The organism is Microvirga sp. HBU67558, from assembly GCF_018069605.1.
In the GTDB taxonomy this organism is placed as follows: Bacteria; Pseudomonadota; Alphaproteobacteria; order Rhizobiales; family Beijerinckiaceae; genus Microvirga; species Microvirga terrae.
The window spans coordinates 1-57,671 of record NZ_JAGPUP010000543.1; the positions used below are offsets into that span (position 1 = coordinate 1).

At 64.8% G+C, this 57,671-nt stretch carries 49 protein-coding genes and 1 pseudogene (1 of these 50 running past the window's edge); 30 read left to right on the forward strand and 20 right to left on the reverse strand.

Annotated elements, in window-relative coordinates:
- Together KBI52_RS21150 and KBI52_RS21155 are read left to right on the forward strand one after the other, a co-directional pair.
- The coding region (locus tag KBI52_RS21150) for a Calx-beta domain-containing protein (protein ID WP_210811455.1) at nt 1–2,837 on the forward strand (2,837 nt) is incomplete at its 5' end.
- 247 nt (nt 2,838–3,084) lie between these two features.
- Nucleotides 3,085–5,793 (forward strand): calcium-binding protein, encoded by a 2,709-nt coding sequence (locus KBI52_RS21155; RefSeq protein ID WP_210811459.1) that lies wholly within the window; start codon nt 3,085–3,087, stop codon nt 5,791–5,793.
- Nucleotides 5,794–5,853: 60 nt separating this feature from the next.
- On the opposite strand, the gene KBI52_RS21160 is transcribed toward KBI52_RS21155, so the two are convergent.
- Nucleotides 5,854–6,930 carry a LacI family DNA-binding transcriptional regulator gene (locus KBI52_RS21160; RefSeq protein WP_371823199.1) on the reverse strand — a complete coding sequence of 359 codons (1,077 nt, stop codon included), beginning with the start codon at nt 6,928–6,930 and terminating at the stop codon, nt 5,854–5,856.
- Nucleotides 6,931–7,246: 316 nt separating this feature from the next.
- Between KBI52_RS21160 and KBI52_RS21165 the strand changes: the two genes are divergently transcribed.
- The 6 genes from KBI52_RS21165 (at nt 7,247) to KBI52_RS21190 (ending at nt 14,791) form a co-directional block, all read left to right on the forward strand.
- A complete protein-coding gene (locus KBI52_RS21165; RefSeq protein WP_210811466.1) occupies nt 7,247–9,793 on the forward strand; it encodes a hypothetical protein in 2,547 nt (848 codons plus the stop codon).
- 28 nt (nt 9,794–9,821) lie between these two features.
- Nucleotides 9,822–11,093, forward strand: coding sequence for an ABC transporter substrate-binding protein (locus tag KBI52_RS21170; RefSeq protein WP_210811468.1), 1,272 nt, complete (start codon nt 9,822–9,824; stop codon nt 11,091–11,093).
- Nucleotides 11,094–11,108: 15 nt separating this feature from the next.
- Nucleotides 11,109–12,140 (forward strand): carbohydrate ABC transporter permease, encoded by a 1,032-nt coding sequence (locus KBI52_RS21175; RefSeq protein WP_173947874.1) that lies wholly within the window; start codon nt 11,109–11,111, stop codon nt 12,138–12,140.
- Complete coding sequence (locus KBI52_RS21180; RefSeq protein WP_210811469.1) at nt 12,137–13,189, forward strand: carbohydrate ABC transporter permease; 1,053 nt, start codon at nt 12,137–12,139, stop codon at nt 13,187–13,189. Before KBI52_RS21175 ends, KBI52_RS21180 begins: the two co-directional genes overlap by 4 nt.
- Nucleotides 13,190–13,217: 28 nt before the next feature.
- Nucleotides 13,218–14,294, forward strand: coding sequence for an ABC transporter ATP-binding protein (locus KBI52_RS21185; RefSeq protein WP_210811473.1), 1,077 nt, complete (start codon nt 13,218–13,220; stop codon nt 14,292–14,294).
- A gap of 242 nt (nt 14,295–14,536) precedes the next feature.
- A complete protein-coding gene (locus tag KBI52_RS21190) occupies nt 14,537–14,791 on the forward strand; it encodes a tetratricopeptide repeat protein (protein WP_210811477.1) in 255 nt (84 codons plus the stop codon).
- A gap of 126 nt (nt 14,792–14,917) precedes the next feature.
- On the opposite strand, the gene KBI52_RS21195 is transcribed toward KBI52_RS21190, so the two are convergent.
- Entirely contained in the window at nt 14,918–15,838 is a 921-nt protein-coding gene (locus KBI52_RS21195; protein ID WP_210811479.1) for a LysR substrate-binding domain-containing protein, read from the reverse strand.
- Nucleotides 15,839–15,925: 87 nt separating this feature from the next.
- Between KBI52_RS21195 and KBI52_RS21200 the strand changes: the two genes are divergently transcribed.
- From KBI52_RS21200 to KBI52_RS21210, 3 genes are all read left to right on the forward strand, one after another.
- Nucleotides 15,926–16,819 (forward strand): DMT family transporter, encoded by an 894-nt coding sequence (locus tag KBI52_RS21200; RefSeq protein WP_210811482.1) that lies wholly within the window; start codon nt 15,926–15,928, stop codon nt 16,817–16,819.
- Nucleotides 16,820–17,092: 273 nt separating this feature from the next.
- A complete protein-coding gene (locus KBI52_RS21205; protein ID WP_210811485.1) occupies nt 17,093–18,334 on the forward strand; it encodes a threonine synthase in 1,242 nt (413 codons plus the stop codon).
- Between the two features lie 220 nt (nt 18,335–18,554).
- On the forward strand, nt 18,555–18,719 hold the full coding sequence (locus KBI52_RS21210) for a hypothetical protein (RefSeq protein ID WP_210272147.1): 165 nt from the start codon (nt 18,555–18,557) through the stop codon (nt 18,717–18,719).
- 19 nt (nt 18,720–18,738) lie between these two features.
- On the opposite strand, the gene cysG is transcribed toward KBI52_RS21210, so the two are convergent.
- The 4 genes and pseudogenes from cysG to KBI52_RS21230 form a co-directional block, all read right to left on the reverse strand.
- The gene (cysG, locus tag KBI52_RS21215) at nt 18,739–20,247 is read right to left on the reverse strand and encodes a siroheme synthase CysG (RefSeq protein ID WP_210811488.1); all 1,509 of its coding nucleotides are present in this window, start codon (nt 20,245–20,247) and stop codon (nt 18,739–18,741) included.
- A pseudogene (locus KBI52_RS21220) lies at nt 20,244–21,950 on the reverse strand (NADPH-dependent assimilatory sulfite reductase hemoprotein subunit); the annotation flags it as partial. The gene cysG and the pseudogene KBI52_RS21220, both read right to left, overlap by 4 nt.
- Nucleotides 21,951–21,974: 24 nt before the next feature.
- Nucleotides 21,975–23,741: a sulfite reductase flavoprotein subunit alpha gene (locus tag KBI52_RS21225; RefSeq protein WP_210811489.1), complete on the reverse strand. Its 1,767-nt coding sequence runs from the start codon at nt 23,739–23,741 to the stop codon at nt 21,975–21,977.
- 175 nt (nt 23,742–23,916) lie between these two features.
- Nucleotides 23,917–24,378 carry an Lrp/AsnC family transcriptional regulator gene (locus tag KBI52_RS21230; protein WP_173947885.1) on the reverse strand — a complete coding sequence of 154 codons (462 nt, stop codon included), beginning with the start codon at nt 24,376–24,378 and terminating at the stop codon, nt 23,917–23,919.
- 191 nt (nt 24,379–24,569) lie between these two features.
- Between KBI52_RS21230 and KBI52_RS21235 the strand changes: the two genes are divergently transcribed.
- From KBI52_RS21235 to KBI52_RS21250, 4 genes are all read left to right on the forward strand, one after another.
- Nucleotides 24,570–25,328 (forward strand): phosphoadenylyl-sulfate reductase, encoded by a 759-nt coding sequence (locus KBI52_RS21235; protein WP_210811530.1) that lies wholly within the window; start codon nt 24,570–24,572, stop codon nt 25,326–25,328.
- Nucleotides 25,312–26,298: a sulfate adenylyltransferase subunit CysD gene (cysD, locus tag KBI52_RS21240; protein ID WP_210811490.1), complete on the forward strand. Its 987-nt coding sequence runs from the start codon at nt 25,312–25,314 to the stop codon at nt 26,296–26,298. Before KBI52_RS21235 ends, cysD begins: the two co-directional genes overlap by 17 nt.
- Entirely contained in the window at nt 26,298–27,914 is a 1,617-nt protein-coding gene (gene cysN / locus KBI52_RS21245) for a sulfate adenylyltransferase subunit CysN (protein WP_173947886.1), read from the forward strand. Before cysD ends, cysN begins: the two co-directional genes overlap by 1 nt.
- Nucleotides 27,915–28,004: 90 nt before the next feature.
- Nucleotides 28,005–29,201, forward strand: coding sequence for an O-succinylhomoserine sulfhydrylase (locus tag KBI52_RS21250; protein WP_173947887.1), 1,197 nt, complete (start codon nt 28,005–28,007; stop codon nt 29,199–29,201).
- Nucleotides 29,202–29,204: 3 nt separating this feature from the next.
- Here the strand turns inward: KBI52_RS21250 and KBI52_RS21255 are convergent, their stop codons facing one another.
- Together KBI52_RS21255 and KBI52_RS21260 are read right to left on the reverse strand one after the other, a co-directional pair.
- On the reverse strand, nt 29,205–30,065 hold the full coding sequence (locus KBI52_RS21255) for a sulfurtransferase (protein ID WP_173947888.1): 861 nt from the start codon (nt 30,063–30,065) through the stop codon (nt 29,205–29,207).
- A gap of 36 nt (nt 30,066–30,101) precedes the next feature.
- Complete coding sequence (locus KBI52_RS21260) at nt 30,102–30,767, reverse strand: peroxiredoxin (RefSeq protein ID WP_173947889.1); 666 nt, start codon at nt 30,765–30,767, stop codon at nt 30,102–30,104.
- A 693-nt stretch (nt 30,768–31,460) separates the two neighbouring features.
- Here KBI52_RS21260 and KBI52_RS21265 point away from each other — a divergent pair.
- The 10 genes from KBI52_RS21265 to KBI52_RS21310 all read left to right on the forward strand — a co-directional run bounded on the left by KBI52_RS21265 (nt 31,461) and on the right by KBI52_RS21310 (nt 40,961).
- Nucleotides 31,461–32,492: a sulfate ABC transporter substrate-binding protein gene (locus KBI52_RS21265; protein ID WP_371823200.1), complete on the forward strand. Its 1,032-nt coding sequence runs from the start codon at nt 31,461–31,463 to the stop codon at nt 32,490–32,492.
- A gap of 3 nt (nt 32,493–32,495) precedes the next feature.
- Nucleotides 32,496–33,344, forward strand: coding sequence for a sulfate ABC transporter permease subunit CysT (gene cysT, locus KBI52_RS21270; protein ID WP_210811491.1), 849 nt, complete (start codon nt 32,496–32,498; stop codon nt 33,342–33,344).
- Nucleotides 33,337–34,218 (forward strand): sulfate ABC transporter permease subunit CysW, encoded by an 882-nt coding sequence (gene cysW / locus KBI52_RS21275; protein WP_173947891.1) that lies wholly within the window; start codon nt 33,337–33,339, stop codon nt 34,216–34,218. Before cysT ends, cysW begins: the two co-directional genes overlap by 8 nt.
- A 13-nt stretch (nt 34,219–34,231) precedes the next feature.
- On the forward strand, nt 34,232–35,269 hold the full coding sequence (locus KBI52_RS21280) for a sulfate/molybdate ABC transporter ATP-binding protein (protein ID WP_210811492.1): 1,038 nt from the start codon (nt 34,232–34,234) through the stop codon (nt 35,267–35,269).
- 186 nt (nt 35,270–35,455) lie between these two features.
- Nucleotides 35,456–35,968, forward strand: coding sequence for a (2Fe-2S)-binding protein (locus tag KBI52_RS21285; RefSeq protein WP_259060476.1), 513 nt, complete (start codon nt 35,456–35,458; stop codon nt 35,966–35,968).
- A complete protein-coding gene (locus KBI52_RS21290; RefSeq protein WP_210811495.1) occupies nt 35,965–36,981 on the forward strand; it encodes a xanthine dehydrogenase family protein subunit M in 1,017 nt (338 codons plus the stop codon). The genes KBI52_RS21285 and KBI52_RS21290 overlap by 4 nt, the downstream gene beginning before the upstream one ends.
- A gap of 11 nt (nt 36,982–36,992) precedes the next feature.
- Nucleotides 36,993–39,230, forward strand: a complete 2,238-nt coding sequence (locus tag KBI52_RS21295) for a xanthine dehydrogenase family protein molybdopterin-binding subunit (RefSeq protein ID WP_210811498.1) — start codon at nt 36,993–36,995, stop codon at nt 39,228–39,230.
- Between the two features lie 68 nt (nt 39,231–39,298).
- Entirely contained in the window at nt 39,299–39,673 is a 375-nt protein-coding gene (locus KBI52_RS21300; RefSeq protein ID WP_173947894.1) for an XdhC family protein, read from the forward strand.
- A complete protein-coding gene (locus KBI52_RS21305) occupies nt 39,670–40,377 on the forward strand; it encodes an XdhC family protein (protein WP_173947895.1) in 708 nt (235 codons plus the stop codon). The genes KBI52_RS21300 and KBI52_RS21305 overlap by 4 nt, the downstream gene beginning before the upstream one ends.
- Entirely contained in the window at nt 40,374–40,961 is a 588-nt protein-coding gene (locus tag KBI52_RS21310) for an NTP transferase domain-containing protein (RefSeq protein WP_173947896.1), read from the forward strand. The genes KBI52_RS21305 and KBI52_RS21310 overlap by 4 nt, the downstream gene beginning before the upstream one ends.
- Here the strand turns inward: KBI52_RS21310 and KBI52_RS21315 are convergent.
- The 4 genes from KBI52_RS21315 to KBI52_RS21330 all read right to left on the reverse strand — a co-directional run bounded on the left by KBI52_RS21315 (nt 40,958) and on the right by KBI52_RS21330 (nt 44,659).
- Nucleotides 40,958–41,818: a glucose 1-dehydrogenase gene (locus tag KBI52_RS21315; RefSeq protein ID WP_173947897.1), complete on the reverse strand. Its 861-nt coding sequence runs from the start codon at nt 41,816–41,818 to the stop codon at nt 40,958–40,960. The two genes, KBI52_RS21310 and KBI52_RS21315, sit on opposite strands and share 4 nt — an antisense overlap.
- Before the next feature lie 25 nt (nt 41,819–41,843).
- Nucleotides 41,844–43,031, reverse strand: coding sequence for an SMP-30/gluconolactonase/LRE family protein (locus tag KBI52_RS21320; protein ID WP_173947898.1), 1,188 nt, complete (start codon nt 43,029–43,031; stop codon nt 41,844–41,846).
- Between the two features lie 205 nt (nt 43,032–43,236).
- Complete coding sequence (locus tag KBI52_RS21325; RefSeq protein WP_210811502.1) at nt 43,237–43,689, reverse strand: hypothetical protein; 453 nt, start codon at nt 43,687–43,689, stop codon at nt 43,237–43,239.
- Nucleotides 43,690–44,176: 487 nt separating this feature from the next.
- A complete protein-coding gene (locus KBI52_RS21330; RefSeq protein ID WP_210811505.1) occupies nt 44,177–44,659 on the reverse strand; it encodes an NUDIX hydrolase in 483 nt (160 codons plus the stop codon).
- 91 nt (nt 44,660–44,750) lie between these two features.
- Here KBI52_RS21330 and KBI52_RS21335 point away from each other — a divergent pair, with 91 nt between their 5' ends.
- Both KBI52_RS21335 and KBI52_RS21340 read left to right on the forward strand, forming a co-directional pair.
- Complete coding sequence (locus KBI52_RS21335) at nt 44,751–46,274, forward strand: CYTH and CHAD domain-containing protein (RefSeq protein WP_210811506.1); 1,524 nt, start codon at nt 44,751–44,753, stop codon at nt 46,272–46,274.
- A 92-nt stretch (nt 46,275–46,366) separates the two neighbouring features.
- Complete coding sequence (locus tag KBI52_RS21340) at nt 46,367–46,552, forward strand: hypothetical protein (protein WP_210811507.1); 186 nt, start codon at nt 46,367–46,369, stop codon at nt 46,550–46,552.
- 232 nt (nt 46,553–46,784) lie between these two features.
- Here KBI52_RS21340 and KBI52_RS21345 read toward each other — a convergent pair whose 3' ends face one another.
- From KBI52_RS21345 to KBI52_RS21360, 4 genes are all read right to left on the reverse strand, one after another.
- Nucleotides 46,785–47,465: a hypothetical protein gene (locus tag KBI52_RS21345; protein WP_210811508.1), complete on the reverse strand. Its 681-nt coding sequence runs from the start codon at nt 47,463–47,465 to the stop codon at nt 46,785–46,787.
- 88 nt (nt 47,466–47,553) lie between these two features.
- Nucleotides 47,554–48,456: a dihydrodipicolinate synthase family protein gene (locus KBI52_RS21350; protein WP_210811510.1), complete on the reverse strand. Its 903-nt coding sequence runs from the start codon at nt 48,454–48,456 to the stop codon at nt 47,554–47,556.
- A gap of 49 nt (nt 48,457–48,505) precedes the next feature.
- Nucleotides 48,506–49,300, reverse strand: coding sequence for a YggS family pyridoxal phosphate-dependent enzyme (locus KBI52_RS21355; RefSeq protein WP_247654546.1), 795 nt, complete (start codon nt 49,298–49,300; stop codon nt 48,506–48,508).
- A complete protein-coding gene (locus KBI52_RS21360; RefSeq protein WP_210811512.1) occupies nt 49,297–50,532 on the reverse strand; it encodes a PLP-dependent aspartate aminotransferase family protein in 1,236 nt (411 codons plus the stop codon). Before KBI52_RS21360 ends, KBI52_RS21355 begins: the two co-directional genes overlap by 4 nt.
- A gap of 121 nt (nt 50,533–50,653) precedes the next feature.
- On the opposite strand from KBI52_RS21360, the gene KBI52_RS21365 reads away from it, so the two are divergent.
- The gene (locus tag KBI52_RS21365) at nt 50,654–52,090 is read left to right on the forward strand and encodes a PLP-dependent aminotransferase family protein (protein ID WP_210811537.1); all 1,437 of its coding nucleotides are present in this window, start codon (nt 50,654–50,656) and stop codon (nt 52,088–52,090) included.
- Nucleotides 52,091–52,126: 36 nt separating this feature from the next.
- Here KBI52_RS21365 and KBI52_RS21370 read toward each other — a convergent pair whose 3' ends face one another.
- The 3 genes from KBI52_RS21370 to KBI52_RS21380 all read right to left on the reverse strand — a co-directional run bounded on the left by KBI52_RS21370 (nt 52,127) and on the right by KBI52_RS21380 (nt 55,084).
- The gene (locus KBI52_RS21370) at nt 52,127–52,813 is read right to left on the reverse strand and encodes a B3/4 domain-containing protein (protein ID WP_173947905.1); all 687 of its coding nucleotides are present in this window, start codon (nt 52,811–52,813) and stop codon (nt 52,127–52,129) included.
- Nucleotides 52,814–53,240: 427 nt separating this feature from the next.
- On the reverse strand, nt 53,241–54,716 hold the full coding sequence (locus KBI52_RS21375) for an FAD-dependent oxidoreductase (protein WP_210811515.1): 1,476 nt from the start codon (nt 54,714–54,716) through the stop codon (nt 53,241–53,243).
- Between the two features lie 26 nt (nt 54,717–54,742).
- Nucleotides 54,743–55,084, reverse strand: coding sequence for a cupin domain-containing protein (locus KBI52_RS21380; RefSeq protein WP_173947907.1), 342 nt, complete (start codon nt 55,082–55,084; stop codon nt 54,743–54,745).
- A gap of 141 nt (nt 55,085–55,225) precedes the next feature.
- Here KBI52_RS21380 and KBI52_RS34260 point away from each other — a divergent pair, with 141 nt between their 5' ends.
- Together KBI52_RS34260 and KBI52_RS21385 are read left to right on the forward strand one after the other, a co-directional pair.
- Nucleotides 55,226–55,480 carry a phosphoribosyltransferase family protein gene (locus tag KBI52_RS34260; RefSeq protein WP_315974897.1) on the forward strand — a complete coding sequence of 85 codons (255 nt, stop codon included), beginning with the start codon at nt 55,226–55,228 and terminating at the stop codon, nt 55,478–55,480.
- Complete coding sequence (locus tag KBI52_RS21385; protein WP_315974898.1) at nt 55,450–55,902, forward strand: phosphoribosyltransferase family protein; 453 nt, start codon at nt 55,450–55,452, stop codon at nt 55,900–55,902. Before KBI52_RS34260 ends, KBI52_RS21385 begins: the two co-directional genes overlap by 31 nt.
- 439 nt (nt 55,903–56,341) lie before the next feature.
- Here the strand turns inward: KBI52_RS21385 and KBI52_RS21390 are convergent, their stop codons facing one another.
- Nucleotides 56,342–57,671, reverse strand: partial view of a sugar-binding domain-containing protein gene (locus tag KBI52_RS21390; RefSeq protein ID WP_210811518.1) — the 3' portion only. The gene runs 545 nt beyond the window's last position; 1,330 of the gene's 1,875 nt are visible here — the last part of the coding sequence; the start codon falls outside the window, past its right edge; it ends in the stop codon at nt 56,342–56,344.

Below are 57,671 nucleotides of genomic sequence, written 5' to 3' on the forward strand. Positions count from 1 at the left end.
GCCTGATCGATACGGTGCAGTACACGCCGGCCGCGGCCGGCACCAAGGCGTTCACGGTGAGCGTGATCGACGCCTTCAGCGGCCCCGGCCAGCACGGCACGAACACCCTGGGAACGTTTAACATCGTGGCGGCGGCGGCGAACACGCCGCCTCCCAGTCCGGCCGGCCCTGCGAGTGTCGACGAGCGCTCGCCCGACGGCACGCTCGTGCACACCATGGCCCTCAAGGACCTCGACGGCGATACGATCACCTACACCTTCGCTGATGCGCTGGATGCCGCCCACACGATCAGCCAGGACGGGAAGTTCCGGATCGTGGGCAACACGATCGTCGTCAACGGGACGCTGTCCGAAGTGGGAGGGGACACGCCCCTGCCGGCCTATGCGGTCGTCGCCACGGACGGCGCTCCGAACGGCACTGTCACGGGCAACGTGTCCATCACGGTGAAGAACGTGCCCGTCCTGTCGATCGCGGCCCCGGCGTCCGCGGCAGTCACGGAGAGTGACAGCGGAACGGTGGAGTACCGTTTCACGGTGAGACGCGAGTCGATCGGACGGGAGTCAACGGTGAAGTGGACGGTCGCGACAGGTGCCGGCATCGACGCCAGCGACTTCGATGCGCTCCAGGGCACCCTCACCTTCGACGCGGATGACGAGTTCCAGGACATCGTCCTGCTTGTCAAGGGCGACCGGATCGCCGAACTGAACGAAACCTTCACGGTCACCCTGTCGGAGCCGACAGGGGCCGCCATCAACCAGAATGCCAAGAGCGCCATGGGCACCATCACCAACGACGATCACGCGCCGACCCTGGTCATCGACCCCGGCGAGGACTACTTCCACGGACCGACCGGGACGGCGATCGCCGGCGTTCTCGCGGGCGTCAACCTGGACGACCTCGACGGGGCCGGCGAGCAGCTCACGCTCACGGTGTCCTTCCTGAACGCGAACGGCTCGTTCGATGCGGGCATGACCGACGGCACCTCCAACGGTGTCGTGGTGGCCGATAACGGCACCAATCCCGGCGGCTTCCGGCAGTTCACCCTGGTCGGCACCGCCGCCGATATCGAGAACTTCCTGGCGGCGCGGAGCTTCAAGCCTTCCATCGCGAACGCCAACACGTCGTTCTCCTTCACGCTGACCGACGGGGCTAACCCCAGAGCCTTCGGCGACAAGATCACCGTTCTCGGCGAGTTCCCAGGCAACCAGGCGCCGGATCGACCGAGCGTCCTGGCCACAATCCACGAGAGCAAGGCTCCCGGCTTCGTCGTGGGGACGATGGACGACCTCGACCCCGAGGGCAAGATTATCGATTATCAGTTCTTCGGAGCTCAGGCCAATTCGGACGGGAAGATCAGCGGTGACGGCCGGTTCGAGATCGTCGGCAACAAGATCGTCGTCAGGGACCTCTCCATGGTCGGGCAGCAGACCTACGTGCTTTTGGCCTCCGACGGGACCTATACCGTTCAGGGCAGCGCCACGATCACCGTCAAGGACAACCTCGGCCCGAAAATCAACTCCATCGCTCATTCTGGCAGCGGTCAGGCGGGAGCTGGCGCCGAGGCGGGGATGATCCTGGTCCAGGAGACCGCCGGTGCCGTGGAGATCGGCTCGGTGACGGCGTCCGACCAGGACGCCGCTATAGACGGCCGGACGCTCTCCTATTCCCTGGAGAACACCTATAACGGCCTGTTCACGATCGACGCCGCCGGCAAGATCCGGATCGCCGACGCCAGCAAGCTGCCGGTCAACGGCGACACGCCATACGCCTTGAAGGTCCGTGTCTCCGACGGAACCGACATGACAGAGCAGACAGTCACCGTGAAGGTGAAGGAGACGTCGACAAACCAAGCTCCCACCGGCCTGTCGCTGGCCATCCCGAACAACGCGGTGAAGGAATTCACCGCCGTGGGTCAGGAGGTCGGCACGCTTTCGGCGACCGACGCGGATGGGGACACGCTCACCTACAAGCTCCTCGATAACGCCAGCGGCCGGTTCGACATCAAGGGCAACAAGCTCGTGCTGGCGGGAACGGGCGTCAACTTCGAGGACATGGCGTCCCACCAGATCAAGGTCGAGGTGAGCGACGGCAAGACCACGACCCAGCAGGTCTTCACCGTCAAGGTCGAGGACCAGACCGACCTGACCAAGCGCGGCACGAAGAAGGCCGAGACGCTGAAAGGTCGCGCCCTCGACGACAATCTGAAAGGCGGCTCCGGCAATGCCAAAGACACCATCAAGGGGCTGGCCGGCGACGACAAGCTCTACGGCGAGGGCGGCAACGACTCGCTTCTGGGCGGCGACGGCATCGACAGCCTCTTCGGCGGCGCCGGCAACGACATCCTGAAGGGCGAGGCCGGCAAGGACCTCCTGAAGGGCGATGCGGGCAACGACACTGCGTATGGCGGCGCCGGAAAGGACATGCTGTACGGTGGCGCCGGCAACGACATCCTGAAAGGCGATGCCGACGACGACGTGCTCTTCGGCGAGGCCGGCAACGACAAGCTCTATGGCGGCGCAGGCAACGATGCCTTCGTGTTCACCAAGAAGCCCAGCAAGTCGGCCAATCTCGACCAGGTCATGGATTTCAAGTCCGGTCAGGACAAGGTCTTCCTCGACAATGCCGTGTTCAAGAAGCTCGGCGCGCTCGGCACGATGGAAGCGCCCTTGAAGCTCGACGTGACCATGTTCAAAGCCAACAAGGCCACGGACAAGAACGATTATCTGGTCTACAAGAAGGGCGTGCTGTATTACGACGCCAACGGATCGGGCAAAGGAGGCGAGGTCGAGATCGCGAAGATCAAGAGCCTCAAGGCCGCTGATATCTTCATCATCTGACGGGCTGCTCCGGCTGCGCCTTTCACCCCGGCAGGGCAACCTGCCGGGGATTTTCGTTGGTCCGCCGGCACGATGCCGGCTCCGTTCATCTCCGCTTGTGGATCGAGCCCGTGACGCTCCTGAAGGGGCAGGACGCCCGGGATGAAACGGCCGGCCCTGGCGGAAAGCCCGCCGCCGCATCGCACGGCTTGCCGGCGCGCCCGAGGCAGCGTATGAAACGTGATAATATTAAAAGAGGCGCTTCATCATGGCCAATCGCGATCCGGACTCGAACACCTATACCCTCCTTCCGGGAGAGCTGAATTTCGCTCTGGCGCCGCAGGACGGCGACGCCGACGTGATCGGCAACGGCCTCGACAACATCCTGACCGGCAACGACGGCAAAAACCTCCTGGTCGGCCTCGCCGGCGACGACACGCTCGACGGCGGCACCGGCGCCGATACCTTGCGGGGCGGCCTCGGCGACGATGTCTACCGTCTCGCAGGCGGCGACGACGCGATCGAAGGCGAGGATGCCGCGAATGGCGGCGGTGACGACACCATCCTGTCGGACTCAACGATCGACCTGGAAGACTATCCCGACATCGAAAACCTGACCCTGGAGGGCGCGGCCGACCTCGACGGCTTCGGCAATGCCCTCGGCAACACCATCCTGGGCAATGACGGCAGCAATACCCTCGACGGGCGCGACGGCGACGACAGCCTCGCCGGCGGCCTGGACGACGACCATCTGATCGGCGGCGACGGGAACGACACCCTCGACGGCGGCGACGGTGACGACCAGCTCGATGGCGGCGCCGGCAACGACACCTATCTCGTCGACGGCAGCGAGTTTATCAACGAAGGTGCCGACGAAGGCAACGACACCGTGATCGTCACGGTCAATATGGACTATACGATCCTCGGAACCCAGATCGAGAACATCGTGCTGACGGCCGGAGGGTCGGCGAGCGGCAACGATCTCGACAATCATCTCCTCGGCAGCGACCTCGACGACAATCTCAGCGGCGGCAAGGGCAACGACACACTCGTCGGCGGACTGGGAGACGATGTTCTCACGGGTGGAGAAGGGAACGACACCTACTACGTCGACAGCGATCTCGATACCGTCATCGAGCAGGCCGGCGAGGGTAACGATACCGTCATCGTCACTGGCGACATCGACTACACGCTCGTTGGAACGCAGATCGAGAACCTCGTCTTGACCCGGGGAGGATCCGCGACAGGCAACGATCTCGCCAACCGCCTGACCGGGGGCGACAACAGCAACGACGGTCTTGATGGCGGGAAGGGGGACGACACGCTCGACGGCGGTGGCGGGGCCGATGGCCTGACCGGCGGGGAGGGCAATGACACCTATTATGTCGACATCGATCTCGACTTCGTTTCGGAGCTGGCCAATCAGGGCTACGACAGGATCTACTCGCGGGCCAGCCTCAACTTGAGCATGCAGGGCGCCAACGTGGAGTATCTGGAACTCCTCGGCTCCGCCAATCTCAAAGCGACCGGAGACGGTCTCGCCAATGAGATCGTCGGCAACAGCGGCAGCAACAGCCTCTCCGGACTTGACGGCAAAGACACGCTGAAAGGCGGGCTCGGCAGCGACACCCTGGATGGCGGCGCGGGGGCTGACGATCTCAAGGGCGGCCAGGGCGACGACACCTACACCATCGATGACCAGGACAGCGTGCACGAGGAGGCGGGCGAAGGCCGGGACACGGTCCGGGTCGGCTTCGCGGTCTATAGGCTCACGGACAATGTCGAGGACATGACCTTCACCGGCGCGGGCAACTTCGCCGGCACCGGCAACGATCAGCACAACTTCATCCGGGGCGGCGCCGGCAACGACACGCTCGCGGGAGGAAACGGGGACGATTCCCTCCACGGCGGCGCCGGCGCGGACCGCATGGACGGCGGGGCCGGCAGCGATCTCTACTGGGTCGACAACAAGGCCGACGTGATCGTCGATTCCGGCGTGGGCTTCGACCGGGTTCTCGCATCGGCCGATTACACGCTCGGGGCCAACCTGGAATACCTCGCCTTCGAAGGCAGCGGCAATTTCTCCGGTACCGGCAACGAGCTCGACAACACCCTCTACGGCAATACCGGGGCCAACACCCTGGACGGCGGCGCGGGGCGCGACCAGATCGACGGCGGCGAAGGGGCGGACCGCCTGCTCGGCGGCGCCGGGGACGACACGATCAGCGACTGGAAGGGCGACGACGTGATCGACGGGGGCGCCGGCAAGGACGATCTGCGCGGCGGCGTCGGCAACGACACCTATCTGGTCGATGGGCTCGACCTGGTGACGGAACTCGCCGGCCAGGGCATCGATACGGTGACGGCATCGGAAAGCTTCGCGCTCGGCGCGTCCGCAGAAGTCGAAATCCTGATGGCGAAAGCCGGCACGAACGCCATCAACCTCACCGGGAGCGACACCGCCAATGCGGTCTCGGGCAACAACGGCGCCAACGCGCTGTCCGGCATAGGCGGGGACGATGTCCTGACCGGCCATCTCGGCAGCGACACCCTCTCGGGCGGCCTCGGCAGTGACCGCCTTGCCGGCGGGGTCGGCAAGGATGTCCTGCAGGGCGATGCGGGTGCGGACAGCTTCGTCTTCGACAGCCGCATCACGAAGGCGGATGCCGACAAGATCGTCGCGTACAATCCCGCCGATGACCGGATCTTGATCGAGAACGCCCTGGTGAAAGCCAACAAGGTCCTTTACAAGGCGGTCGGCAAGGGCACGGAGGCAAAGCCCGCCGCCCTGGCGAAGAAATTCTTCACGATCGGCTCGAAGGCAAAGGACAAGGATGACTTCTTCATTTTGAACACCAAGAAGTTCACCCTGTCCTACGATGCCGACGGCAGCGGCTCCAAGGCGGCTGTCGTGATCGCGACCTTCGACAAGAATGCGATGAAGAAATTCATCCACAAGGAGCTGTTCTTCATCTGAGGAGCCTGTCTCGCGGAGCGGGAGTCGGAGAGTGGCGCTGGCGATCGGCGCGGACGTCCGTCAGAACCGGATCCGGCGTCCTGCGTCTGCCGATGCGCCCCCCGATGCAATCTCACGCATCGGCGGTGCTGTCGAATCGCGCTCGACGAGGCGACAGGCGAGCTCCGTGCGGCGGACGACCCGCTCGCCGTGCGTCGCGAGTTCGACCAGCATGTCGACGGCCGTTTCGCCCAGCTCGCGGGCGGGAATGTGCATGGTGGTCAGCCGCGGCGTGAGCAGGTCCGAGATCGGCAGATCGTCCATGCCCATGATCGACATCTCGTCCGGGCATGCTATCTGGCGGGCCGTGAGAGCCGAGAGGGCGCCGAGTGCAAGGCTGTCGGCGGCGCACAGGAGCGCCGTCACATCGAGGGCGCCTCTGTCGAGACGCTCGCCGATGGCCTGTTCGGCGCATTCGGGGGTCCAGTCCTCGACGTCGATCACGTTCTCGTCCGGGCACGGCAGGCCATGTTCGGCGAGAGCGTCGCGCCAGCCTTCCAGACGCCGCCGGATGGTGGTGCGGCCGGGGCGCATGACGAAGCCGATGCGCTGGTGTCCCAGGCCGATCAGATAATCGCAGGCCATGCGCGAGGCGGAACGATTGCAGGGGCTGACGCTGGAGATGCGCATGAGGGGATCGTCCCCGTTGATGAGAACCGCAGGCTTCCCGCTCTCCTGGATGCGCTCCATCACCTGCATGTCGTCGATCGTGAGCAGGAGAGCGCCCAGGATGCTCTGGCTGTCGAGCACATCCCGGAGCGGAGCGTGGTTCTCGTCGGAGTCCGGCAGAGGCACCAGGGAGATCTCGATCTCCTTCGCCGTCGCGGCCGCCTTCAATCCCTCGAGCACATGCCAGGTGAACTGCGTACGCCGGTAATCCGTCATGGCGGCCGTGCTGGCAAAGACCGCGATACGCGCGCCCTGTATTCTGTTGGGAAGCGGATATCTAGCCCTCCTGGCGGCGTCGAGGATCCGCTCGCGGATGTCGTCCCGAACGCCCTTCTGGCCGGTCAGGGCACGCGACACGGTGCTAATGGAGACGTTGCACGCAAGGGCGATGTCGCCCAGCCGGGTGCGGCCCGGAGTCTTCGAAGGCAAGGTTGGTTTCTTCGACATGAGAGCGATGCTGCAAAAAATTTTCATGTTGCGCAATCTCCGGCGCTCATGAAAAATCCCACGAACGACAAGCCGATGCCTGGGAGGCAGTGCACATGAGGGGCATAATGCGTCCCAGGCGCGACGCCGCCACGTTCCATGAGGCTCATCGTGGCCGCTCGTTGGCTGGTGACATCCGCTCCGGCAGCCGGACAAGTCAGCCGGTCAGCCGAGCTGATCGGCTGCCCCGGAAACGGAGCCCGGGTCTCACGCTGCCGTGTCGGGCGCGCGTGGCGGGCAGACTGGGGTAAGGGCGGTCATGGCAAGCGAGACGTATCTGACCCATCCTCTGACGACCGGCCGGGCTGTCGGCCATTGGCAGCTCGGCGACGTGCACGAGGAGCGGTACGACGTTCCGGACCGTACCATGGAAGGGAAGATGGACGCCTTCTTCTTCCTGACCAAGGACCGGAACTTCATCCCTCATCAATATGCCTGCCGGACGGATTTCATCGAAGCTTATCGCGGCAAGACCCCGCAGCCCGTCACGCACTTCGCGCCGACGCGGGTCTGGCTGCCGTTCGGCTCTCCCCGGGTCGACCTGTCGGGATTCTGGTTCAGGGCCACGCGGGTCGAATGCTGGGCCCGGACCACGATCGAGTCCCCACGTGATCAAACGGCGCGATTCAGCTTCGCCACCTGCGGCGGTGCCTTCCTTGAGGTCAATGGACGCCGTGTGGCGGAGCTTGCCCGGTACCAGCGCAATTTCGAGGAGCGCGTCGAGATCGACATTGCCCTCAAGACAGGCCGGAACGAGCTGCGGGTCTGGTTCGCCGACCTCTGCGAGCGGGATGCCCGCTATTACTTCAGTCTCGAGCTGGTATCCGGCGAGGGTCTGTCGGTCGGATTGCCGATCGCCGTCGATGAGGCGCGCGCGGCCGCCGTGGAGAGCATGCTGGAGGGCATGCGCTTCGAGAGGCCGTCTTATGGACGGGGCGAGGTCGCCATCGTGTTCGATCATGCCGCGACCTATCCGCTCGACGTGCGGGTCGCGGTGCGCGGCGACTTCATGTCCACGGAAGATACGCTCGCGTTCGACAAGGCGCTGCCGGCCGGCGCGGCTCGGATCGCTATCGCCGATACGAGCGAACTCCCGGCCGATTTCCGGCATTTCGACATCACCCTGCGCGACGGCTCCTTTGCGGCAACGCGGGTGCTGGGCGTCGAGATCTGCCACCTCGACCGGCAGCCGCCCGCGTCTCCCGACATCGGGGTCAGGGCGCGGGCCGTGCTCGACCACGTGTCGGAGCGCGGGGAGCGCGACATGGTGGCCGTGCTGGCGCGCCTCGCGCTCGACCGGGGCGGGCCGGACACGGACCGCATCATCGAGTCCTGCCTGCCCATCGTCGGCGATTGCCACGATTGCGCGGACTTCCTGCTGGTGCCGCTCCTCTGGTCCCGCATGGCCTGGCCGGAGCGGATCGCTTCGGACACGCGGGCCGGCATGGACGACGTGATCCTGCGCTTCCGCTACTGGATGGACGAGCCCGGCAACGACGTGATGTGGTACTTCAGTGAGAACCACGCGCTGCTGTTCCACACGGCTTGCCATCTCGCGGGCTCGCTGTTTCCGGATGCGACCTTCACACGGTCCGGGCGCAGGGGCCGCGAGCAGGCGGAGATCGGCCGGCAGAGGCTCGTCGAATGGCTGACCCATTTCGAAGCCTGCGAAATGGCCGAATGGAATTCGGCGCCCTACTTCCCCATCGACCTGAAGGGCCTGTGCGCGCTCTACGCCCTCTCGCCCGACGCCGGCATCCGGGAGCGGTCCGGCGCCGCCATCCGGCGCCTGCTCGAGATCATGGCCCTGTCGAGCCATCATGGCATGATGACCGCCTCGCAGGGCCGCAGCTATGAGCACACGCTGCGCCCCGGGCGCACGCTCGAACTCTCGGGCATCTCCTATCTCGCCTTCGGGCAGGGTTCGCTCGGCCGCCGCTTCCATGCCGTGCCTCAGCTCGCCCTGTGCTTCGCCGAGCATGGCCTCACGATCGACCCGCGGCTGGCCGCATTCTCCGATCATCGGAGCGCCGGAGCGTATGAGTGGTGCTACAAGCAGGGCGAGAACGGCATCGCGTCCCTCTATCACTTCAAGTCGAAGGATTACGCGCTGGGCAGCATTGCGGCCTATCGCTGGGGCGAGTGGGGCTATCAGGAGACCGTTCTTCATCTTCGCCTCGGGGAGATCCCGGAAGCCCAGATCTGGGTCAACCATCCCGGCGAGGTGATCCACAGCGGTTACGGCCGCCCGTCCTACTGGGGCGGCTGCGGAACGGTGCCGCGCGTGCATCAGTACCGCTCCCTGGCGCTCGTGGACTTCGCCGCGCATCCGGCCCAGCCGGACTTCACCCATGCCTGGCTGCCGGAGGCCGAAATGGATGAGGTGATCCACGCGGGCAACCGAATCCTGGCGCGCTCCGGCGAAGGGCTCTGCCTCATCGTCGCGAGCGGCCCCTTGGAACAGGTCGCGAAGGGCCCGGCGGCCGGATGCGAAGTGCGCCTGCCGGGAGGTGCGGGCCGCTGGATCGTGCGCCTGTCGGACATCGCGACCGAGGGCAGCCTGGCCGCCTTCGGCGAGCGCTTCGCAAACCTCTCCGCCGAGGAGCGCAGCGACGGCGTCATTCTGGTCCAGGATCCCGATTTCGGCCCTGTGGCGTGCCATCCCGACGGCGCGGTGAGGGCGTCCAAGGAAACCATCGATCCGAAGACCTGGACTCTGTCCGGGACCCTGACGGTTTTTCCGGAAGGAGCGCACGTGCCGCTGCCTTCCCAACAGACCAAACAAGAGCAACGCGAGATTGCCTGAACCAAGAATTCATCATGGGAGGAAAGTGATGAAACAACTGAAACACCTGGCCTTCGGTGCCCTCGCGCTCGCATTGAGCGCCTCCGTCGCGCAAGCGGCCACCGAAGTGCGCATCATGTGGTACTCGGACGGCAACGAGGGCGAGGTCCTGCAGGACCTCGTCAAGCGCTTCGAATCCCAGAATCCCGATATCAAGGTCGTGGTCGACAACGTCGCGTTCGGCGTCATCAAGGACCAGCTGCCCGTTCAGCTCGAAGCCGGGCGCGGACCCGATATCGTGCGCGTGGTGGAGTTGAAGTCGCAGGCCAAGCACTGGCTCGATCTGCGCCCGCACCTGAAGGATGCCGCGACCTTCGAAAAGAACTTCAGCAGCACTCTCGACTGGATGCGCGAGGACGGCAGCCAGGCGCTGCCCGGCTTCATGACCCAGCTCACCATCACGGGCCCGCTCGTGAACACCACGCTGTTCGAGCAGGCGGGCGTGCCCGTTCCCGGTTCGAAGGCGACCTGGGACGAGTGGGCGGCGGCGGCCAAGAAGGTGGCCGACAGCCAGAAGATCCCGATCGCGCTGGCGTTCGACCGTTCGGGCCACCGCTTCATGGGACCGGCCATCTCCATGGGCGCGAAGGTGATCGGCCCCGACGGCAAGCCCGCCGTCGTGGACGAGGGCTTCAAGGCCATGGCCCAGCGCATCGCCGACTGGCACAAGAACGGCATCATGCCGCGCGAGATCTGGGGCGGCGTCGCCGGAACGACCTACAAGGGAGCCAACGAGGAGTTCGTGAACGGCCAGGTTGCGGTCTACTTCTCCGGCTCCTGGCAGGTCGCCCAGTTCTCCCAGAAGATCAAGGACGCGTTCGACTGGTCGGCGGCCCCCGAGCCATGCGGGCCTGCCGCCTGCACGGGCATGCCTGGCGGCGCCGGTCTCGTGGCCGTGAAGTACACGCAGAACCCGAAGGAGGTGGCCCGGGTCGTCGAATATCTCGCGAGCGAGCCCGTGGTGCGCGAGTTCTCCGAACGCACCCTGTTCCTGCCGGCGCATCAGGGCGTCGCGGCCAAGGGCGTCGACTTCAAGTCGAGCGACCCGAACGTGAAGAAGTCGCTCGACATCTTCCTCAATGCGACCCAGACCGCCGATCCGCTCGCTCTGAAGATGCAGAGTTATAAATGGTCGGGCACGATCTACGCGGCTGTCATCAGCCGTCTCGGTCAGGTGGTCGCCGGCGAGACGCAACTCTCCGACGCTTATGCCCGCATCGAGGACGACATCAAGCAGAAGGTTGCGGAAGCGTCGCGCTAGCCGAGGGCACGCGCGATGAGCATCACCACCCAGGTGTCGGGAGGGCGGGCTGCCGGCCTGTCCTCCATGCTCGCCTTGCCCTTCCGCGTCCTTATGGGAGCCCTCAACGCTCCCATGAGTGCCGTTCAGCGCCGGTTCGGCATCGGCGGCATGGGGGCCGTGTTCCTGGCCCCGAACATGCTGATCTTCGGCGTCTTCGTGCTCATTCCCGTCGCCATCAACCTCGCCTATTCCCTGACCGGCGGAACCGCCATCTTCTTCGAAGGCCGCTACTTCGTCGGTCTCGACCAGTACAAGACGCTGCTCACCTGCGGGGACTATACCGTCCCGGCCACCTGCCTGCAGGATGCCTTCTGGCAGAGCCTGCACAACACGGCGCTTTTCGTCGTGCTGCAGGTCACGCTGCTCGTGCTCGCCTCCCTGGCGACGGCGCTTGTCCTCAACCGCGAGATGCGCGCCCGGGGCTTCTGGCGCGGCGTCTTCTTCTTCCCTGTCCTGCTCTCGCCGGTGGTCGTCGGCCTGATCTGGAAATGGATCCTGCAGCGCGACGGGCTGCTCAATGCGCTTCTCCTGGACCTCGGCTTCGAGCGCACCCTCTGGCTGGCCGAGCGGAACTGGGCCATGTTCTGGGCCATCTTCGTGTCCGTCTGGGCCCATCTCGGCTTCTATGCGCTCATCCTGCTCGCCGGTCTCCAGGCCATTCCGCGCGATCTCTACGAGGCTGCCATGATGGACGGTACCGGCCGCATGCGCACCTTCCGGCGCATCACCCTGCCGCTCCTGTGGCCGAATCTCCTCGTCGTCATCATCCTGGCCCTCATCAAGGCCGTGCAGATCTTCGACGAGGCCTTCGTGCTCACCGGCGGCGGCCCGGGCACCAGCACCATGTTCATCACCCAGTACATCTATGAGACAGGCTTCGCCCACGTGCTGCGCAATCTCGGGCTCGCATCGGCGGCCTCGATCCTCATGGGGATCGTCCTTGTCGCTCTCACGGCCCTGCAGCTCCTGGCGTCGAACAGGCGCGCCCGGAAGGAGGCCGCATGAACGCCCTGGCCACCTTCCTCCTGCGCCGGCGCGGAGGCGCCGGCTGGCACTGGACCGACGTGCTGGCCGCTGTCTGGCTCGGCCTTGGTCTCGTCCTGATGTTCGGCCCGGTCCTGTGGCTCGCGGTCTCGTCCTTCAAGACACCCGCGAACCTGGCCGAGTTCCCGCCTACCTTCATGCCGCTCGACGCCCAGGTGGTCCGGGTTCAAGGCTATGAGCAGCCGCTGCCGCTCTTTCGCGTGATCCTCGACGACGGCAGCGAGGCGATCCTAGCCCAGGTGCGGCGCGTCGGCATCATGGCCCAGATGGTCGATCCGCAGAACCCGGGTCCCGTCATCCGCGTGCCGATCGACAGGAGAGCGCCCGTGCGGGAGATCAAATTCGCCACGGCGAACTATGCCGAGCCGCTGCAGCAATTCGATTTCCTGCGCTATTTCCGGAACTCGCTCTTCGTCACGGTCATGGCGACGCTCATCACGCTCGTGGTGAATTCCATGGCGGCTTTCGCCCTGTCGAAATACGAGTTCAAGGGGCGCACGGCGGTGCTCGGCATCATCCTCGCAACCCTGATGGTGCCTTTGTCGGTCATCGTCGTTCCGCTCTATCTCGTGGTGAACTCGCTCAACCTGTTCGACACGCTCTGGGGCGTGATCCTGCCGACGGTGGCGACGCCCACCGGTGTCTTCCTGCTGCGGCAGTACATGCTCACGATTCCCGACGAGCTGATCGACGCCGCCCGTATGGACAAGGCGTCCGAGTGGCAGATCTACTGGCGCATCGTCCTGCCGCTGGCCGCGCCCGCCCTGGCCGTCCTGGCGATCTTCTCGGTCATGTGGCGCTGGAACGACTTCCTGTGGCCCTTGATCGTCCTCTCGCGCAAGGAGCATTACACCCTGCAGGTCGGACTCAACGCGTTCTCAGGCGAGCTGAACGTACAATGGCACTACGTGCTTGCCATGACCGTCCTGTCGATCGTGCCGGTCGCCCTGATCTTCCTGTTCCTTCAACGCTACATCACCGCGGGCATCGCGAATACCGGCCTGAAGTAGGGCCGAGCAACACTGGAAAGAGCCCATCGTGAGTTATCTCATTCTGCGCCAGGTCGCCAAGGAGTTCGGATCCGTTCGCGTCCTGCACGGAATCGACCTCGAAGTCAGGGACGGCGAATTCGTGGTCTTCGTCGGACCGTCCGGCTGCGGCAAGTCCACGCTTCTGCGCACCATCGCGGGACTCGAGCGCGCGAGCTCGGGCGAGATCAGGCTCGACGACCGGATCGTCAACAACGTATCGGCGGCCGATCGGGGGCTCGCCATGGTGTTCCAGTCCTATGCGCTCTACCCGCATATGAGCGTGCGGCAGAATCTCGCCTTCGGGCTCGAGAACAGCCGCATGCCGAGGGACGAGATCGAGAGACGCGTGATGGAGGCGGCCCGGATGCTGCTGATCGAGCCGCTCCTGCACCGCAAGCCGCGCCAGCTGTCCGGCGGACAGCGCCAGCGCGTTGCGATCGGCCGCGCCATCGTGCGCCGCCCCGGGATCTTCCTTCTCGACGAGCCCCTGTCGAACCTCGATGCGGAGCTGCGCGTGGTGATGCGCGCCGAACTCGCCGCCCTTCACAAGCGGCTCAACGCCACGATGATCTACGTCACCCATGACCAGACCGAGGCGATGACGCTCGCCGACCGCATCGTCGTCCTGCGCGACGGGCGGATCGAGCAGGTCGGAACGCCGCTCGAGCTCTACAACAATCCCGCCAACCGGTTCGTCGCGGGTTTCATCGGCTCTCCCCGCATGAACTTCATCGAGGCCGAGGCCGTTCCGCTGGAGGGCGGCACGGGCGTGCAGGTGAATGGCCGTCCGCAGAAGCTGCCACACCTCGACGTGACGCCGGGTTCCAAAATCGCGATCGGCATTCGCCCTCATGCCGCTACGGTGACCGATGTCGATCAGGGAGTGATCGCGCTCGAACTGTCCCTCGTCGAGCAGCTCGGGGCAGAGACCATCCTGCACGGCAGGACGGACGAGGGCGAAATCTTCACGGTCTCGGCCCCTGGCCAGCGGCGCTATGCCATCGGCGAACGCATCGGGGTCGCGCTGCCGCCCGATGCGCTTCACGTGTTCGATGCGCAGGGAAACGCCCTGCAGCGGGGCTGAACCAGCGATCAGGTCCGCTCGGGCGATTATGATACATTGTTCGCTTGGGGAAAGTCCGATTCCTGCGCTTTTCCGACAGGCTTTACGCTCCTCCGATTTCTGCCGCGGACGATCCACGACATTCTCTCCTGGTCATCCGGGAAAGCAATCCGCTGTCCCGAACTGAGGCGGCCACGAGCACCATGCATCCTACGCGAGAAACCATGTCCTGCCATCAAAGCAGCGTCCACCGGCCAAAAGGAATGCTTCCGCGCCTCGCCCCCGACTGGACCCAGGGGCTTTTCCACTCCAAGACCATGAACGCGAGCCGGCCTCATTCCGCCCGTTTTCATGTCATCCGCGGCCGCATTCTCCTTGGTCTTGGCCAGCACGACCGAGCGGTCAGAGATTTCCGGCGTGCCATTCGGCTCGACTGGCGGTACGAGCGGGCCGTGTTCTGGCTCGACAAGGCAAGCCGCACCATCCCAAGCGCCGTCGAGACCGGCTCTCTCACATAGGCGTCAGGGGATAGAGAAAGGCCGTAGGGGCACATCATCCTTGATGCGTTGCAATGCTGTCAGGAGCCAGGACAGCGCCAAGATAATTCATCCTGATCTGTATGGAGATCAGGATGCGCTGAGACTTTACGCACTCAGGAATGTCCGGGCATCCGCACCGTTCACCCCGGCCTCCGCCATGATGCGCCGGGCGAGTTCCGCTGCGGACGGCCGGAGGCGACTTGGCGTCCGGTCGAGCCAGTACGATACGGGATTGACGACCATCCGTGAATCCACCGCCGCGACACGCCCGGTGCGCAAGGCATCGCCCGCCAGGGGAGGGCGGGCCAGCGCGATGCCGAGGCCGTGGGCGGCGGCATCGAGCACGAGGTTGTAATCTTCGAAGCGGCGATCCTGTGGGCGAGGGCGGTAATCCATCCCCTGCGCGGCAAACCACGCCCGCCATGCGGAAGCATCGGAATCATGGACCAGCGGATAATCCAGAAGCCGTTCCGGAGCTCCGGCACCGAGTGCGTCTGCCAGAGCCGGTGACGCGATCGGGAAGCACTGCTCCTCGAACAGGCGCACGGACATCCGTCCGGGCAGGGTGCCGCGCCCGCAGCGGATCGCCAGATCGATTCCCTCGGCTTCGAGGTCGATGTTGCGGTGCTCGACCACGAACTCGATGCGCAGGCACGGGTCGCCGTCCTCGAAGGCCTTCAGGCGCGGCATCAGCCAGAGGCTGCTGACGGACGGGATCGACGTCAGGCGGACGATGGCCGCGCCACGCCGCTCGATCCAGCGGTCGGAGCTGTCCGCGATCAGCGCGAAGGCCTCGCTCGTCCGCTGGTGGAGGCGCTGCCCCTGCGGCGTCAGGGCGACGCCGCGCGCCTGCCGGTCGAACAGCCGTTCTCCCAGCCAATGCTCAAGCTTGGCCACTTGGCGGCTGATGGCGCCATGGGTGAGGTGGAGATCGTTCGCCGCGGCCGAGAAGCTGCCGAGCCGGGCTGCGGCCTCGAAGGCCCGCAGGGCATCAAGCGGTGGCAAGGGCGTCGAGCTATGACTCATGCTCACAGCTGACAGTTGAATTGTTCGATTGTCAATCAGCTCGGATCGACGAATTCTCGGGCTCGCCATTTCCATCGCGAGTGTCCCATGAGCATCGGTGCCGTCCATCCCTCCAAACCCCTATCCTCCGACCACGTGACGGTCGCTGCGGTGATCGTCACGATCCTCGCCTGGGCGTCGGCCTTCCCGGCCATCCGGGCAGGCCTGCAGGCCTTCGGCCCCATCGAGCTCGGCGCCCTGCGGTTCGCGATCGCAGCCCTGCCGGCCGCTCTCTTCCTCGTCCTCACCCGTCCGGGCTGGCCGACACCGGCCGACTTCGTCCGCCTGGCAGCCGGCGGGCTTCTGTTCGTGGCGCTTTATACGGGGCTTCTCAACATAGGCGAGATGACCGTCTCGGCTGGAGCGGCAAGCTTCATCATCAACACGAACCCCATCATGACGGCCGCGCTGGCGATGCTCGTCCTGGGAGAGCGGTTCAGCGCCGGAGCCTGGGTCGGGACGGCGGTATCGTTCGCCGGCATCGGGCTCATCGCCCTTGGGGAAGGCGAGGGAATGCGCCTCGAGACCGGAGCCCTGCTCATCCTCGGCGCGGCGCTCTGCAACTCGGTGACCACGGTCGTGCAGAAGCCGCTCTTTGCCCGGCATAAGCCGCTTACGGTCTCGGCATGGAACATGGTGCTCGGCGCATTGGTCCTCGCCCCGTGGCTCCCGAGTGGCGCCGGCCAGTTCATCGTCGCGCCTTCGTCGGGGATCATGGCGGTCATCTATCTCGGCGTTGTCCCGAGCCTCATCGCGTACGGCACCTGGGCGATCGCCCTGTCGCGCCTGCCGGCGAGCCGCGCGTCGAACTTCATGTACTGCGTGCCGCCGGTCGCGACTCTTCTGGGCTTTGTCTGGCTCGGCGAGGCCCCGACCCTGCTCGGGGCCGTCGGCGGCGTAATGGCGCTCGCAGGCGTCGCCGTTGTCAACTGGCGGCGATAGGAGAGACGGGAAAGCAGAGAGCTGCGGTCATTCGGTTGATAGGCAGCAGAAAGAGCGTCGTCGCGCTATGCAGCGCGACGACGCTCTTCTTCAGTCGGGTATTCAAGCGAGTGCTGGCGCACTCGCCGGGAGCAGTGCGCGCCATTGTGACTCCTGCATCGCGATCAGTGATGTCCGAGTCGCGGCGAATCCGGTATTCATTCACGTCCCGTGCCGCTTGCGAAGCTGCGGCCCATCACGATGGCTCCCATCAAGATGTCAAAAGGCGATCTCATGAATGCCAACGCAAATCTCATCACTGAGCGGCCGACCTTCGTCACCCATCTCGAGTGTTCGTGGACCGGCGAGATCTACGAGGCGGACAAGCCGCACAATCTGTCCCATGCCGGCAAGCCCCTGCTGGTCCGCTACGATCTTAAGGGTGCACGCGCCGCTCTGAGCAAGGACGAGCTGTCCCAGCGCCCGAACGATCTGTGGCGGTGGCGCGAGCTTCTGCCGGTACGCCGCGCCGCGGACATCGTGAGCCTCGGAGAAACGACCACTCCGCTCGTTCCTCTTGCACGGTCCAAGGTCGGTGGAGGCGGGGAGGTGCTCGTGAAGGACGAGGGCCGTCTTCCCACGGGATCGTTCAAGGCCCGTGGCCTCGTGATGGCCGTGTCCATGGCCAAGGCTTTCGGGATCGGGCATCTGGCGATGCCGAGCAACGGCAATGCCGGAGCGGCGCTTGCCGCCTATGCCAGTCGCGCGGGCATGCGCGCCACCGTCTTCTGCCCGGAGGATACGCCGGAGATCAATCTATCCGAGATCGCCCTCCAGGGAGCCTCCGTCTATCGCGTCAACGGCCTGATCGACGATTGCGGAAAGCTCGTTGCGCAGGGCCGCGAGACGACAGGATGGTTCGACGTCTCGACGCTCAAAGAGCCCTACCGGATCGAGGGCAAGAAGACGATGGGGCTGGAGCTTGCGGAACAGCTCGGCTGGGAGCTTCCCGACGTGATCTTCTATCCCACGGGTGGCGGCACCGGCCTGATCGGGATGTGGAAGGCTTTCGACGAGCTGGAGGCTATCGGCTTCATCGGCAGCAAGCGTCCGCGCATGGTTGCCGTTCAGGCGGAAGGCTGCGCTCCGATGGTCCGGGCCTTCGAAGACGGCACGGAGACGGCCACGCGCTGGGAGAATGCCCACACGCTCGCATGGGGAATTCGCGTGCCGCAGGCCGTGGGCGACTTTCTCATTCTACGCGCGGTGAGGGACAGCGGTGGTTTCGCCATGGCCGTCTCGGACGAGGCCATCACGGACGCGGTCGCATCCGTCGCGCGCGACGACGGCCTCCTGCTGAGCCCGGAAGGGGGCGCAACCGTTGCAGCCTATCGACAGGCGCTCACCGACGGCCGGGTGCGCGGGGATGAGCGTGTCGTGCTGTTCAATTGCGCGACCGGTCTGAAATATCCCCTGCCGCCGATGCACGCGTCTCTCGACCGCACCAAGCCGATCGATTTCGCCAAGCTCGCATGAGTGTCCACCGTCGTGAGACGGCAATGATCCACTCCGACAGCGTGGTCTTCAACAAGGCTCACCCACGGTGGGTGAGCCTTAGAATTTTATGCTGCTCCGAATGGCATCCATAGAACGGTCTCGACGCGTGCCGGGCCATGATGAGAACGATCTTCTGAATTTCACTCATTGCCTCGAAGATGCTGTCCGTTTGACTGCGCGACCTGTAAATTGAAGGGAGATGGCAGCAGGTACAGACGACACCATGTCTCAGGGACATTCGCGCTCACCGCGCAAGATGATTCTCGGAATACTTGTGTTCTGGCTCGCCGTCGGAGCAGCCGTCGCCGGCAGGGTTGCCTATTTCGATCAGATCACCGCGACTGCCACGGCAAGGCCGCTCTGACGGAGCCTCCAGCCGCTTTTCAGTGATTCAACACTGCGCGAACAAACTGTTCGTTGGCGGGGGAGAGCGGCTTCTGCGCGTGGGAAGCGTTGAGCGACCGCTCCTGGATGTCGTTCGGTGCGGCAACGGATGCCCCGATGGCGATGATCAATGGACCGTCCTCGGGCAGATCGATGCCGCGCGCCACATTCCCGATCGTCGAATGCACGCTGTCCTGATCGTCTCGCGACACGTTGCTGATGGCCACGACCGGCGTGTCGGACGGAAGGCCGCTCTCGACCATCCGGGTCGCCAGCTTGGATGCCGTGCGCCGGCCCATATAGACGACCGTCGTCGCAAGAGGGTCCGCCAGGGCTGCAAGATTCAGGCTCTCGGGTAGATCCCCATGCCGGTCATGCGCGGTGATGAACTGCACCCGTTGAGCATGATCGCGATGGGTCAGAGAAGCGTTGAGTGAGGCCGCCGCTGCGCTCGCGGTCGTGATGCCGGGAACGACCCGAACCGGAACGCCGGCTTCCCGGCAGGCCGCGACCTCCTCGCCGGTGCGACCGAAGATGGCGGGATCCCCGCCCTTGAGACGAACGACGCGCTCGCCTGCAAGCGCCAGATCGACGATGAGGGCGTTGATGTCGTCCTGGCGGCATGATGCGCCATGGCCCTCCTTGCCGACATGGACCCGGCGGGCCTCCCGGCGCGCCAGTTCGAGGATGGCCGGCGTGACGAGGCGGTCGTAGACGATCACGTCGGCCGCCTGCAGCTCGCGCATCGCCTTCAGGGTCAGGAGTTCGGGATCGCCCGGCCCCGCGCCGACGATGACAACCTCACCTGGTCCTCGCCTCTCCGATCCTTCTTCGCCAAGCTCGCGTGCGAGGCGATCCAAAGTCCTGTTTCGGTCTTGCGATCCGTTCGCGAATGCGACATCGACGAACTGCTCCCAGAACCGGCGTCGACCCGGCTTCGACGGGATGATGTCCCGCAGGCGATCACGGAAGACCTTTGCAGCCTGCGCCCACGCCCCGAGCGAGGGAGGCAGAACCGCCTCGATGCGGCGACGAATGGCCTGGCCCAGGATGGGAGCCGCGCCATCGGTCGATATGGACACGACGACCGGAGCGCGATTGACGATGGTGCCGAACTGAAAATCGCAGAAGGCCGGTTTGTCGACGACGTTGACGAGCGCGCCGTGCCGGCGCGCCGCTTCGGCGAAGTTTGCGGCGTCCTGCCGGTCCTCGATGTCCGCGATCGCGACAGAGACTCCGGCGAGATCCGCCTCACGCCACGAACGTCGCATCAGGGTGAGGCGCGTCGGATCGTTTCGAACGACGGAGCGAAGCTCAGGCGAGGGGTTCTCCGCAACGATCCTGACGGTGCCGCCGGCTGCCGCGAGGAGTTCGGCCTTCCAGGCGATGCCGTCCGATCCTCCAACGACAAGAATCGAGCGCCCGGCGAGATCGACGAAGAGCGGCAGCTTCGGCAGGGCGTTGAGGCGTGCGGGACGCCGATCGTCGGCGCGAGCGGGCACGCTCATTCCGCCGCCTCGGCCAGAGGGCCCGTGTTGGCGTGAAAATCGCGACCGTTGCCCGTTGCGGCCACGATCCCGGCGCGGATGACGAAATCCCCGAACCTCTCGGCGACCTTTCGGCCATGGGCGTAGGCCGCGAAGAGCGGGTCGAGAGCGGCGATGATCTCGTCGTGCTGCAGGTCGGCCGCATAGAGCTTCGAGAGGCGGGACCCGTCGAAGGCGCCGCCGAGATAGAGATTGTACCGACCCGGGCCTTTGCCCACGAGGCCGATCTCCGCGATATACGGGCGGGCGCAGCCATTGGGGCAACCGGTCATGCGGATCGTGATCTCGTCCTCGGCGAGGCCGCGAAGGCTGAGGCGCTCCTCGAGGGCCGTCACGAGCGAGGGCAGGTAGCGCTCGCTCTCGGCCAGCGCCAGACCGCAGGTCGGCAGGGCCACGCAGGCCATCGCGTTGCGCCGCAGCGCCGTGGCATGGCTCGTCAGGCCATGATCCTCGACGAGCGCTTCGATCTGCGCGCGCTTCCCCGGTGAGACATTGGCCACGATCACGTTCTGGTTCGCCGTGAGGCGGAACTCGCCGTCGTGGATCTCGGCGATCCGACGGAAGCCCGTCAGGAGGGAAGGGCCGCCCGGAATGTCGCGCAGACGGCCGTTCTCGATGAAGAGCGTCAAGTGGGAGCGGCCGTCTTCGCCCTCGACCCACCCGTAGCGATCGCCGTTGTTGTCGAACCGGAAAGGCTGCGGCTTGCCCAGGGCTTTGCCGATGCGACGCTCGACCTCGGCGCGGAACGCGTCGAGGCCCCGATCCTCGATGGTGTACTTGAGGCGCGCATGCTTGCGGAGCGTGCGGTCGCCCCAGTCGCGCTGCACCGTCACCACAGCCTCCGCCACGGCAAGGGCGTCTTCGGGCCGGCAGAAGCCCAGCACGTCGGCCGTGCGGGGATAGGTGTCCTCCTCACCGTGGGTCATGCCCATGCCGCCGCCGACCGTCACGTTCCAGCCCTTGACCTCGCCCTTCTTGCCGAGGATCGCGATGAAGCCGAGATCCTGTGCGAAGATGTCGACCTCGTTCGACGGCGGAACCGCCACCACCGTCTTGAACTTCCGCGGCAGGTAGGTCCGACCGTAGACGGGTTCGATGACCTCTTCTCCGCCGACGACCTTCTCCCCGTCGAGCCAGATCTCCCGATAGGCCGGCGTTTGCGGCAGGAGATGCTCGGAGATCGACCGGGCGAGATCAAGGGCCGCCGCGTGGGCGCGGGACTGATGCGGATTGGTCGAGGCCAGCACGTTGCGGTTGACGTCGCCGCAGGCGGCGAGCGTATCGAGAAGGGCCGCGTCGATGGCCTTCATGGTTGCCTTCAGGTTCGACTTGATCACGCCATGGAACTGGAACGTCTGCCGGGTCGTCAGGCGCAACGTTCCATTGGCGTAATCCTGGGCGATCCGATCGAGCTGCAGCCACTGGGCCGGCGTGCAGACGCCGCCCGGTATGCGCAGGCGGATCATGAACGAAAAGGCCTTCTCGAGCTTCTTCTTCGTCCGCTCGGCCCGCAGATCCCGGTCGTCCTGCAGATACATGCCGTGGAACTTGACCAGCTGCTGGTCGTCTTCGGTGATTGCCCCGGTGACGATGTCGGTGAGGCCTTCCGCGAGCGTCCCGCGCAGATAGCCGCTTGCCTCTTTGATGCGCTCGTTGCGCGAGAGTTCCTTGGACATCGTTCGTGCTTCTCAATAAACGTCTTGGTAATAGCGCCGGCCGCGCTCGAGTTCCGTGACGGCGTGTTCGGCCGCCTCGGGGGACAGGGCCTTCACGTCGGCGAAGGCTGCAACGAGGGCGGCGCGAACATCCTTCGCCATCGCCTTGGCGTCGCCGCAGACATAGACCTGCGCACCGTTGTCCAGCCAGTCGACGAGGTCGCGGCGCTGCTCCCAGAGGCGGTGCTGCACATATACCTTCTGTGGCGTGTCGCGCGAGAAGGCGAGGTCGAGCCGGGCGAGCGATCCGTCCCTCAGGGCATCCTGCCATTCCAGCTGATAGAGGAAATCGTGCGTGTAGCGCCGGTCGCCGAAGAACAGCCAGGATCTGCCGCCTGCTCCAAGGGCACGCCGTTCCTGCACGAAGGCGCGGAAGGGAGCAATGCCGGTTCCCGGGCCGATCATGATGATGTCGGTGGAAGGCTCTGGCAGCCGGAAATGCTTGTTGGGCTTTAGGCGAACGCGGGCGGCCGCGCCCGCCTTGAGGCGGTCCGCCACGAAGGTCGACGCGACACCCCGGCGCACGCGCCCATGGGCTTCATAGCGGACAGCTGCGATGAGAAGATGCGCCTCGTCGCCGACCTCCCTGCGCGAGGACGCGATGGAATAGGCCCGCGGCGGGAGAGGCCGGGTGAGCGCCGTGAGTTGCTGGGCGGTCAGCGTGACGGGGTAGGCTTCGACGAGATCGATGAACTGGCGTCCGTCGATCCAGGAGCGCGCCTGTCCCTCATCCAGGAGCCTGCGGAGCTCCGCATGGCCGGTCTCGGCCGCGAAGGTTTCGAGGGTCTTGACCGCGAGGGTCGTGATGTCGCGCTCGGTCGTCAATGTGGTGCGCAAGCTGTCATCGGCCTGCAGTCCTGTCGCCGCGAGAACGGCGTCCACGAGGGCCGGGTCGTTCTCGGGAAACAGCTCGAGCGCGTCGCCGGGCTCATAAGCCGGCGCGGCGCCGTCGAAGCCGAGCGCCAGGTGAATCGTCTCCTTGTCGGAGCGCGAGGAACTCAGGTTGACATGCTCGATCACCTCGCCGATCACGGCATCCCGGCTCGGCTCGACGCTGACGCGGGGGCCGAAATCGACCGACACCACGTTGCCCGAACTCTCCTGGGCCGGACTCTCCTGGGCCGGTGCGAAGGCTGCGAGCGTGGTCTTGATCCAGGCCGCGGCGGGCGCCTCGAAATCCAGGTCGCAATCGACCCTGTCTGCCGCGCGTACGGCGCCGAGTTCGGCCAGCCGCGCATCGAGGGCTTTGCCGACGCCGCAGAATTCCGCATAGGCGGTGTCGCCCAGCGCCAGGACGGCGAAGCTCGTACCTTCGAGACGAGGCGCCGATGGTCCCATGAGAGCCGCATAGGCCCGGGCAGCACGCCCCGGCGGCTCGCCTTCGCCCCAGGTGGCGGCGATCACCACCAGCTTTCCGTGCTGCGGCAGGTCGGCCACGTCGAGATCGGCGAAATCGACGATCTTCGGCTTGAAGCCGTCCTTGCGGGCGAGCTTCGCCACGTCCTGGGCCAGCCGCTCCGCATTGCCCGACTCGCTGGCGAAGAGGATCGTGAGCGGCTCTGACGCACGGGCAGGTGCATCCACCCGGGGGAGGGGCGCCTGACCCGCATCGATCCCGGCCAGGAAGCCCGCGAGCCATGCGCGCTGAATGGGAGAAGCGGCGCTCAGGACGCGATCGAGGCTGAGCCGGTCGTCGTCCCCGAAGGGCGCGGTTTGAGGCAGAAGAGCAAATGCTGACATGGCTTCAGTTTCGCGCTCAGCTCTGGATGAAGTCAATGAAACGTTCTTTTTAAAGAACCAGTTCCGGAAGAAAATTCTTTTGTCTCGGCTGGCCCGCGGAGAAGAGAATTCTGCGGAACCCGGGGCTTGGCTAGAAAGGGGTAGGTGCGCACCCGGCTCGGGACCGTGCCAGGCCTCAGGCCGTGATCTCGATCGGCAGTGCCGTCGTGGACTTCACCCGTTCGACGCTGAAGCGCGAACTGACGTTCTTCAAGGGGACGATGCCGATCAAACGCTTGTAGAACAGGTCGTAGGCCTTGACGTCCGGAACGACCACCCGCAGCAGGTAATCCACGTCCCCGGCCATGCGGTGGAACTCGACCACCTCGCTCATGGTCGAGATCGTCGTTGCGAAGCGCTCCAAGGATTCCTGCGTGTGGTCGCCGGCCTCGACGCAGACGAAGACCGTCAGGCCAAGCCCGAGCTTCTCCGGGTCCAGAAGGGCCACCCGGCGTTGAATAACCCCCTGGGCTTCGAGGCGCTGGATGCGTTTCCAGCACGGAGTTTGGGAGAGGCCGACCCGGTGGCCGATGTCAGCGACAGAAAGTGTGCCATCTTGCTGAAGAAGATCTAAAATTTTTCGGTCGATGCGGTCCATCTCTGCATCCCGTACTTCGATGAATATTGCTCCCCTCGCTTTTCACGTTTCAGGGAAAAATATTCTCTTCTTGCGACGTCCTGGCCGAGACGGCGAGCGGTCCGCGCCCCGGTTCAGTACAGCCTGACCTTGACACCGTTCGTTATTAAGAACAAGTTCGATTTTGCGCTTTGGAGAATTTGACGATGGATATGGGCTCAGGAGGCGTGCAGGCCGACGCTTTGGCCCGCGCCATGAAAGAAGTGGGCCTCGCGGAACGCCTTGCCCTCGCGTCGCGTGCGATCAACGGCCGGCTGGTCTTCACGACCAGCTTCGGTCTTGAAGACCAGGCGATCACCCATGCGATCTTCAGGGCGGGTCTCGACATTCACATCGAGCTCGTGACTCTCGACACCGGCCGGCTGTTTCCCGAGACCTATGACCTCTGGGCGCAGACGGAGGAGCGCTACGGGCGTCGGATCAACGCGGTCAGTCCCGACCGTTCCGACCTGGAGGCCCTGGTGGCCCGCCAGGGCGTCAACGGTTTCCGTCACTCGGTCGAGGCCCGGAAAGCCTGCTGCGACATCCGCAAGGTCGAGCCCCTGGGCCGGGCTCTCGCTGGGGCGGCCGGATGGGTCACGGGTCTTCGCGCCGAACAATCCGCCTTTCGCGCGGCCGTGCCGCTGGCCTTGCAGGACGAAGTGTATCGCCTGATCAAGCTCAATCCCCTGGCGGATTGGAGCCGACAGGACCTCGTCCGCTATGTCACCGACAACGCCGTTCCTTACAATCCGCTGCACGACCAGGGATACCCATCCATCGGCTGCGCACCCTGCACCCGGGCGGTTCGTCTCGGCGAGCCCGAGCGTGCAGGCCGCTGGTGGTGGGAGCAGGAGGCCAAGAAGGAATGTGGCCTGCATCTCGTGCCGACCCAGAGAATTCAGGAGCATTCCCATGATCGGCGGGCGTGACGCGGGAGATGTGCGCTACGCAAAGCGGTCCGAGCCTCAAGGGGCTCTGTCCGAGGGCAAGGGGCTGCGGTCGGACTTGACCCATCTCGACCGCCTTGAAGCGGAAAGCATCTACATCATGCGCGAGGCCGTCGCCGAAAGCGACAATCCCGTCATGCTGTATTCCATCGGCAAGGACTCTTCGGTCCTGCTGCACCTTGCTCTCAAGGCGTTCTATCCGGCAAGGCTGCCGTTTCCCCTTCTGCATGTGGACACGACCTGGAAGTTTCGCGAAATGATCGCTTTCCGGGACCGACGCGCGCGCGAACTCGGGATTGATCTTCTGGTGCACACCAATCAGGACGGTCTTGCCCGCAACATCGGTCCGATCAGCCATGGCTCGGAAGTGCATACCGACGTCATGAAAACCCAGGCGCTCAAGCAGGCGCTCGAGCAGTACGAGTTCGATGCCGCGTTCGGCGGCGCCCGTCGCGACGAGGAGAAGTCGCGAGCCAAGGAACGGGTGTTCTCGCTGCGCAACGCCCATCACCGCTGGGATCCCAAGCGCCAGCGGCCCGAGCCCTGGCAGCTCTATAACGGACGCAAGCGCCGAGGCGAGAGCCTGCGCGTCTTTCCACTCTCCAATTGGACTGAGCTCGACATCTGGCTCTACATCCACCGGGAGAACATCCCCATCGTTCCGCTCTATTTTGCCGCCGAGCGTCCGGTTGTGCAGCGGGACGGCATGCTCATCCTCGTGGATGATGAAAGATTGCCGCTTCATCCGGGCGAGCGGCCGCAACTGCGGTCCGTGCGGTTCAGGACGCTCGGCTGCTACCCCCTGACCGGGGCCGTGGAGAGCACCGCGTCCACTCTCCCCGACATCATTCGCGAGACGCTCGAGGCGCGGACGTCCGAACGCCATGGACGCGCCATCGACAAGGACACCGCGGCGTCCATGGAACGCAAGAAGCAAGAGGGCTACTTCTGATGTCGGTTCATCTCGAACCCGAGAGTTTCAAGCTGGAGGATTATCTCGCGGCGCATGAGCGCAAGAGCCTGTTGCGGTTCATCACCTGCGGCTCCGTCGACGATGGAAAGTCCACGCTGATCGGCCGCCTGCTGTACGAGTCCAAGCGTTTGTTCGACGACCAGCTCGCAACGCTCGAGCGCGACTCGCGCAGGCACGGAACGCAGGATGGCGGCATCGACTTTGCCCTTCTGGTCGATGGGCTGGCCAGTGAACGCGAGCAGGGCATCACCATCGATGTCGCCTATCGCTTCTTCTCGACAGACCAGCGGAGCTTCATCGTGGCCGACACTCCCGGCCATGAGCAATACACGCGCAACATGGCCACGGGTGCGTCGACGGCCGATGTCGCCATCCTGCTCATCGATGCGCGCAAGGGCATCACGCGCCAGACGCGCCGCCACGCCCTTCTCGTGTCGATGCTCGGGATCCGTCACGTGGCCCTGGCGATCAACAAGATGGATCTCGTGGCGTGGTCCAGGGAGAAATTCGACCAGATCGGAGCGGAGTTCCGGGCCTTCGCGGTCAATCTGGGCTTCGATCGGATCGACGCCATCCCGGTATCGGCTCTCAACGGCGACAACGTGGTCGAACCGTCGTCACAGGCCGGCTGGTACGAGGGGCCGACGCTGCTTGCCTATCTCGAAACCATCGAGGTCGAGCAGAAGGCCGATGCGGAGCCGTTCCGCATGCCGGTCCAGTGGGTCAATCGGCCGAGCCCGAACTTCCGCGGGTTCGCCGGCATCGTCACGAGCGGTCGGATCCGGCCGGGATCGCGAGTGCGGATCCTGCCCTCCGGGCTTGAGACTGCCGTTGACCGGATCGTGACGATGGACGGCGACCTGGCCGAGGCGATTACCGGGCAATCCGTCACACTCACCCTGTCCGACGAGGTGGATATCTCCCGAGGAGACGTCATCGCTTCGGTGGAGCGACAGGCGCAGGTTTCCGACAGGATCGAAGCCCGCCTGTTCTGGATGGCCACGGAGCATTTGAAAGAAGGCGATCAGTTTCTTCTGAAGCTCGGGGCAGCGGCCGTGCCCGCGCGGGTCGTGCGCGTGCGGCAGCGAATCGATCTCGCATCGCTCGCCTCCGTGCCCGTGTCGTCGCTCGGGCCCAACGATATCGGCCACGTGGTTCTCGCCCTGGACCAGCCTGTCGCCTTCGACCCGTACGCGCAGAGCCGTCGCACCGGCGGCTTCATCCTCATCGACCGGGAGAGTTTCGACACGGTTGCGATTGGTCTCGTGGATGGCGCCGCTTCGGAACAGCCGGTCAATCTCGACGTGGTCCGGACCAATGCTCCGCTGGCCTGGATCAAGTGGACCGGCGAGCAAAAGCGGCGGAGCGCTCTCAAGGCCATGTCGTGGCGGGTCATCGGATCCGTTGCAACCATCGGTGCCGCGGTCGTCCTGACCCAGGACGTTCGCCTGGCGGCAGCGATCGGCGCGACCGAGGTCGTGACCAAGCTCGTGCTATATTACGGCCACGAGCGCCTGTGGGCCCGCATCCGCTACGGCCTGTCCGTCGCCACCGGGAAGCATGGCGGCGGGCCGCAGAGCTCGAGCGTCAATTAGAGGCGCGATCCTCGCCCCGCACATTCATCATCGTGTCAAATGCCCTGAGCCGTCGGGAGGCCGTGGCCGGGCAAGGTTGAAGGAAGACCCATGAGCGAGCGTTCCCCGCGAAACCGGTCCCTGCATGCGCAGACCCGACTTGTCCATGACGGCACGCTGCGCTCGGATTTCGGCGAGACCTCCGAGGCGCTCTTCCTCACGCAGGGCCACGTCTATGAAAGCGCCGAGGACTGCGAAGCCCGCTTTACCGGGGAGAGTCCCGGGTTTCTCTACGCCCGCTTCTCGAACCCGACCGTCACGATGTTCGAGCAGCGGATGGCCTCCTTCGAAGGCGCTGAAGCCGCGCGCGCGACCGCGACCGGCATGGCCGCCGTGACGGCGGCCCTCATGGGCCTGCTGCAGGCGGGCGACCACATCGTTGCGGCCCGGGCCCTCTTCGGCTCCTGCCGCTATGTCGTGGCCGAACTCCTGCCGCGATTCGGCGTGGCCGCCACTCTGGTCGACGGAACGGATCTCGATGCGTGGCGCAACGCGGTGCGGCCGGAGACGAAAGTGTTCTTCCTGGAAAGCCCGGCCAATCCCACGCTCGAAGTCATCGACATCGAAGCCGTCGCGGGCATCGCCCGCCGGGCCGGAGCGAAATTCGTGGTCGACAACGTGTTCTCATCCCCGATCTGGCAAAAGCCGCTGCGGCTCGGTGCCGATTGCGTGGTGTATTCGGCCACCAAGCATATCGACGGGCAGGGGCGCTGCCTCGGCGGCGTAATTCTTGCCTCCGAGGAGTTCATCCAGACCCACGTTCACACCCTGCTGCGGCAGACCGGCCCGTCGATGTCGCCGTTCAACGCCTGGGTGCTTCTGAAGAGCCTGGAAACGCTGCCCCTGCGGGTGGAGCGCCAGACCCTGACGGCCGCCGCCGTCGCCGATGCCCTGGCGGGACATTCCAAGATCCGCCGCCTGATCTATCCGGGCCGGGCCGATCATCCGCAGGCGGACATCATTGCCCGGCAGATGACGGGCGGCTCGACCCTGATCGCCCTGGAGATCGAAGGAGGCAAGGCCGGGGCCTTCCGCTTCCTGAACGCCCTCGAACTCATCCGGATCTCCAACAATCTCGGCGATGCCAAGAGCCTCATCACCCATCCGGCCACGACGACGCACCAGCGCTTCACACCGGAGGAGAGGGCGGAGATGGGAGTCTCCGAAGGGCTGGTCAGGCTGTCGATTGGCCTTGAGCACGAGGATGATCTGATCGACGATCTGCTGCAGGCGCTCGAGCCGGTTTGATGGTTATCGGACGAGGTCCGGATCCGTGACGACGGGCCTGCTGGAATCCTGCGCCCATTCCGACATCGAGCCGTCGTAGAGCCTGACGTCCGGCCGCCCGAGCAATGCCGAGAGAACGAACCAGTTGGTCGAGGCGAGGTGGCCGGTGTTGCAGTAGCTGATCACCGGTCCGGGCGGTATGTCGCCGAAGAGCCGTTCGAGGTCGGCGAAGGGCCGCAACTGACCCGTGCCCGGCTGGAAGGCCTTCGCCTGATCCAGATGGACGGCGCCCGGCAGGCGGCCGGCGCGGGCGACTTGCGGACTTTTGTCTCGGCCCTCGAACTGCGCCTGCGAGCGCCCGTCGAGAAGTGTCGCTTCGGTTCGCTCAAGGGCCGTCTCGACGGCATCGATCTTGGCTCTCGAGCCTTCGTCGAGCCGGACGGGGTAAGGGGCGCTTTCCGTCGGCACCGCCGGTCCTGTTTCGACTGCATTTCCGCTGTCGTGCCAGGCCCGGTAGCCGCCGTCGAGGATCGAGACCCGCTCATGACCTGCGGTCTTCAAGGTCCAGAAGACCCGGGCCGCCGCACTGAAATCGGATGGAGCCTCTCCGGCCGACACAATGATCGCCTGGCGCTCGGGTGTGAGGCCGATGCGGCTCAGGATGCCGGATAAGTGCGCAATGTCCGGCAGAAGGCCGCCGGCGCCTCCCGCCGCGACACGCCAGCCGTCCGCGGCGTAGTCGCTGTGAACGGCGCCGGGGATGTGCCCCGCCTCGAAGGACGCCCGGCCGCCGCTCTCCGTCGACCGGATATCCACGACCAGGATCGATCGATCGCCGGGACGACCGGTGAGCCATTCGAGAGAGACGAGCGGTGCCGTGGTCATGGTCAGCAGAGGCCGAGAGCAGGGACAGGGATGGGATCAGTTCGCCTTCGGCTGCGGCACGATGCGCAGATAGGGCTTGGGCGCCTTCCAGCCGCCCGGATAGAGTCCCTTGGCCTCCTCGTCCGAGACCGAGCCCGCGATGATGACGTCCTCGCCTTGCTTCCAGTTCGCCGGAGTCGCAACGCGATGCTTTGCCGTGAGCTGGAGGGAGTCGATGACCCGCAGCACCTCGTCGAAGTTGCGGCCCGTGGTCATGGGATAGACCAGGACCAGCTTGATCTTCTTGTCCGGGCCGATGATGAAGACGTTGCGGACCGTCTGGTTGTCGGCGGCCGTCCGCCCCTCCGCCGTGTCGCCTGCTTGGGCCGGCAGCATGCCATAGAGCTTGGAAATCGAGAGGTCCTGGTCGCCGATGATCGGATAATTGACGGCCGCCCCTTGCGTCTCTTCGATGTCGCGCGCCCAGGCCGCGTGCTTCTCGACCGGATCGACGGAAAAGCCGATCACCTTCACGCCGCGTCGGTCGAATTCCGGCTTCAGGCGCGCCACTTCGCCCAATTCGGTGGTGCAGACGGGCGTGAAGTTTTTCGGATGAGAAAACAGTACCGCCCAGGAATCGCCGATCCACTCATGGAAACGGATGGGGCCATCCGTCGTGACCGTTTCGAAGTCAGGGGCGGTCTGTCCGATTTGAAGTGTCATCGCGGGATTCCTTCTGCGCAGTGCATCTGTTGGCTGATCGTCAAGTCTACAAAGCAGGGTGCAGTCTCACTCTTCCGATCCCGTGCGCGCTGCCGATTCGCGGTCGTTCCCAAGAAGCAAGTTACAAACCCTCGCGGAGCCCGGCACGAGAGTCGAAACGACCCCAGTGCCTGACGAGACGGTGCGGGCCAGCCGGTGCATGTTCTCGCGCCCGACTGGCCTGATGGAAGTGTTGTTCCAGCGGGAGCAGGAGTCAATAAAAATGTTCTTTTTAAAGAACAACTTTTTAGGGTAAGATTCATCTCCGGAACGGAGCCTTCGTGGCACAACGTTCTCGAAGAGCGTAGTTTTGGCTCAAACCAGACAAGAAATCGCCGTCTTCCGCAACGGCGGCTGAAATAAGAATGATCGTGCGTTGTGGAGGCACAAACGAGAACGATTTTCCTTCGAATGACTTGCCGGACTGAAATAGATTTCCACGATCAGGCCAGTCCGAGGTGCATCAACGGCATCATTGATCTCGAAATTGAGAAGGGGCCGCCTCGCTCAATTTGACAATCGTTCTTTTTAACGGATAGTTCTTTGCTTCGTTCCAGACAAGCGTCGGTCGGACGTTTCATAGATCGAGCCGCCGCGGTCAAAGCCCAGGAGGGTCACGTGCAAAACAGAGTCTCGCAAGGCAGGTTCTTGAATATCGCCAGTGAGAGCCGACCCTTCCGCCTGCGGTCCGTCGTGGCTGCGCTGGTGATCGGCGGCGCTGGTCTCCTGACCTTGTCCGGCGCGGTGTCGGCGCAGACGCAACTGCTGAACGTGTCCTACGATCCGACCCGTGAGCTTTACCGCGAGATCAATCAGGCCTTCGCGGACGAGTGGAAGGCGCAGACCGGCGAGGCGGTCAATGTCCGCGCGTCGCACGGCGGATCGGGCGCGCAGGCCCGCACGGTGATCGACGGGATCGACGCCGATGTGGTGACGCTCGGCATTCCCTCCGACATCGACGCGATTGCCAAGGCCACCAAGAAGATCCCGACCGACTGGCGCAGCAGGCTGCCCAACAATTCACTGCCCTACACGTCGACCGTCGTCTTCCTGGTCCGCAAGGGGAATCCGAAGGGCATCAAGGACTGGGATGATCTGGTGAAGCCGGGCATTCAGGTCATCACGCCGAATCCGAAGACGTCTGCCGGCGGACGTTGGAATTTCCTCGCCGCCTGGGGCTATTCCCACGCGAAGGACGGGAGCGCCGACAAGGCGAAAGAGTTCGTCACCGCGCTCTACAGGAACGTGCCCGTGCTCGATACCGGGGCGCGCGGATCGACCGTGACCTTCGCGCAGCGCGCGCTCGGGGACGTGCTGCCGGCCTGGGAGAACGAGGCCTTCCTCGTGCTCGACGAGTTCGGTCGCGACAAGTTCGAGATCGTGGTGCCGACCCTGTCGATTCTCGCCGAGCCTCCGGTGGCGCTCGTCGATGCGAACGTGGACGCCAAAGGCACGCGCAAGGTCGCCGAGGGTTACCTCAAGTTCCTCTATTCCGATAAGGCTCAGGCGATCTTCGCCAAGCACCATTACCGTCCGAGCAAGGCCGAGGCGGCCAAGCCGGAGGACCTCGCGGCCCTGCCGAACCTGAAGCTGTTCACAATCGAATCCCTGCAGGGTAACTGGGACGATATCCAGAAGAACAATTTCGACTCGGGCGGGCTCTTCGACCAGATCAGCAAGCGTTGATCCATGCGGTCCGGCACCATTCTGCCTCTGAAACAAGCGAGCGTGATGCCGGGCTTCGGCATCACGCTCGGCTACACTCTGATCTATCTCAGCCTCCTCGTGCTCCTGCCGCTCGGCGCGCTCATCGCCAAGGCCTCGGGGATCGGCCTGTCCGGCATCGTCGCGGTCGCCGCCGAGCCCCGGGTTGCGACTGCGCTCTGGACGAGCTTCAGCATCTCGCTCGTCGCGGCCGCCGTGGCGTCCCTGTTCGGGCTCCTGGTCGCCTGGGTCCTGACCCGATACGACTTTCCCGGCCGCAGGATCGTCGACGCGATCGTCGATCTGCCTTTCGCCCTTCCGACCGCCGTGGCCGGCATCGCGCTGGCGGCGCTCTACGCGCCGAACGGCTGGGTGGGCTCTTTCCTCGAGCCTCTCGGCCTCAAGGTGGCCTATACGCCTCTCGGCATCTTCGTCGCCCTGGTGTTCATCGGGCTGCCCTTCGCGGTCCGGACGGTTCAGCCCCTGATCGCCGAAAGCGAGCGCGAACTGGAGGAGGCCTCCGCACTGCTGGGGGCGTCCCGGTGGCGGACCGTCTGGAGCATACTTCTCCCGCCGCTCCTCCCCGGCGTACTGACCGGTTTCGCGCTCGCCTTCGCCCGCGCCGTGGGCGAATACGGCTCGGTGATTTTCATCGCGGGGAACCTGCCCTATGTGTCGGAGATCGCCCCGCTGCTGATCGTGATCAAGCTGTCCGAATACGACTATACCGGAGCGACGGTGATCGCGACGATCATGCTGGCGATCTCGTTTGCGGCGCTGCTGGTGATCAACCTGCTTCAAGCCTGGAGCCGGAGGAGGTTCGGTCATGTCTGACGCGAGCGTTGCCCTTCTCGCCCCGCCTTCGTCGTCAGTCCCGGTCGTGACGGAGCGGCGCTGGGTGCGGCGGCTGACCATCGCGGTCGCGCTCATCTTCCTGTTCCTGTTCCTGATCCTTCCGCTCGCCGTCATCTTCGTGGAAGCGTTCCGTCGTGGATGGGCCGGCTACCTCGCGGCCTTCCAGGAGGCGGACGCACAGGCGGCGATCAGGCTCACGCTGACGGTCGCGGCGATCTCCGTTCCGGCGAACGTCGCGTTCGGCCTCGCGGCCTCGTGGGCTATCGCCAAGTTCGAGTTCAAGGGCAAGAGCCTGCTGATCACCCTGATCGACCTGCCGTTCTCCGTCTCGCCGGTCGTCTCCGGCCTCATCTACCTGCTCCTTTTCGGCGCTCAGGGGCTGTGGGGATCATGGATCATGGCGCATGGCATCAAGATCGCCTTCGCGCTGCCGGGCATCGTGCTGGCCACCATCTTCGTGACGTTCCCCTTCGTGGCGCGACAGTTGATCCCGCTCATGCAGGAGCAGGGCACCGCGGACGAGGAGGCCGCCCTGACGCTAGGCGCGAGCGGCTGGCGCACCTTCCTCACCGTGACGCTGCCCAACATCAAATGGGGACTGCTCTACGGCGTCCTGCTCTGCAATGCCCGCGCCATGGGCGAGTTCGGCGCCGTATCCGTCGTCTCGGGGCACATCCGCGGCCTGACCAACACCATCCCGCTCCATGTGGAGATTCTCTACAATGAGTACAACTTCGTTGCGGCCTTTGCCGTCGCCTCGCTCCTCGCTTGCCTCGCCCTCCTCACATTGGCGCTCAAGTCTTTCCTCGAATGGCGTCACGGAGCCGATCTCGCCGGAGGCCCGCATCGCTGATCAGAGCCAGGCCGTGGGCATCCGGGTTGCCGGCGTGACGAAGGCGTTCGCGGGCGCCGCCGCTCTCCACGACGTCGACCTCGCCGTCCGACCCGGAGAACTCCTGGCCCTGCTCGGGCCGTCGGGCTCCGGAAAGACCACGCTCCTGCGCATCATCGCGGGATTGGTGGAGGCGGATCGCGGGCAGGTCTTCTTCGGCGGCTTGGATGCCACCACGCTGCCGGTGCAGAAGCGTCAGGTCGGTTTCGTCTTCCAGCATTATGCTCTGTTCAAGCACATGAGCGTCGCCGACAACATCGCCTACGGGCTGCATGTTCGCACGCGGGCGAACCGCCCGCCCAAGGCCGAGATCCGGCGCCGCACCTCGGAGCTGCTCGATCTGGTTCAGCTGTCCGGCTATGAAAGCCGGTTCCCGGCGCAGCTCTCCGGCGGCCAGCGGCAGCGCGTCGCCCTGGCCCGCGCGCTGGCCGTCGAGCCACGCGTCCTCTTGCTCGACGAGCCCTTCGGCGCCCTCGACGCCAAGGTGCGCAAGGACCTCCGCGCCTGGCTGCGCGACATCCACGAGCGCACCGGAAAGACCACGGTCTTCGTCACGCACGATCAGGACGAGGCCCTCGAGCTGGCGGACCGCGTCGCGGTCCTTAATCAGGGCAGGGTGGAGCAGGTCGGTAGCCCCGACGACATGCAGGATCATCCTGCGACGCCTTTCGTCATGACTTTTCTCGGCCAGGCCGCCCGGTTCCCGGCGGACATCCGCGACGGACGGGTGCTGGTCCATGGAAAGCCTGTGCCGGTCGCTCCTGCGAGATCCGTCGGCGGCTCGTCCCATCTCTATTGCCGTCCCTGGCACCTGAAGCCGACGGCTCCCGGCCAGGGTCACCAGACGGGCACCATCAGCGGGGTTCGACGGCTCGGGTCCATGCGGCGGGTCGAGGTCTCGCACGCCGACGGGGCGAAGCTCGAGGTCGAGGTTCCTCTGGCGACGAGCCTGCGTCAAGGCGAGGAGATCGGTCTCGAGATCCTGGGCGGCGTGCTCTTTCCGGAGCCGTGATGCTCCCGACAGGTGGATCGAAGCGCCGCCATCCGCCACGCCTCATCGCCAGCGCTCACCAGGAACCTGGGCAGATTTGAACCGTTGAAAGGTGGCTGCGGACGGTCGTCGTCCCTGTGGCCGCCATCGCCTCAGCCTGTTCCGTCCTGGCCTGAACGATCGCTTTTCATCTCGAGGAGGCTCAGGGTGAGTGCAAGCCAGTCAAGCGCGCCTCTGCCGGAAACAATTTCCATCACCCTGACGGTCAACGGCGAAGCCCGGCAGCTCGACGTGCTGCCCTGGACGGTTCTGCTCGACCTGCTGCGGGATCATCTCGGCCTGACCGGAACCAAGAAGGGCTGCGATCACGGACAATGCGGAGCCTGCACGGTGATCGTCGACGGCCGGCGGATCAACTCCTGCATGGCCTTCGCGGCCATGAAGGACGGAGCACACATCACCACGGTCGAGGGCTTGGCGAAGGGGGGAGACCTGCATCCCCTGCAGCAGGCTTTCATCGATCACGATGCCTTTCAATGCGGCTACTGCACGCCCGGGCAGATCTGCTCGGGGGTCGCTCTGATCGAGGAGGGGCGGGCGCGCACGCGCGACGAGATCCGCGAGCTCATGAGCGGCAACATCTGCCGCTGCGGGGCCTATACGAACATCGTCGATGCCATCGAACAGGTGATCGGGTTCGACGGGGAGGCCGGGCGATGAACCGTTTTTCCTACCTGCGCGCGTCGAGCGTCGAGCAAGCTGTCCGGGAGGCCGCGGCCGATCCGACGGTCCGCTTCATCGCCGGCGGTACCAATCTCATCGATCTGATGAAGTACAACGTGGAGCGTCCCGAACGGCTGATCGACATCACGCGGCTGCCCCTGGATCAGATCGCCGAGACGGATGGCGGCGGCCTGCGGATCGGCGCCCTGGTGACAAACGACCAGGCCGCCTACGATAAGCGCGTCACGGACCGCTACCCGCTTCTGTCCAGCGCCATCCTGGCCGGAGCATCGCCGCAGCTGCGCAATGCCGCGACGACGGGCGGCAATCTCCTGCAGCGGACCCGCTGCTATTATTTCTACGACCCCGGCACGCCCTGCAACAAGCGCGAGCCGGGCACGGGCTGCCCGGCGATCACGGGCCGCAACCGCATCCACGCCATTCTGGGAACCAGCGAGCACTGCATCGCCACGCATCCGTCCGACATGGCAGTCGCGATGGCGGCCCTGGAGGCCGTAGTCCACGTGACGGGTCCCGACGGCGAGCGGGCGATCCCGGTGTCCGATTTCCACCGCCTGCCGGACGACCGGCCCGAGATCGACACCACCCTGCGGCATGGGGAGATCATCACGTCCGTGGAACTGCCGCCGGCGGATTTCAGCCGCAACTATACCTATCTCAAGCTGCGCGACCGCCTCTCCTATGCTTTCGCGCTCGTCTCCGTCGCGGCTGCCCTCCACATGGAGGGAGACACCATCGCCGAGGCGAGGCTCGCGCTCGGCGGCGTTGCGCACAAACCCTGGCGCGACCGGGAGGCGGAAGCTCTCCTGCACGGACAACCGGCTACCCGCGATCGCTTCAGCGCGGTTGCCGACCACATCCTGAAGGATGCCAAGGGCTACGAGGACAACGCGTTCAAGATCGATCTCGCCAGACGGGCAATCATTCGCGCCCTCTCGCAGGCTGCGGCCGGAACGCCCCAGTCTCAAACCGACAAGCGGATCCAGTGAGGGCAGGGCCCATGCAGCAGGCAAACGCTTACATCGGCACTCCTCAGAACCGCGTGGACGGCCGCGCCAAGGTCACGGGCGAGGCGAAATACGCGGCGGAATTCGACGCGCCGGACCTCGCCTACGGGATCGTCGTCTCGGGCGCCATTGCCAAGGGGCGGATCGCGTCGATTGACACGTCAGCGGCGCTCGCCGTGCCGGGCGTGCTGCAGGTCTTCACGCACGAGAACCGGCCCCGGACGGCCTGGTTCGACCACAAGTTCCGGGACGAGACGGCGCCCCCAGGATCGCCCTTCCGGCCGCTTTATGACGACAAGGTGATTTATAGCGGCCAGCCAGTCGCCCTCGTCATCGCCGAGTCGTTCGAGCTTGCCGCCCATGCGGCCTCGCTCGTGCGGGTCGCGTACGAGACCGACGCCCACATGACCGATCTCGATCTCCGGCGGAGCGAGGCCTATGTGCCGCCGAAGAAGCGCTCGGGCGTCAAGGCGCCGCCGAGCCCGCGCGGCGATGCCGAAGACGCCTTCGCCCAGGCGCCCGTGAAGGTCCATGCGGAATACCGGGTCGCCATCGAGCACCACAATCCGATGGAGCCTCATGCCTCGACGGTCGTCTACGGAGACGACGGCTCGCTCACCATCCACGACAAGACACAAGGAGCGCAGAACAGCCAGAGCTACGTGTCGAGCGTCTTCGGCCTCTCCAGCGACCAGGTTCGCGTGGTGTCGCCCTTCATCGGCGGAGCCTTCGGATCCGGCCTGCGCCCGCAATACCAGCTGTTCCTGGCCGTCATGGCGGCGCTCGAGCTCAAGCGCTCGGTCCGCGTGGTCCTGACCCGCGACCAGATGTTCACCTTCGGCTACAGGCCCCTGACGATCCAGACGGTCTCGCTGGGAGCCAACCCGGACGGGAAGCTCGTGTCCATCATGCACGATGCCATCCAGACCACCTCCACCTTCGAGGATTATCAGGAGGTCGTCGTGAACTGGGCGAACCTCCTCTACCATTGCGACAACGTCAAGCTGACCTACAAGCTGGCGCAGGTGGATACCTACACGCCCATCGACATGCGTGCTCCTGGAGCGGCCATCGGCGTCGCGGCTATCGAAACCGCCATGGACGAACTGGCCTATGCGGCCGGCATCGATCCCATCGAGCTGCGGCTGCGGAATTACGCCGAGGTGGATGAGGCCGACAAGAAGACCTTCACGAGCAAGGAGCTCAGGGCCTGCTACCAGGTAGGGGCCGAGCGCTTCGGCTGGGCCAAGCGCAACCCCGAGCCCCGCTCCATGCGCGAGGGGCGCGAACTCGTCGGCTGGGGCATGGCGACAGGCGTGTGGGAAGCCATCATGCAGAAGACCGCAGCGCGTGCGGTCCTAACCCTTGACGGCACGCTCGAAGTCGCCACCGCGACCACGGATATCGGCACCGGCACCTACACGATCCTGACCCAGATCGCTGCAGAGACCCTGGGGCTTCCCATGGCGGTGGTGACCGCGAAGATCGGGGACTCCAGCCTGCCGAAATCGCCCGTCCAGGGTGGGTCATGGACGGCCGCCTCCTCGGGCTCGGCGGTGCAGAAGGCCTGCCAGACGATTCGGGGGCAGCTCTTCAAGCATGCCCGTCAGATGGACGACTCGCCTCTGGCCAATTCCAGCCTCGAGCAGGTGACGTTCGCCGACGGGCGGATCCAGCTGATGAGCGACCCGACTGCCTTCGTGACCTTTGCGCAGGCCATGCAGGCCGGCGGCGTCGACAGGATCGAAGCGGAGGAAAAGGCCAGCCCCGGCATGCTGACGAACATGCGCTATTCCGGCTACTCCCATTCTGCCATCTTCGCGGAGGTCAGGGTCGACGAGGAGCTGGGCACCATCCGGGTGACCAGGATCGTCAATGCCGTTGCGGCCGGGACGATCCTCAACCCCAAGACGGCGCGCAGCCAGATCATGGGCGGCGTCGTGTTCGGCATCGGCATGGCGCTGGAAGAGGAATCCATGCTCGACCATGATCTCGGGCGCTTCATGAACCACAATCTTGCCGAGTACCACGTTCCGGTGAATGCGGACATCCACGAGATCGACGTGATCTTCGTGTCCGAGCACGAGGAGAAGCTGAACCCTCTGGGCATCAAGGGCGTGGGCGAAATCGGCGTCGTCGGAACCGCCGCGGCGATCGGAAACGCGATCTTCCATGCCACGGGAAAACGTGTCCGCGAATACCCGATCACCATCGACAAGCTGCTCGGATAGGCTGAGCTGTCCGGTATGTTCGGAACGGCGGATTGCCTTCGGGCCACGGCGTTCTACTTGGAGCCGGCATGATCACGAGCGATGCGGACATCCTGAAGGAAGCCGAAGACTGGAAGCGCTCCGGCCGGGGCGTTGCGGTGGCCACCGTCATCGAGACCTGGGGATCCGCGCCCCGTCCCGTCGGCAGCCATCTCGTCATCGACCATGACGCCAATTTCCTCGGTTCCGTCTCGGGCGGCTGCGTCGAGGGCGCGGTCATCACGGAAGCCATGGATGTGATCGCCGACGGACGGGCCAGGGTGCTGGAGTTCGGGGTCGCGGACGAGACCGCCTGGCAGGTCGGGCTCACCTGCGGCGGGCGCATTCGCATTTATCTCGAGCGAGTTGAGGACGGGTCCGCGGGCCCTGCATGGGGTCATGGCTCGGATCGGGCGCTTCGATGAACCTCGATCTTCTCACGGCCCTGAACAAGGAAGGCGCCGCTCGCCGTGCGGCTGTTCTGATCACGGAGGTGGACACCGGACGTCAGCGCCTCGTCCGCGAGACGGACGTTGCAGGCGATCCCCTGCGCCACCGCCTTGAGGAGCACCTCGACCTTCGCAAGAGCGGCCTCGTTGAGCAGGACGGACGACAGTTCTTTCTGAACGTGCAGGTTCCGTCCATCAAGCTCCTCGTCATCGGGGCGGTTCATGTGGGCCAGGCGCTCGCCCCGATGGCGGCGGGGCTCGACCTTGCCGTCACGATTATCGATCCGCGCAGCGCCTTTGCCACGCCTGAGCGCTTTCCGGGTGTGAACCTGCTGCCGGAATGGCCGGATGACGCTCTGACGCGCATCGGTCTCGACCGCCATACGGCAGTTCTGACGCTCACGCATGATCCGAAGATCGACGATCGTGCCCTTGTGGAAGCCCTCAGGTCCGACTGCTTCTACATCGGTGCGCTCGGGTCGCGGAAGTCCCATGCGCAGCGGCTGGATCGCCTGCGCGCGGGCGGTTTCGGAGAGGAGGATCTTGCCCGCATTCATGGGCCGGTGGGTCTCAACATCGGGGCAGTGTCTCCGGCGGAGATCGCCGTCTCCATCCTGGCCGAGATCATCTCCCTCCTGCGCAGGGAGCGCAGGATCGCGCGCGAGGCCGCGTCGCGATGAACACCATCGCGGCGATCATCCTGGCGGCGGGACGCGGAACGCGGTTCGGCCCCGCCCCCAAACTGCTGGCGCTCCTCGACGGAACACCCCTGGTCCGACACGTGACGGAGGCAGCCGTCCGATCCTCGGCCAGGCCGGTGATCGTCGTGACGGGCCATCGCGCGGATGACGTGGAAGCGGCGGTCAGGACACAACCAGTCCAAGTGACGCGCAACAGCGTTTTCGCCGATGGCCTCTCAACGTCGCTTCTGGCCGGCTTTTCAGCATTGCCCCCCGGCATCGAGGCGGCCATCGTCCTGTTGGGAGACATGCCGCTGGTGACGGCGGACCTCATCGACGAACTTGCGGCCGCCTGGCGCGGATCGGGACAGCCCGCGGCCCTGATCCCGGTGTTCGATGGGCAGAGAGGAAATCCGGTCGTCCTCTCGAGAGCTTTGGAAGATCCCATCAGAGAGCTGTCAGGCGATGCCGGGGCGGGCCGGATCCTGCGCGACCATCCGGGAGTGGTGGAATGGCCCGTGAAGAGCCCATCCATCCTCCAGGACATCGACACGCCGAACGAGCTGCGATCTCTGCAAATTTAGAGGATCGGCTTGCCGCCGGTCACCGCAATGGTGGCGCCTGAGACATAGCTCGAATCCGGCTCCGCCAGCATTACATAAGCGGATGCCAGCTCTCTTGGCTGCCCGGGACGCTTCATCGGCACCTGCGAGCCGAACTCCTTCACCTTCTCCGGCGGCATGGTGGAGGGGATGAGAGGTGTCCAGATCGGACCGGGAGCCACGCAGTTCACGCGAATGTTTTTCTCGGCGAGCAGCTGCGCCAGACCGCCGGTGAAATTCTGGATGGCTCCCTTGGTGGTGGCATAGGCCAGGAGCTGCGGGCTCGGCGTGTCGGCGTTCACGGAGGTGGTGTTGATGATCGCGCTGCCTTCAGGCATGTGCGGCACGGCAGCCTTGCAGAGATAGAACATCGCGTGGATGTTGGTGCGGAAGGTAACGTCCCATTCCTCGTCGCTGATCTCCTCGATGGAGGTGAACGAGGCCTGATGGGCCGCGTTGTTGACCAGAATGTCGATGCGGCCGAACTCCTTCACGGCGCGATCGACGATGGCGCGGCAATGGGCCGGATCCTTGATGTCGCCGGGCATGAGGAGGGCCTTGCGACCGGCCGCCTCGACGAGGCGCTGTGTCTCGCGGGCGTCCTCCTCCTCGTTGTAATAGCTGATCAGCACATCTGCACCCTCGCGGGCATAAGCGAGAGCCACGGCGCGCCCGATGCCGCTGTCGCCGCCGGTGATGATCGCCTTCTTGTCAGCCAGACGTCCGGAGCCCTTGTAGCTGTCCTCGCCATAGTCGGGCTGCGGGTCCATGGCGGCGCTGGAGCCGGGCATGGGCTGCTTCTGATCGGGGAAAGGTGGTTTCGGGAAATCCTGAGCCATCGTCGTGGTCCTTGCAAACGGGGCGTTACTGCTGCGGCTGCGCCGGCGTGTTGAGGGACCCGGTCGCTTCGGCGCTGTCGAGCTTCATGCGCCAAAGCTGGGTCGGCAGGTTCTTCGGAGCGTCGGGCTTGTAGGTGGCCGAGTCCTGGATGCGCGAGGTCGTGAAGTAGAGCGTGCCATCCGGCCCTTCGGCGAGGCTGTCCGGCCAGCGAAGCTGCTTGTCCCGGACCAGAATGGTGGGGCGGCTGCCCTGGGCGCCGCTGAGAACCCGAACCTTCAGGGCATCGTCTTCCGGCGCGGTTACGATCATCCGGTCGCCGCGGCGCGTGATCAGCAGACCATCGGCCACTCCGTTCTCGCCGACGGTTTCGACTTTGGCCGCGATGTCGCGATCCGTGCCCTGCGCATTCTCCAGGGCATCCGTGGCGATCCGGTAGAGCGTCTTGCCCTTGATCGCCTGCCAGTAGAGGTGCCGCCCATCCGGGGTCAGGGCGATGCCATCGGCGGCGAATTCGACGCCACGCCCATCGGGACGGCGCAGCACTTGACCATCCGCCTTCACCTGCACGTCCTTCTCAACCTGGGTGCTGGGATGGCCGTCGAGCACGCGACGGGCCTTGCCGCTTTGCAGATCGACAACGATGAGAGCGCCCTTCACGCCGGAATCCGTGAGATAGGCGTGGCGCCCGTCGGGAGAGAAGCGCACGTCGTTAAGATAGGATCCTTGTGGCGCGACCTGCTCAGTGAACGAGATGGTCTGACTCGGCTGGTTTGTCTTCAGGTCGATCTTCACGAGCTTGGGACCGCCTGCGACCACCTTGTCCTGCGCCGGAGCGGCAGGATCGAGCACCCAGAGATTGCCTTGGCTGTCGGCCACCACGCTCTGCACGCAGACCCAGTGCTCCTGTGGCGCCATCTCGTCCTTCCTGGCATTGCGCCATTCGTTCCAGACTTGATCCGGATATGGCCTGAGAGAACCGTCCTTCATCACCTCGGCGACCGAGACAGGGGAGTCCTCGGTCCAGCGCGGAAAATTCACGAAGATGCGCCCGTCCTGGGAAACGGCCACGCCTGTGACCTGATGGTCGAAGGTCGCAACCTGTTCGAAGGGCTGCTGCGATGACGATTGCTGAGCCATGGCGGAACCGAGGCTTGTGGATGTCACGAGAGCGATGCCGAGCAGAAGCGTCGCAGGATGTGGAGCGTAGCGCATGAAGCCTCCTGTGCGATGTCGTGGAGGGGAGGTGCCGCGCACATCTCCCATGGCCCTTCAACCGGACGGGGCTCTCGTCGTTCCACGATGAACTTCCCTTCTGCTGCCTTCGCGGGACATGTTGACCCCTTTGACCCACCTTCTCACGATGCCGCCACCATCATGTTATCTCGCATGTTATCTCGACGGCGAGAACCTGAGACCATCACTCCTGCAGCATCGTGCGAGCCGGTTCTTCCTCCAGGGCCCGCTTGATCTCATCGCGGCCCGGCGTTCCGTTCTGCAGAGCCTTGTCCAGATTCTTGGCGTATTGTTCCATGCGCTTGGGGGGCAGGAGCAGGTCAGTGAGATCGACGACCGCCTCCACCGGGGCCGAGCCGCGTTCGGCGAGCGCGCGTGATAGGCGCCTTGTCCCGCCAGGATCACAACCTTTCGCCCCGCGTTCAGGAGCTCGGCCGATGGCATCCGGGTTCGGAATTCCGATCGATTGCGTCTGCGCGAAGGACGCATGGTGTGGAAGGTTGCGATTCGAAGGCTTCGTCTCGGCCTCCGGTTCTTCCTGCACGTCCACGGGAATCGCCACATGCGCGACACCCCGGTGGCTCAGCGCCACGCGGCAGGCGAGTTCGATTGCGCTCTCCACATGCATGGGACTCATGATCCGAGCCGTTGTGAAGGGCTCACCGTGATGGCCGTCTGCCGGTATGCGCCGGATCAGCTGAACTCATGGATGCCTGCGTTGTTCCGGTTCGCGCAGATCGGACCGATCCGACGGGGAGCAGAGTAGATGGCGATCATCGTCCCGCTTCGCCCAAGGCCGTTCTGACGGAGAGGCGGCAGATCTCATATCCTGACCGGAGAGTGGTTTTGAGCTGGCCCTGGGCTTATGGACAAGGACCCGGGATCACGCGGCGCCAGCTTGCATACCCGATACGCCAGAACCTTGGTTCCGATGAAATGCACCGGCTGCCCCGAGGGCTCCAGCGACGGGTTCAAGATGGTTCCGAAGAAGCGTGTACGTGATCCGACTGGAGAGCCGATGCGCTGTGGCCTGTTGTTCACGATCACGCTCATTCCCTTCTAGGGAAATGAACCCCGTAGAAGCGGCATGATTGAGCCCCAACTCACTTCACCATCGCTCAGTCTCAACCCGCGGACCGGATCCCCGCTTCATCTGAGTGATCGCGGTTCGGGTGAAAGGCGAGGAGGATCTTCTTCAACTCCGGCTCTGACACGAAGCCTGCCGCATTGTCGATGCTCATCCATCTTGTTTCCCGCTCCCCTTTCTCGGGCCAATGTGGCGCCTGATGGTCGACGTGGAGCGGGAAGACCTCGACGGTGCACGGCACCTGTCGCCCAAGGCCAAGGCGCTTGCGGTACCGAAACGACCCTATGGCTCTCGGGTCTACGGACCCGACCAAGCCTGCTTCTTCGAAAGCCTCGCGGGCCGCACTCTCATGAGGCTCGAGCTCTGGGATCGGCCAGCCTTTCGGAACCATCCAGCGCTTGCGTCCGCGGGTCGTCACGAGCATTACCGTGAGAGAGCCATCATCGCTCCACCTGAACGGCAGGGCTCCGAACTGCTGATAGGATTTGCGGAAGGGATGAAAAGCTCTCTGCAAGACCATGGCTTGGCAGCTCTCCCGGTGTCCCGCTCATCATGGAACCGCTCTGATGGCTTGACGTTCCGAACCTCAGTGATAGATCCTGAGATGACCCATGCAAGCCAGACCGAGTCCTCCCCAGGAAGTCGAGCTGAAGCTGGAGGCCACGCCTTCTGAGCTCGGGAAGGTGCTGGCTCATCCGCTCCTCACCGAAAGGTCCGACAGCGCCAGAACGCAGACCCTCCACTCGACCTATTTCGATACGCCGGATCACACGCTACGGCAGGCTGGGATCTCGCTTCGGGTCAGGCGCGATGGAGAGCGGCGCATCCAGACGATCAAAGCCGCTCGGCGGTCCAATAGCGTCGCCGTGGCTCGGAACGAGTGGGAACACGAAGTTGAAAGCGACAGCCCTGACTACGCCCTCGCGAAAGGCACTGCCCTCGAACCGCTCCTTGAGCACAGCGACAGGATCGAACCGGTCTTCCATGTGACCACAGAACGAAGGCTCCGCGACATTGCGTATGGGGATTCCGCGATTGAGGTTGCTGCCGACAGCTGCACGATAGAGGGAAAGGAGCGGACGACGTCTTTTGGGGAGCTGGAGCTTGAACTCAAGGATGGAACACCGGCCGAGCTGTTTCAGCTCGCTTTGGCGCTCTCAACGGCAACACCTCTGCGCTTGAGTTTCAAGACCAAGGCTGAGCGTGGCTACGAGGCCGCCTCGGGCGAACAGCCGACACGCATCAAGGCAGCCCCTGTAGTCCTCAAGCGCAAAATGACGAGCGCGACGGCCTTTCAAACGATTGCCGCGTCCTGTCTGCAGCACCTGATGGCCAACGAGGCGATCGTCCGGCGTGTGCCAGAGGCCGATGCCGTCCACCAGATGCGTGTCGCGCTGCGGCGGCTCCGGGCCGCCATCACCCTGTTCAAGGCCGTTGTCGAGGACGAGCGGCGGGATCCGATCCGGGCCGAGCTCAAATGGATGGCCAATGTGCTGGGTGAGGCACGCGACCTGGACGTCTATATCACCACGGTCCTTGAGCCCGCGCGGGATCGGTTCGGCACTGACCAGAGTTACAAGAGCCTCCTCGCTGAGTACCAGAAACGGCGCGACCGGGCATACGACACGGCTCAAGAGACAATTTCATCTCCTCGCTTCATGACAAGTGTTCTGGAGACGGCGGCCTGGATCGAGGCTGGGGACTGGCTCGAGGGCGGTGGCAAGGCCGCCCGCAAGCTTCGAACACGGCCTGTCGCGATACTGGCCGGCGAGGAGCTCGGACGGCGGCGGAAAAAAATCATCAAGCGCGGCAGGCACCTTGTTGAACTCGACCCCGAAGAGCGCCATCAGGTGCGGATCGAGATCAAGAAGCTTCGATATGCAACCGAGTTCTTCGGAAGCCTGTTCAAAGGCGGTGGCGCGAAAAAGAGGAAGCGGAAGGCCTTGAGTGCGCTCGAGGCGCTCCAGGAGACATTGGGGGAGCTCAACGACATCGCCGTGGGATCCCATATGGACTCGTCGCCGACCGCTGACGCCATCCATCAGGAGCAGACAACCCGGGTCGATGGCCTACTGGCCGATGCAGTGGGACAGTATCAGAAGCTCGCTTCGCTTGAACCTTTCTGGCGGTCCTGAGGATCCCTCGACAGGCCGGTCAATTGCATAGCCTGTCACGCCCGTCCGGCACAGGGTCCGATCGAGTCCACATCCTCGCCGGAGGCAGGTTCATGAATCGCGCTTATCACAGCCGTGATCATAGCGTCGGCGGCCCGATCAGACTCATTGATGAGATCCGTCATCTGCGGCTGCCCATCACGGAAGGTGATCAGGAGTGCCCCCGTTGGCTCTCCTTGTTCACGCAGGTGGCGCAGAAGGGCTTTCCGATTGAGCTTGCGCATGATCCGATCCCCTGAAGTGGGCGAGCGGCATCTATCCATAAGCCCATGACATCCTGGTAACACATGATCCCCGGAACCAGATTCTCGGCCGACCAGGGACGTGAATACTCCCCTCTCGCACGCGCACCACACGGCAGTTCATCGTGGAGAAGTCTGCCAGGTCATGGTGCAGGGGGGCACGAGGGGCCTTCAACCACCCTGCCATCTGACTGACATCTGATCCTATCTCGGTTCCGGATCCATGGCTCTAGCGTCCCGCCGCCTTCCCAGGCATGCCCAAGAGAGCGTCCATGGCTTCCTCGCCCCAGCCCCCAGTGATGCCCGCCTTGTCGGCCATGCGCCAGTAAAGCGGTAGCCAGAGCACGTTGAAGGCGACGAGGAAGAAGCTCGCATGGACGGCGAGCGTGGTCGGGTTGGTGCGCGCGAACGCGGCCGCGACGATGGCACCGCTGCCCATCCCTCCCCAGAGGATCATGGTCTGGCTGAGCAGACTGAACGCCAGGAGAGGGATCGGTGCCACGTCCAGTCGCCGGACCAGCATCATCGTGCCGATGATGCCGACGCCGAACCCGGTCGCGGATTCCGCGAAAGGGCCGATCAGGAAGCAGGCCGTGAACAGGAGCCGGCGTCTGGCGCGCGCATCGGGCAAGGTCGCCTCGACCGGCATGGCGGCGTTGCCGGGCCTGATCGCCATTTGCCAGAACAGCAGGCCGCCGAGGATGTAGGGCACCACGATCCAGCCGATCCATGCGCCGCGCGCAAGGGCGATCACGGCATCCGGTCCCCGGAAATCAAGCGGGGCCGTCGTGAGCGCGACAAGGAGCGCGGCGGACAGGCCGAGGAGCGAGGCTGCAAGCGTGCCGAGCCGCCCATTCGCGATCGCGGCAATGACCGCGACTGCGGGGAGCGTCCATAGGATATAGGTCAACCGGAATCCGTCTCTTGCGCGGCTCCATCTACCTGGAGACAGAGCCGCCGCATATCGGTCGCGTGACGTATCATGAATGGTATTCCGATCACCCTGTGACGTGGGTCGGCAGACGTGCCAGCGTGTCGGCGACCTGACGCTTAGCCGTGTCGGGTAGGGGCAGGATGGGCCGTGGCGGCTCGGTGCGGCAGATGTCGAGCAACTCGGCCAACTCGTAGACGACGCGCAGGCTGGAGTACTGCCTGAAGAGTGCCCACAGCGGTTCAAGCATGCCGTCAAGCCTGCGTGCCTCGGCGGCATCGCCCTGTTGGGCCGCCCTGACGAGCTTCAGGCACACGCCCGGCAACAGTCCGCCGAGGACGCTGTACCAGGTATCGGCTCCGGCGAGCATGGTCTCCGCCGCCGTCCAGTCCGCGCTGCACCCGATCGAGAAATCCTGGGGGGCGATCGCACGCTGGCTAGCCAGGTGCTGGGCCGTATCATTGGCGCCGACACCCGGATTCTTGATGGCCACGATGCCGGGCACCTTTGCGAGACGGGCGACGAGCTCCGTCGTGAACTTGAAGTGCGTCGTGCCTGGGTTGTCGTAGATCACAACCGGCAGGCTACTTTCTCGCGCGACGGTCGAGAAGTGCTCGAACACCTCGTCGTCGGTGAGCGGCGTGTAGGACGCGGCCGAGAGCAGGCCCGCCGCCGCGCCGATGTCCCTGGCGTCCTGGGCAAGCCCGACCGCCTCATCGGTGCGCAACGCACCGATCCCGGCGATGATCGGGGTCCGGCCGGAGGCCTCTTCCAGGGCCGCCTCGATCGCCCGCCGCCGTTCGTCGCGGGTCAGGTACATGTAGATCCCAGTGCTGCCGAGCAGGCCGACGGAATCGACCTCGGCGGCAACCAGGCGGGCCACCAGCCTGCGCAGCACAGTGGTGTCTACGCGGCCGGCAGCGTCGGTGGGCGTGATCGGAAAAGCCGATAGACCGTTGGGAAGACTCATGATGGATCTCCAGAATGCTCGATGAGGCGAGGGGAGGTTCGGCTAGGGCTCACGTCGGTTGTGCACTACCCGCGAAACCCGGCCAATAATGACCATCGGGGGTGGGACGCTTGCCGAAGATGGCCTGGCCCACCCGCACGACGGTGGCACCTTCCTCGATCGCTTTCTCGTAGTCGCCGGACATTCCCATCGACAGCTCCGTCAGCTTTGCGTCATGCCGAACGACCTCGTCGCGCAGGCGGCGCAACAGGGTAAAGCATGGACGCACCTTCGCCATGTCGGAGCTGAAGAGAGCCAGCGTCATCAACCCGCGCGGCTTCAATCGGGGAAAACTCTTCAGTGTGTCCACGAACGGCAGTAGGGCATCCGGGTGCAGGCCGAACTTGCTCTCCTCCCCGGAGGTGTTGACCTGCACGAAGACGTCGAGGAAGCGGTCCTCACGCTCCAGCCGTTCGTTGAGGAGATCGGCCAGCCGCAGACTGTCGAGCGCGTGGAACTCGCGGGCGAAGCGGGTCAGGACCTTGACCTTGTTCGTCTGGAGATGCCCGACGATGCTCCAGTCGATGGCGAGGTCGCCCAGTGCCTCGCGCTTCGAGACGGCCTCCTGGATCTTGTTCTCGCCGAAGGAGTGGATGCCCGCCTCGAAGGCAAGCCGCAGGATGTAGGCCGGGACGGTCTTCGTGACTGGAAGGAGCCGCACGGACGGGCGGTCCCGTCCGGCGCGGGCGCAGGCACGCGCGATGCGTTCCTCGACCGCCGCCAGATTGGCGCGGAAGGAGGACAGCGGGTCGGACCCGAAGCGCTGGATGTCGTCCGGAGAAAGCGGCATGCGGTCGTCTGTCATGATGCCTCGATCGCCTGGCGCAGGTCGGCAATGACGTCCTCTTGGTTTTCGAGGCCGACGGAGAGGCGGATCAGATCCTCGCCGACGCCCTCCACCATGTGGGCGTCCTTGCGGATTGGCTGGCGGGCACGGGTGAGGCTGGCGGGATGGCAGATGAGGCTGTCGGCATCGCCGAGGCTGACGGCGCGAGTGATGAGACCGAGCCGATCCATCATCCGGCGTGCACCCTCGAACCCGGCATGAAGCCCGAAGGCCAGCATGCCCGAACCGTTGGACATCTGCTTGCGGGCGATTGCATGGCCGGGGTGGGAGTCGAGGAACGGGTAGCTCACCCAGGCCACCGCCGGATGCTCCTCCAGCATCCGCGCGACGGCCAGGGCCGATGCGCTGTGGCGCTCCATGCGCAGGGTCAGGGTCTTGAGGCCACGCAGGATCAGGAAGGAGGCAAGCGGCGAGATCGCAGCGCCGGTGATGTAGCGCAGGCCCGTCTCATGCAGCTTGTGCACGGTCTCGGCATCGCCCAGCAGCGCACCGCCCAAGGCATCGCCATGGCCGTTGATGTACTTGGTCAGCGAATGCAGCACGATATCGGCGCCATGCTCGATCGGGCGCTGCAATGCGGGCGAGGCGAATGTGCTGTCGACGGCGACCTGCACGCCATGCGCGTGGGCGCGCTCGGTGATCGCGGCGATGTCGAGAACGGCACTCAGTGGATTCACGGGCGTCTCGAAGTAGACGAGGCGCGTCCGCTCGGTGATGGCCGCGTCGAGATTGGCCGGCTCGGCAAGGTCGACGGGGACAACCTTGATGCCGAAGCGCGGAAGGGCCTGCTCGACCATCGCGACCGTGTTCGAATAGAGCGTCCGGTGCACGATCAGCTCGTCGCCTTGCGACAGCAGGGACAGGGTCAGCGCCCCGAAGGCGGCCATGCCGGACGCGACCACCAGGCCGGCCTCCGCGCCCTCGATGTTGGCAAGCCTCCGCTCGAGGATCTCGGTCGTCGGGTTGTGCTCGCGCGCGTAGAGCCTGCCGCCGAGCGCCGCTTCGGCTTCGTTCGCCGCCACGCTGGCGAAGCCGTAGGTGGAGGTCAGGAAGACCGGCGGCTGGACGGCGTTCGAGAACGCGGCTGGGTCGAAACCGTGGTGAATGGTGCGGGTGGCAAAGCCGAGTTCCTCCCGGTCGTGTGGCGTATCCTGGAACTCTGCTTCGGGTTGCTTGGCGTTGCTGCTCATCGACTGCTCGGATCCCTCTTGGAATTGACTTGGAATATCGGCAAACTGGCTCAGGCAGAACGTCCAGTTGGTGACAAAGTAGGTGGTCCAGTTCGAAACAGGCAACGAACGTCCCCGCGGGATGGGAGCGCGCCAGATCTACGAAGCGCTCCGCGATCAGATCCTTGGCGGCGTGTTCGGGGTGGACGGGCCCTTGCCGTCGTCCCGTGCCCTGGCCCTCGAGCTGGGCGTCTCCCGCACGACGGTCATGGCCGCCCATGAGCAACTTCTGGCCGAGGGTTTCATAACAGTATGTCAGGGGAGGCGGCCGCGTGTCGCGCCGGCCGTGGTCGACAGGGACGTACGCAGCCAGCCATCGAAGAGTGCGCGGTCGATTCGCCTGTCTGCCTATGGGGAACGCGTTCGTACCACGCCGCCGTGGAGCAGGCCGGAGGCAGGCAAGCTGATCGCCGATTTCCGCTATGGCGATCTCGCGCCGTCGGACTTCCCGACGGCGGTTTGGAAACGCGCGGTCAACGCGGCCATGGTGCAGCGACCGGAGCGACTGACCTATGGCGATCCCCGGGGATCGCGACGGCTGCGCATGGCTTTGCAGGGCTACCTCTGGCGTTCACGGACACTGCGCTGCGATCCGGAGCAGATCATCATCGTCAACGGATCGCAGCAGGGGTTGGACCTGTGCGCCCGGCTGATCCTCGATCAGGGCGACCGCTTCGTGATCGAGAACCCCTGTTATGCCATGGCCCGGCAGATCTTCGCCGGCACGGGCGCCACACCCGTCCCGATTGCCGTCGATGATGATGGGTTGAGGACCGATCTGCTGGCCGGGATCGATGCGGGGCTGGTCTACGTCACGCCGTCGCATCAGTTCCCGCTCGGAGGCGTGATGCCGGTTTCGAGGCGCCACCGGTTGCTGGAATGGGCGCGGCAGCACGACGCCTACGTGATCGAGGACGATTACGACAGCGAGTACCGCTACGACATCAATCCGGTTCCCCCGCTGCATGGACTGGAGGACAGCGGCAACGTCATCTATCTCGGAACCATCTCCAAGACGCTCTCGCCGACCCTCCGGATCGGCTATCTTGTCGTCCCGCCCGGTTTGCAGGATGTGTTCGCAGTGGCCAAGCGACTGACAGACCGGCATTCTCCCGCCAATGAGCAGGAGGCTTTGGCCTCGCTCATCGAAGGCGGTGCTTATGAAAGGCATGTGCGCCGGGTACGCCGCCTCAATGGCGAGCGGCGGCAGACGCTGCTCAACGTGCTGCGCCTCAAGTTTGGGGACAGGATCGCCGTCGATGGAGCGGACGCCGGGTTGCACATCGTTGTGCGGTTCAAGGACCTGCCGCAATCCCTGGAGGCCGCCCTCATCGAACGGGCGCGCCTTGCCGGGGTCGGAGTGCATTCCACCTCACCGCTGTACAGTCCGGGCGCGGACGGCATCCGAGCCGATCACGTCAGTCTCGTGATGGGCTATTCCGCCCTGGATACCCGGCGGATTGAGAGGGGCGTCCATCTTCTGGCTGAGACTATCGTGCAGGTTCGAGGGGATGCCTGAAAGGGCAGGGGGAACCAACGATCGAAGGACTCGGCCTCAGGTCACGGAGACCCTTTGTCTTTGGATTTCGCAGCTTGGCATGAGCTGTGACAACCCTTGGACGAGCATGTCGCCCGCTTCATCGAGGGCGTTCTCCGGCATGGTGCCGAGGGCCTCGAGGATGAACCACATCCGGCCTGCTGCGGTCTCCAGACGGGTGCGGGTACCCTGACGCCAATTCCATCGCCTACACGTGACGCCGAGATCGTCCCTCCAGATCACCTCGCCCGGTGCTGGATGCTCCAAGACCGCTTCCCCATTCATCATGGTGTCGAAAATTTCCGTCCCATCGGCGACCGTCAGGTGGGGGCGCCCAACGTACGCGTCGAAGTTCTCCCCGCCGACGGGCAGGGCGTAGCGGAGACTGACGGCATTGTAGAGATCGACCACGGGGTTGATTGCTGGGATCCGGCCGTCCTTGATGACGCGCTTTCTCAAGGCCTGGGCAGAGCATGGCGTCCGGTTGGGCTTCGCACCGAAGCGCTGGTACGCGTCCGACCAACTGGCCAGGTGAGCGTCCGCCCAAGATGGTCCGCCCGCTGAAACGAACTCACAGGCAGTCGTCAGGACGCTGGAGTCGAAGCTTCCTTCCTTGGCCCCCTCGGCATCGACGTGAATGCTCAGGGCACGGAAGTCAGGGGCAATCCCCTTGATCGGTTCAGCGATGATCGGAGTCTCGAACATACCACTCGGTTCCGTTGTTTGGTTCGGGCTGGAATATCGGTCATGCTCTGGACGGTCAACGTATCGACATGCCTAGCGCTTCGGCGGGCGCGAACACCGTACGGACTGTTCTGCGCGATATGGGAAGGTCTGGAGCTGGCACTGGGCTGACCTTAGCGACAATTCCGTATTGGCGGCGTGAGCTGACCTTCACACGACCAAGCTGAAGGGCAGTCCGTGACCCGAATGAGACGTTCAGGCAGGCCAAGTGCATCGGCTCGCTATACAACGTGGAAGCCGTTGAGCTGCCCAATGCTAGATTGAGATCGATCGTTCAGAGGTATCTTCTCTCCAGTCGACGCGGCATTCCTGTTCTTCTCCGGGGTGCCGTAAGGGCTTGAGCGGAAGGCGGACCTCGACCCAGACACATAGCGTCGCGCCGTGGGCGTCAGATCGCCCGCGGCGGCAGCGGCTCACGGGCCGGGCCGTGAATGACAGTTCCATCAGCTTCGAACATCGAGCCATGACAGGGACAATCCCAGGTCCGGTCCGCGTTGTTCCAGGTCACAGTGCAGCCCTTATGCGTGCAGCTGGCCGACACGGCGTGGAGATCGCCACGGTCATCCCGCCAGACGGCAATCTTCTCATCGCCGCGGGTGATCACCCCGCCTTCACCCGGCGCAATCGCAGCAACGTCGGCGACGAGGGACTGTGTATCACCGCTCTGGTGGAAGTCGTCGGGTGCAGGCCGCGCCGGATCGTAGAGCTTGCCCCAGAGGCGTGAGCCGGTCGCAATCTCAGCGGCAATCAGCAGGCCTGCAGCTGTGCCGTTGCTGATGCCCCACCCATTGAAGCCGGTCGCCACATGGAAGCCCGAGGACTTCTTCGGGTCAGGCTGGCCCACGTACGGCATGCGGTCGGCTGTGTCGTAGTCCTCGTTGCACCAGCGCCAGACCACCTCGCGGACAGGAAGGTTCGTCCGAGCCCACTGCTCCAGTTCCAGGAAGCGCCGGGCGACATCGCCGTCCTGGCCCGTGTTGAAGCGAGGTCCCAGCGTGATCAGCAACGGCCCGTCCTGATCACGACCCGCCCGGATCGAGTGCGTCGGATCGTCGATGCTGATGAACATGCCATCAACGGCCGCGGGGTCCTCTGGCCGGAACGCCATGGCGACATGGCTGCGGGGCTGGGTGCGGTTGGCGTAACCGACCGGGCTCTTCGCCGTCATGTTGGTCGCGATGACCACGTGGGCTGCCTTGACGGTCTCCTGTGCAGTCCTGATGCGCCACCCGTCGTCCTGGTCAAAGGACGTGGCCCGGCTCTGCTCAAAGATCCGGCCGCCCCGAGCCTCGACCGCTTGGGCGAGGGCCACCAGATAGCTTGCCGGATTGAACTGGGCCTGGTCAGGGAAGCACAACGCGCCTGCCGTGGGGAAGGGCAGGGGTGCTCGGTCGAGAACCTGCGCCTCGAAGCCGAGGATCCGGGCAGCCTCGGCCTCCTGGCGGATGGCATCCACCCGGTGCGGATCACAGGTATAGGCATAGGCCGCTTTACGTTCGTAGTCGCACGCGATGCCCAGCGTCTCAATCCAGGTGCGGATCCGTTCGACGGCGACGCGATTGGCCTCGGCGTACAATACAGCAATGTCCTGGCCGACTGTATCGATCAAATGGCGGTAGATCAGGCTATGCTGCGTCGTGATCTTGGCCGTCGAGCGGCCGGTCACCTGAGCACCGACCCGGCGGGCCTCCAGCACCACGACCGACTTGCCGGCCTCACACAGCGACAGGGCCGCCGTCAGTCCGACGATGCCGGCGCCGACGATCACCACATCGCAGTTCTGCGAGCCAGTCAGGCTCGGAAAGCCTGCCTTCGGGGCTGTCGCAACCCAGCAGGAGTCATTGCGTCCGGGGAGTGCGGCCATCAGGTTCTCCAGCGCCGGTCGTCGGATCAGGACGACTCGCGGCCGTGCACCTGCGCCGGCGGGGCTGTGGCTTCAACAGCGGTGAAGGTTTCCAGGATACGGTAGGTGTGTTCGGCGCCCGCCGGAACCACCCAAGAATCGCCTGGCTCCAGTCGCACCGTCTGCCCCTCGATCTCCAGCTCGGCCCGTCCCGCGATGACGTAGCCGACCACTTCGTACTCGTGCTTGTGCAAGGGTTTGTCTTGCGTCGGTTCCTCATCGCGCCACATCCGCATCGAAACGCGTTTGCCGGAAGCGAGATAGACCTCGCCTTGAGCACCTGTGGGCGAGTGGGCGCTGCTGACCTTCTTCACGGTGGTATCGGTCATCCGCTCCTCCTGTCTCGTGTTGGGGAAACGGGGCCAATACCCACCGCGTTCCCTCACAGGCCGCTTGAGTGACCTTTCCATATCCGGCAACAGCGGCGTGGGACTGGTTCGTTCCACGGCTGCGCCAAGGAGGCCTGACCCATGCAATCGGATCACCTGAGCTTTCGGGACAGGGCGGACGCAGGGCGCCAGCTTGCTCAGCGTCTGATGGCCAATGTGGTGCAGAACCCGGTCGTGCTGGCGTTGCCGCGCGGCGGCGTGCCGGTGGCCTTCAAGGTCGCCAAAGCCTTGCGGGCGCCACTCGACCTCATCGTCGTGCGCAAGATGGGGCGCCTGGCCAAGCCGAGTTCGGCCTGGGTGCGGTCGTGGACGGAGCCCATCCGCACGTCATACTGAATGATGAGCTTCTTGGGCATTTCAATGTGCCACGCGGCTACATCGAGGAAGAAACTCAGCGGCAGCTTAAGGAGATCAGGCGCCGGCGCGAGCACTATCTGGCGGGCCGGCAGCCCGTCGCCGTGGAGGGGCGTGTCGCCATCGTGGTGGATGACGGCATCGCCACCGGCGGCACCGTGCGGGCGGCGCTGAAGGGCGTGTCCAAGGCCCAGCCTGCCCGGCTGATCCTCGCGGTTCCGGTCGCGCCCGCGGACACCATGGAGCGGCTCCGAACAGAAGCGGACGAGGTGATCTGCCTGACGACGCCGGAACCGTTCTACGCCGTCGGCGAGCACTATGAAGATTTTCGCCAGACCTCGGATCGGGAGGTGACCACGCTTCTGGACGATGCCCAGCGTTGGAACAGGCAGAATGGCCCATGAATGTCACCGATCTTGGTAACCTGCCATTGTTGAGCTCCAGGAAATCCGCCGGGTCGTAGGTCAGCTGGGAGGCCGTACCGCGGAGGGCCAATATGGCAGGGCCTCCGGTTCTCAGGGTTGGTGATCATAGGCATTGAGCAGTCGGGTGAAACACTGAAGGTTGAATGCGCGGAGTTGCCGGCCCACAAGTGAGATGAAATGTGGACGGCTTTCAAGTTCAAACCTGTCGAGGAGACCGAAGATTTGTGCCCACTCAATATGTCGATGCTCGCGAGCAATCCAGGCTGCGTACTTCCAAATTCGCTGTGTGGTCGCGTCGTCCATTCACTGGTGGCGCTCCGTGCGGTCTGAAGATCCCGCAGCGTTGCAGAAACCACGGCGCTGCGACAAGAGCTCTCTCGACATTCGGCATTGAGGCAGTCCTGCTGGCGAGAGATGCCTATTCCTGCCCACGCTCACGCCGCCGCCGTTCCACCTCCTGTTTGATCAGCACGTCCAGGATCTCGCTTGGCACCGCCTTTGAGGGACGGCTGTTGATGGCGCGTACGCGCTCGATGTCGAACTTCGGCTCGCGGTTCACGGTCAGGAGCCCGTTGGTCTCCTGGGCGGTGTCGGTGAGCTGGGTGTAGCAGAACCCGGCCAATGCGGTGGAGGCAAGCAGCGCGTCAACGAGCTCCTCATAGCGGACGAGCAACTCGTCGGCGCTGGAAAACTGGCCATAGCCGAACCAGTCCTCGGTCGCTTGGGGCACGAACCCCAATCCCCCGAACTCGCTGATCACAATCGGCTCGTTCTCGATCTTGGCTCCTTCGCCCAGCAGCGGATGGTGGTGCGGGCGCACCTCGCGGAACGTACGCGCGATGGTCTCCCGGTCAGCATACCGCTCGCGCAGCATCGCGCCGGTGGGCGCATAGTCATGCACGCCGAAGATGTCGCCCACGGCGTGCTGCCAGCCGTCATTGCCGATCACCGGACGGGTCGGGTCGAGCGCCTTGGTGAGATGGTAAAGCGCCCGCACGAAATGCCGCTGCTGGGCCGAACGGTCGAGGTCCGGCACCCCCCAGCTCTCGTTCAGGGGCACCCAGGTGATGATGGCGGGATGATTGTAGTCGCGGCGGATCGCTTCCTGCCATTCGCGCGTGAGCATCTCGGCCGCACGGTCCGAGTAAACATAGGCATTGGCGGCCTCGCTCCAGACGAGCATGCCGAGCCGGTCGCACCAGTAGAGAAAGCGCGGATCCTCGATCTTCTGATGGATCCGGATGCCGTTGAAGCCGAGTTGTTGGGCCAGGTCCACCTCGCGCCTGAGCGCTTCGCCATCCGGGGCAGCCAGAAGCGAATCCGGCCAGTAGTTCTGCGCCAGGACGAGCCGCAGGAAGATGGGAATGCCATTGATGATGAAGCGCCCGTCACGAGCCTCGATCCGGCGCAGCCCGAAGTAGCTTTCGACCCGGTCGACGACGGCGCCACTCCCATCGATGAGTTCGATGGTCGCCTCGACGAGGTTGGGATGCTCGGGAGCCCACAGCAGCGTGCGGCGCCGGCGCACCGCCGCGTCGTTGATGTCCAGAAGCAGGTCGCGCCGGACCTCGCGGCCCGTGAGGAGACAGGTATCATCGACGAGGGTGCGCAACGGCCGGTCGCCTCTCAACTGCACGCGCACGCGCCAGTCATCGGGCGGCGTCTGGTCCAACCTGATGACCAGGCCGACACCGAAGCGGTCGACATCGGGTGTCCAGCGCAGCTCGGCAATCGCCACCGCTGGAACC

Coding starts and splice junctions, on each gene's coding strand:
- KBI52_RS21360 (WP_210811512.1), bottom strand. CDS start 50,532: ATGAGCAGCAACGCCAAGCAACCCGAAGCAGAGTTCCAGGATACGCCA.
- KBI52_RS21370 (WP_173947905.1), bottom strand. CDS start 52,813: ATGTTCGAGACTCCGATCATCGCTGAACCGATCAAGGGGATTGCCCCT.
- KBI52_RS21235 (WP_210811530.1), top strand. CDS start 24,570: ATGGGCTCAGGAGGCGTGCAGGCCGACGCTTTGGCCCGCGCCATGAAA.
- KBI52_RS21155 (WP_210811459.1), top strand. CDS start 3,085: ATGGCCAATCGCGATCCGGACTCGAACACCTATACCCTCCTTCCGGGA.
- KBI52_RS21180 (WP_210811469.1), top strand. CDS start 12,137: ATGAACGCCCTGGCCACCTTCCTCCTGCGCCGGCGCGGAGGCGCCGGC.
- KBI52_RS21255 (WP_173947888.1), bottom strand. CDS start 30,065: ATGACCACGGCACCGCTCGTCTCTCTCGAATGGCTCACCGGTCGTCCC.
- KBI52_RS21340 (WP_210811507.1), top strand. CDS start 46,367: ATGAATCGCGCTTATCACAGCCGTGATCATAGCGTCGGCGGCCCGATC.
- KBI52_RS21320 (WP_173947898.1), bottom strand. CDS start 43,031: ATGCGCTACGCTCCACATCCTGCGACGCTTCTGCTCGGCATCGCTCTC.
- KBI52_RS21230 (WP_173947885.1), bottom strand. CDS start 24,378: ATGGACCGCATCGACCGAAAAATTTTAGATCTTCTTCAGCAAGATGGC.
- cysD (WP_210811490.1), top strand. CDS start 25,312: ATGATCGGCGGGCGTGACGCGGGAGATGTGCGCTACGCAAAGCGGTCC.
- KBI52_RS21250 (WP_173947887.1), top strand. CDS start 28,005: ATGAGCGAGCGTTCCCCGCGAAACCGGTCCCTGCATGCGCAGACCCGA.
- KBI52_RS21210 (WP_210272147.1), top strand. CDS start 18,555: ATGGCAGCAGGTACAGACGACACCATGTCTCAGGGACATTCGCGCTCA.
- KBI52_RS21170 (WP_210811468.1), top strand. CDS start 9,822: ATGAAACAACTGAAACACCTGGCCTTCGGTGCCCTCGCGCTCGCATTG.
- KBI52_RS21300 (WP_173947894.1), top strand. CDS start 39,299: ATGATCACGAGCGATGCGGACATCCTGAAGGAAGCCGAAGACTGGAAG.
- KBI52_RS21205 (WP_210811485.1), top strand. CDS start 17,093: ATGAATGCCAACGCAAATCTCATCACTGAGCGGCCGACCTTCGTCACC.
- cysW (WP_173947891.1), top strand. CDS start 33,337: ATGTCTGACGCGAGCGTTGCCCTTCTCGCCCCGCCTTCGTCGTCAGTC.
- KBI52_RS21380 (WP_173947907.1), bottom strand. CDS start 55,084: ATGACCGATACCACCGTGAAGAAGGTCAGCAGCGCCCACTCGCCCACA.
- KBI52_RS21225 (WP_210811489.1), bottom strand. CDS start 23,741: ATGTCAGCATTTGCTCTTCTGCCTCAAACCGCGCCCTTCGGGGACGAC.
- KBI52_RS21310 (WP_173947896.1), top strand. CDS start 40,374: ATGAACACCATCGCGGCGATCATCCTGGCGGCGGGACGCGGAACGCGG.
- KBI52_RS21315 (WP_173947897.1), bottom strand. CDS start 41,818: ATGGCTCAGGATTTCCCGAAACCACCTTTCCCCGATCAGAAGCAGCCC.
- KBI52_RS21175 (WP_173947874.1), top strand. CDS start 11,109: ATGAGCATCACCACCCAGGTGTCGGGAGGGCGGGCTGCCGGCCTGTCC.
- KBI52_RS21325 (WP_210811502.1), bottom strand. CDS start 43,689: ATGAGTCCCATGCATGTGGAGAGCGCAATCGAACTCGCCTGCCGCGTG.
- KBI52_RS21290 (WP_210811495.1), top strand. CDS start 35,965: ATGAACCGTTTTTCCTACCTGCGCGCGTCGAGCGTCGAGCAAGCTGTC.
- KBI52_RS21365 (WP_210811537.1), top strand. CDS start 50,654: ATGGGAGCGCGCCAGATCTACGAAGCGCTCCGCGATCAGATCCTTGGC.
- KBI52_RS21375 (WP_210811515.1), bottom strand. CDS start 54,716: ATGGCCGCACTCCCCGGACGCAATGACTCCTGCTGGGTTGCGACAGCC.
- cysG (WP_210811488.1), bottom strand. CDS start 20,247: ATGAGCGTGCCCGCTCGCGCCGACGATCGGCGTCCCGCACGCCTCAAC.
- KBI52_RS21305 (WP_173947895.1), top strand. CDS start 39,670: ATGAACCTCGATCTTCTCACGGCCCTGAACAAGGAAGGCGCCGCTCGC.
- KBI52_RS21195 (WP_210811479.1), bottom strand. CDS start 15,838: ATGAGTCATAGCTCGACGCCCTTGCCACCGCTTGATGCCCTGCGGGCC.
- KBI52_RS21200 (WP_210811482.1), top strand. CDS start 15,926: ATGAGCATCGGTGCCGTCCATCCCTCCAAACCCCTATCCTCCGACCAC.
- KBI52_RS21190 (WP_210811477.1), top strand. CDS start 14,537: ATGCTTCCGCGCCTCGCCCCCGACTGGACCCAGGGGCTTTTCCACTCC.
- KBI52_RS21260 (WP_173947889.1), bottom strand. CDS start 30,767: ATGACACTTCAAATCGGACAGACCGCCCCTGACTTCGAAACGGTCACG.
- KBI52_RS21330 (WP_210811505.1), bottom strand. CDS start 44,659: ATGGTCTTGCAGAGAGCTTTTCATCCCTTCCGCAAATCCTATCAGCAG.
- KBI52_RS21295 (WP_210811498.1), top strand. CDS start 36,993: ATGCAGCAGGCAAACGCTTACATCGGCACTCCTCAGAACCGCGTGGAC.
- KBI52_RS21335 (WP_210811506.1), top strand. CDS start 44,751: ATGCAAGCCAGACCGAGTCCTCCCCAGGAAGTCGAGCTGAAGCTGGAG.
- KBI52_RS34260 (WP_315974897.1), top strand. CDS start 55,226: ATGCAATCGGATCACCTGAGCTTTCGGGACAGGGCGGACGCAGGGCGC.
- KBI52_RS21350 (WP_210811510.1), bottom strand. CDS start 48,456: ATGAGTCTTCCCAACGGTCTATCGGCTTTTCCGATCACGCCCACCGAC.
- cysT (WP_210811491.1), top strand. CDS start 32,496: ATGCGGTCCGGCACCATTCTGCCTCTGAAACAAGCGAGCGTGATGCCG.
- cysN (WP_173947886.1), top strand. CDS start 26,298: ATGTCGGTTCATCTCGAACCCGAGAGTTTCAAGCTGGAGGATTATCTC.
- KBI52_RS21165 (WP_210811466.1), top strand. CDS start 7,247: ATGGCAAGCGAGACGTATCTGACCCATCCTCTGACGACCGGCCGGGCT.
- KBI52_RS21355 (WP_247654546.1), bottom strand. CDS start 49,300: ATGACAGACGACCGCATGCCGCTTTCTCCGGACGACATCCAGCGCTTC.